The sequence below is a fragment of the Kistimonas asteriae genome, from assembly GCF_018263925.1.
Taxonomy (GTDB): domain Bacteria; phylum Pseudomonadota; class Gammaproteobacteria; order Pseudomonadales; family Endozoicomonadaceae; genus Kistimonas; species Kistimonas asteriae.
In genome coordinates, this window is sequence record NZ_JAEVHF010000013.1 from 115344 (window position 1) to 165923 (window position 50580).

General features: G+C 53.3%; 45 protein-coding genes. 33 read left to right on the forward strand and 12 right to left on the reverse strand.

Annotated elements, in window-relative coordinates:
• Positions 1 to 27 precede the first annotated feature (27 nt).
• The 8 genes from KHS78_RS15255 to dtpA all read left to right on the forward strand — a co-directional run bounded on the left by KHS78_RS15255 (position 28) and on the right by dtpA (position 10245).
• Complete coding sequence (locus tag KHS78_RS15255) at positions 28 to 1953, forward strand: bifunctional metallophosphatase/5'-nucleotidase (RefSeq protein WP_211829331.1); 1926 nt, start codon at positions 28 to 30, stop codon at positions 1951 to 1953.
• A gap of 165 nt (positions 1954 to 2118) precedes the next feature.
• A complete protein-coding gene (locus KHS78_RS15260) occupies positions 2119 to 2757 on the forward strand; it encodes a carbonic anhydrase (protein WP_211829332.1) in 639 nt (212 codons plus the stop codon).
• A gap of 136 nt (positions 2758 to 2893) precedes the next feature.
• Complete coding sequence (locus KHS78_RS15265) at positions 2894 to 3649, forward strand: outer membrane protein (RefSeq protein WP_246506539.1); 756 nt, start codon at positions 2894 to 2896, stop codon at positions 3647 to 3649.
• Positions 3650 to 3839: 190 nt separating this feature from the next.
• Positions 3840 to 5336, forward strand: a complete 1497-nt coding sequence (locus KHS78_RS15270; protein ID WP_211829334.1) for a discoidin domain-containing protein — start codon at positions 3840 to 3842, stop codon at positions 5334 to 5336.
• A 69-nt stretch (positions 5337 to 5405) separates the two neighbouring features.
• Positions 5406 to 6440 carry an HlyD family secretion protein gene (locus KHS78_RS15275; RefSeq protein ID WP_211829335.1) on the forward strand — a complete coding sequence of 345 codons (1035 nt, stop codon included), beginning with the start codon at positions 5406 to 5408 and terminating at the stop codon, positions 6438 to 6440.
• Positions 6427 to 7935, forward strand: coding sequence for an MDR family MFS transporter (locus tag KHS78_RS15280; RefSeq protein WP_211829336.1), 1509 nt, complete (start codon positions 6427 to 6429; stop codon positions 7933 to 7935). Before KHS78_RS15275 ends, KHS78_RS15280 begins: the two co-directional genes overlap by 14 nt.
• 23 nt (positions 7936 to 7958) lie before the next feature.
• Positions 7959 to 8483 (forward strand): FUSC family protein, encoded by a 525-nt coding sequence (locus tag KHS78_RS15285; RefSeq protein ID WP_211829337.1) that lies wholly within the window; start codon positions 7959 to 7961, stop codon positions 8481 to 8483.
• Positions 8484 to 8754: 271 nt separating this feature from the next.
• The gene (gene dtpA, locus KHS78_RS15290) at positions 8755 to 10245 is read left to right on the forward strand and encodes a dipeptide/tripeptide permease DtpA (RefSeq protein WP_211829338.1); all 1491 of its coding nucleotides are present in this window, start codon (positions 8755 to 8757) and stop codon (positions 10243 to 10245) included.
• A 65-nt stretch (positions 10246 to 10310) separates the two neighbouring features.
• On the opposite strand, the gene KHS78_RS15295 is transcribed toward dtpA, so the two are convergent.
• Positions 10311 to 10811, reverse strand: coding sequence for a YbaK/EbsC family protein (locus tag KHS78_RS15295; RefSeq protein WP_211829339.1), 501 nt, complete (start codon positions 10809 to 10811; stop codon positions 10311 to 10313).
• Positions 10811 to 11431 (reverse strand): LysE/ArgO family amino acid transporter, encoded by a 621-nt coding sequence (locus KHS78_RS15300; RefSeq protein WP_211829340.1) that lies wholly within the window; start codon positions 11429 to 11431, stop codon positions 10811 to 10813. Before KHS78_RS15300 ends, KHS78_RS15295 begins: the two co-directional genes overlap by 1 nt.
• 150 nt (positions 11432 to 11581) lie before the next feature.
• Between KHS78_RS15300 and KHS78_RS15305 the strand changes: the two genes are divergently transcribed.
• Entirely contained in the window at positions 11582 to 12478 is an 897-nt protein-coding gene (locus KHS78_RS15305) for a LysR family transcriptional regulator ArgP (protein WP_211829341.1), read from the forward strand.
• Positions 12479 to 12481: 3 nt separating this feature from the next.
• Here the strand turns inward: KHS78_RS15305 and KHS78_RS15310 are convergent, their stop codons facing one another.
• Both KHS78_RS15310 and KHS78_RS15315 read right to left on the reverse strand, forming a co-directional pair.
• Positions 12482 to 12667, reverse strand: coding sequence for a hypothetical protein (locus tag KHS78_RS15310; protein ID WP_211829342.1), 186 nt, complete (start codon positions 12665 to 12667; stop codon positions 12482 to 12484).
• Positions 12668 to 12789: 122 nt separating this feature from the next.
• Positions 12790 to 13515, reverse strand: a complete 726-nt coding sequence (locus tag KHS78_RS15315) for a sulfite exporter TauE/SafE family protein (RefSeq protein ID WP_211829343.1) — start codon at positions 13513 to 13515, stop codon at positions 12790 to 12792.
• Positions 13516 to 13943: 428 nt separating this feature from the next.
• Here KHS78_RS15315 and KHS78_RS15320 point away from each other — a divergent pair, with 428 nt between their 5' ends.
• Positions 13944 to 14129 carry a hypothetical protein gene (locus KHS78_RS15320; RefSeq protein WP_211829344.1) on the forward strand — a complete coding sequence of 62 codons (186 nt, stop codon included), beginning with the start codon at positions 13944 to 13946 and terminating at the stop codon, positions 14127 to 14129.
• Between the two features lie 82 nt (positions 14130 to 14211).
• Here KHS78_RS15320 and KHS78_RS15325 read toward each other — a convergent pair whose 3' ends face one another.
• Positions 14212 to 15096: a hypothetical protein gene (locus KHS78_RS15325; protein WP_211829345.1), complete on the reverse strand. Its 885-nt coding sequence runs from the start codon at positions 15094 to 15096 to the stop codon at positions 14212 to 14214.
• Positions 15097 to 15423: 327 nt separating this feature from the next.
• Between KHS78_RS15325 and KHS78_RS15330 the strand changes: the two genes are divergently transcribed.
• The 3 genes from KHS78_RS15330 (at position 15424) to KHS78_RS15340 (ending at position 18279) form a co-directional block, all read left to right on the forward strand.
• Positions 15424 to 17004 (forward strand): peptide chain release factor 3, encoded by a 1581-nt coding sequence (locus KHS78_RS15330; RefSeq protein ID WP_211829346.1) that lies wholly within the window; start codon positions 15424 to 15426, stop codon positions 17002 to 17004.
• A gap of 70 nt (positions 17005 to 17074) precedes the next feature.
• Positions 17075 to 17746 carry a TorD/DmsD family molecular chaperone gene (locus KHS78_RS15335; protein ID WP_211829347.1) on the forward strand — a complete coding sequence of 224 codons (672 nt, stop codon included), beginning with the start codon at positions 17075 to 17077 and terminating at the stop codon, positions 17744 to 17746.
• Positions 17743 to 18279 carry a ferredoxin-type protein NapF gene (locus KHS78_RS15340; protein ID WP_211829348.1) on the forward strand — a complete coding sequence of 179 codons (537 nt, stop codon included), beginning with the start codon at positions 17743 to 17745 and terminating at the stop codon, positions 18277 to 18279. The genes KHS78_RS15335 and KHS78_RS15340 overlap by 4 nt, the downstream gene beginning before the upstream one ends.
• 47 nt (positions 18280 to 18326) lie before the next feature.
• Here the strand turns inward: KHS78_RS15340 and KHS78_RS15345 are convergent, their stop codons facing one another.
• Positions 18327 to 19232, reverse strand: a complete 906-nt coding sequence (locus KHS78_RS15345) for a hypothetical protein (protein WP_211829349.1) — start codon at positions 19230 to 19232, stop codon at positions 18327 to 18329.
• A gap of 518 nt (positions 19233 to 19750) precedes the next feature.
• Between KHS78_RS15345 and KHS78_RS15350 the strand changes: the two genes are divergently transcribed.
• The 3 genes from KHS78_RS15350 to KHS78_RS15360 are packed head-to-tail and all read left to right on the forward strand — an operon-like array spanning position 19751 to position 23684.
• Complete coding sequence (locus KHS78_RS15350; protein ID WP_211829350.1) at positions 19751 to 22195, forward strand: DMSO/selenate family reductase complex A subunit; 2445 nt, start codon at positions 19751 to 19753, stop codon at positions 22193 to 22195.
• A 14-nt stretch (positions 22196 to 22209) separates the two neighbouring features.
• Positions 22210 to 22830 carry a DMSO/selenate family reductase complex B subunit gene (locus KHS78_RS15355; protein WP_211829351.1) on the forward strand — a complete coding sequence of 207 codons (621 nt, stop codon included), beginning with the start codon at positions 22210 to 22212 and terminating at the stop codon, positions 22828 to 22830.
• Positions 22831 to 22832: 2 nt separating this feature from the next.
• Positions 22833 to 23684 (forward strand): dimethyl sulfoxide reductase anchor subunit family protein, encoded by an 852-nt coding sequence (locus tag KHS78_RS15360; protein ID WP_211829352.1) that lies wholly within the window; start codon positions 22833 to 22835, stop codon positions 23682 to 23684.
• 193 nt (positions 23685 to 23877) lie between these two features.
• On the opposite strand, the gene KHS78_RS15365 is transcribed toward KHS78_RS15360, so the two are convergent.
• Positions 23878 to 24771 carry a LysR family transcriptional regulator gene (locus KHS78_RS15365; protein WP_211829353.1) on the reverse strand — a complete coding sequence of 298 codons (894 nt, stop codon included), beginning with the start codon at positions 24769 to 24771 and terminating at the stop codon, positions 23878 to 23880.
• A 118-nt stretch (positions 24772 to 24889) separates the two neighbouring features.
• Between KHS78_RS15365 and KHS78_RS15370 the strand changes: the two genes are divergently transcribed.
• From KHS78_RS15370 to KHS78_RS15380, 3 genes are all read left to right on the forward strand, one after another.
• Positions 24890 to 25525 carry an NAD(P)-dependent oxidoreductase gene (locus tag KHS78_RS15370; protein WP_211829354.1) on the forward strand — a complete coding sequence of 212 codons (636 nt, stop codon included), beginning with the start codon at positions 24890 to 24892 and terminating at the stop codon, positions 25523 to 25525.
• A gap of 105 nt (positions 25526 to 25630) precedes the next feature.
• Positions 25631 to 26587: a nuclear transport factor 2 family protein gene (locus KHS78_RS15375; protein WP_246506526.1), complete on the forward strand. Its 957-nt coding sequence runs from the start codon at positions 25631 to 25633 to the stop codon at positions 26585 to 26587.
• Positions 26588 to 26740: 153 nt separating this feature from the next.
• A complete protein-coding gene (locus KHS78_RS15380; RefSeq protein WP_211829355.1) occupies positions 26741 to 27526 on the forward strand; it encodes a nuclear transport factor 2 family protein in 786 nt (261 codons plus the stop codon).
• Positions 27527 to 27786: 260 nt separating this feature from the next.
• On the opposite strand, the gene KHS78_RS15385 is transcribed toward KHS78_RS15380, so the two are convergent.
• Positions 27787 to 29151: a hypothetical protein gene (locus tag KHS78_RS15385; RefSeq protein ID WP_211829356.1), complete on the reverse strand. Its 1365-nt coding sequence runs from the start codon at positions 29149 to 29151 to the stop codon at positions 27787 to 27789.
• A gap of 448 nt (positions 29152 to 29599) precedes the next feature.
• Between KHS78_RS15385 and mobA the strand changes: the two genes are divergently transcribed.
• The 13 genes from mobA to KHS78_RS15450 all read left to right on the forward strand — a co-directional run bounded on the left by mobA (position 29600) and on the right by KHS78_RS15450 (position 41966).
• Positions 29600 to 30112 carry a molybdenum cofactor guanylyltransferase gene (gene mobA, locus KHS78_RS15390; protein ID WP_246506543.1) on the forward strand — a complete coding sequence of 171 codons (513 nt, stop codon included), beginning with the start codon at positions 29600 to 29602 and terminating at the stop codon, positions 30110 to 30112.
• 30 nt (positions 30113 to 30142) lie between these two features.
• The gene (moaB, locus tag KHS78_RS15395) at positions 30143 to 30697 is read left to right on the forward strand and encodes a molybdenum cofactor biosynthesis protein B (protein WP_211829358.1); all 555 of its coding nucleotides are present in this window, start codon (positions 30143 to 30145) and stop codon (positions 30695 to 30697) included.
• Positions 30694 to 31197 (forward strand): cyclic pyranopterin monophosphate synthase MoaC, encoded by a 504-nt coding sequence (moaC, locus tag KHS78_RS15400; RefSeq protein WP_211829359.1) that lies wholly within the window; start codon positions 30694 to 30696, stop codon positions 31195 to 31197. The genes moaB and moaC overlap by 4 nt, the downstream gene beginning before the upstream one ends.
• A complete protein-coding gene (gene moaD / locus KHS78_RS15405) occupies positions 31194 to 31442 on the forward strand; it encodes a molybdopterin converting factor subunit 1 (RefSeq protein ID WP_211829360.1) in 249 nt (82 codons plus the stop codon). The genes moaC and moaD overlap by 4 nt, the downstream gene beginning before the upstream one ends.
• A gap of 25 nt (positions 31443 to 31467) precedes the next feature.
• Entirely contained in the window at positions 31468 to 31929 is a 462-nt protein-coding gene (gene moaE / locus KHS78_RS15410) for a molybdopterin synthase catalytic subunit MoaE (protein WP_211829361.1), read from the forward strand.
• Positions 31926 to 32711 (forward strand): molybdate ABC transporter substrate-binding protein, encoded by a 786-nt coding sequence (gene modA / locus KHS78_RS15415; RefSeq protein WP_211829362.1) that lies wholly within the window; start codon positions 31926 to 31928, stop codon positions 32709 to 32711. Before moaE ends, modA begins: the two co-directional genes overlap by 4 nt.
• 8 nt (positions 32712 to 32719) lie before the next feature.
• The gene (gene modB, locus KHS78_RS15420; RefSeq protein WP_211829363.1) at positions 32720 to 33403 is read left to right on the forward strand and encodes a molybdate ABC transporter permease subunit; all 684 of its coding nucleotides are present in this window, start codon (positions 32720 to 32722) and stop codon (positions 33401 to 33403) included.
• Positions 33400 to 34476 carry a molybdenum ABC transporter ATP-binding protein gene (gene modC, locus KHS78_RS15425; RefSeq protein ID WP_211829364.1) on the forward strand — a complete coding sequence of 359 codons (1077 nt, stop codon included), beginning with the start codon at positions 33400 to 33402 and terminating at the stop codon, positions 34474 to 34476. Before modB ends, modC begins: the two co-directional genes overlap by 4 nt.
• 43 nt (positions 34477 to 34519) lie before the next feature.
• A complete protein-coding gene (moeA, locus tag KHS78_RS15430; protein ID WP_211829365.1) occupies positions 34520 to 35755 on the forward strand; it encodes a molybdopterin molybdotransferase MoeA in 1236 nt (411 codons plus the stop codon).
• A 623-nt stretch (positions 35756 to 36378) separates the two neighbouring features.
• A complete protein-coding gene (locus KHS78_RS15435) occupies positions 36379 to 38685 on the forward strand; it encodes an autotransporter domain-containing protein (protein WP_211829366.1) in 2307 nt (768 codons plus the stop codon).
• 398 nt (positions 38686 to 39083) lie between these two features.
• On the forward strand, positions 39084 to 40226 hold the full coding sequence (gene argE, locus KHS78_RS15440) for an acetylornithine deacetylase (RefSeq protein ID WP_211829367.1): 1143 nt from the start codon (positions 39084 to 39086) through the stop codon (positions 40224 to 40226).
• 45 nt (positions 40227 to 40271) lie between these two features.
• Complete coding sequence (argA, locus tag KHS78_RS15445; RefSeq protein WP_211829368.1) at positions 40272 to 41648, forward strand: amino-acid N-acetyltransferase; 1377 nt, start codon at positions 40272 to 40274, stop codon at positions 41646 to 41648.
• A 9-nt stretch (positions 41649 to 41657) separates the two neighbouring features.
• On the forward strand, positions 41658 to 41966 hold the full coding sequence (locus KHS78_RS15450) for a hypothetical protein (protein WP_211829369.1): 309 nt from the start codon (positions 41658 to 41660) through the stop codon (positions 41964 to 41966).
• A gap of 11 nt (positions 41967 to 41977) precedes the next feature.
• Here KHS78_RS15450 and KHS78_RS15455 read toward each other — a convergent pair whose 3' ends face one another.
• The 3 genes from KHS78_RS15455 to thiI form a co-directional block, all read right to left on the reverse strand.
• A complete protein-coding gene (locus tag KHS78_RS15455) occupies positions 41978 to 44407 on the reverse strand; it encodes a hypothetical protein (protein ID WP_211829370.1) in 2430 nt (809 codons plus the stop codon).
• Between the two features lie 194 nt (positions 44408 to 44601).
• The gene (locus KHS78_RS15460; RefSeq protein ID WP_211829371.1) at positions 44602 to 45108 is read right to left on the reverse strand and encodes a dihydrofolate reductase; all 507 of its coding nucleotides are present in this window, start codon (positions 45106 to 45108) and stop codon (positions 44602 to 44604) included.
• Positions 45109 to 45141: 33 nt separating this feature from the next.
• Positions 45142 to 46593, reverse strand: coding sequence for a tRNA uracil 4-sulfurtransferase ThiI (gene thiI, locus KHS78_RS15465; protein ID WP_211829372.1), 1452 nt, complete (start codon positions 46591 to 46593; stop codon positions 45142 to 45144).
• 518 nt (positions 46594 to 47111) lie between these two features.
• On the opposite strand from thiI, the gene glnA reads away from it, so the two are divergent.
• Complete coding sequence (glnA, locus tag KHS78_RS15470) at positions 47112 to 48518, forward strand: glutamate--ammonia ligase (protein ID WP_211829373.1); 1407 nt, start codon at positions 47112 to 47114, stop codon at positions 48516 to 48518.
• 358 nt (positions 48519 to 48876) lie between these two features.
• Here the strand turns inward: glnA and KHS78_RS15475 are convergent, their stop codons facing one another.
• Positions 48877 to 49836, reverse strand: coding sequence for an integron integrase (locus KHS78_RS15475; RefSeq protein ID WP_211829374.1), 960 nt, complete (start codon positions 49834 to 49836; stop codon positions 48877 to 48879).
• Between the last annotated feature and the right edge of the window lie 744 nt (positions 49837 to 50580).

The window sequence follows — 50580 nt, forward strand, 5'->3', positions numbered from 1 at the left end:
CAACAACAACGATGACAGGCTTTGCCCATGGCCACACTGCTCCGAGCATGCTTCACGCTATTGCTGTTCCTGCCGCCCCTGATCGCACAGGCGGATGAAAAGAACTTCACCCTGCTGCATACCAATGACTGGCAGTCCCGCCTGTTGGGTTTCGGCCCCAACCTTGAGTACACCCCCCACACGGTCAACGATGACAAAACCACCGGTGGCATCGCCCGTCTCGCTACCCAAATCAAGACGATCCGCGCACAACAAACCGCCGGTGAACCGTTGATACTGCTTGATGGCGGTGACTTCAGCATGGGCACCCTGTTTCACACGATTACCCGGGAAACCGGCGCCGAACTCCAGTTGATGCAGAAGCTGGGCTATGACGCCATCACCCTCGGTAACCATGAATTTGATTTCCGTCCAGATGGGCTTGCGCAGATGATCCGCTCTGCGCATCAGGCACAAGGCGCCATTCCGCCCATCGTGATCTCCAACCTGTTTTTCTCCGAATCAGGCAAAGGCGACGCATCGCTGAAAGCGGTCTACGACGACCAGTTGATCCGTCGCAAGCTGGTGCTGGAAAAAGATGGCATCCGGTTTGGTTTCTTTGGTTTGATCGGTGTCGATGCCCGTAATTCAGCCCCGAATGCACAACCTGTGCGGATTGACCGTCAGATCGAAGTGGCAAAATCCATGGTGGCTGAACTGAAACAACAGGATAAAGCGGATGTCGTTATCCTGCTCTCCCACAGCGGTGTGGTGCAAAACAGCGACGGCCTCTGGACGGGTGAGGAAGTCGAGTATGCCCGCCAGATACCGGGTATTGATATCATCATCGGCGGCCACAGCCATACCCCAATTTTTGAACCCATCATGATCAACGGTACGCCGATTGTGCAGGCGGGTTCCGATGGTCAGTATCTGGGCGAAATGGCGGTCAAGCTGACCGACAACGGTATTCGCATGACCGCCTATAAACTTCATCCGATCAATGACAAGATTCCCGGGGATCCGGAAATCAGCAAAATGATTGCCGATTTCAAGGTGCAGGTCAGTGAAAAGATGCTCACGCCCAGGGGTTATCACTTCGACCAGCCACTGGTCAAAACCCCCACCGACCTGGGCAGGGACTATGATGACCCGCGGCTCGGCAACCTGGTCACCGATGCCATCCGCAAAGCGACCGGCGCCGATATCGGCCTGACTGGCAACGGGACACTGCGTGACGATATCCTGCAGGGCGAAACCGGTGTGCAAGCTGTCTCTGACATCTTCCGCATCCAGCCCCTCGGTATCGGCGAACACGATGATGAACCCGGATACCCATTGATGAAAGCCTGGTTGACGGGTCCTGAGGTTAAGAGCCTGCTGGAAGTGCTGCTGCTCGGTTATCAGACCCGCAGCGACGCCTATTACCCACGCCTGTCCGGCATTCGCTTTACCTATAACAACTTCCGCCCTCCGTTTGACCGGGTGACAAAGGTGGAACTGGGCGATCCCGTCAATGGCTACACCATGATGGATCTCAGTGGTAAAAGCGATCGTCTCTACAGCATTGGCGGCACCAGCTATGTCGGCAGCTTTACCTGGATCATCCCGGATATCAGCCATGGCCTGCTGAGCGTCACCCCGAAATACGCCAACGGCCAACCCATTGCCAATATCCGTGACGCCATTCTGGATATCAGCCCGGAAACACCTGGCATTCAGGAAATGAAAATCTGGCAGGCCATGATGGATTATCTGGGTTCGTTACCGGATCTGGATAACGACGGCCTGTCCGACATCCCGCTGGACAGTACCACCACGGAACAGCGCATGATCGCAGATCATAGCCTCAATCCGGCCAAACTTTTCAGTAACAGCACCTGGATTCTATGGACGACGCTGGGTCTGCTGATTATCCTGATCGGCTTGCTGGGATGGTTACTGGTCGCTGTGGGACGGCGATTACGGCGTTAATACGCGTCATCAAGCGGTATGCCTTGCGGCTGCAGGCGTACCGCGCCTTTCTCGATCTCCAGCCCTGTAACAAACTACACTTACATACAACAGATTGCATGTTCCTGCTGGTAAGCAGCAGACACAATGCTTTATTAAACGATTACCTGACACCCTGAATATTCAATGGCTGCTTTAAAACCACTACTGATCAACAATCGTACCTGGGCACAGGAAAACAAGACAAAGGATCCTGACTTCTTCAGTCGCCTGAGCGCCGGGCAGTCGCCCCAGTATCTCTGGATCGGTTGCTGTGACAGCCGGGTACCTGCCGAAATGCTCACCGGCGCGCAGCCGGGTGACCTGCTGGTACACCGGAATGTCGCCAACATGGTCTTACATGATGACACCAACTGCCTCTCTGTTCTGCAGTTTGCTGTGGAAGCCCTGAAAATCAAGCATATCGTAGTGGCCGGTCATTACGACTGCGGCGGCGTGAAAGCCGCCCTCAACGGCGGTGTTTCCGGAAAGCTGGGTAACTGGCTTCACCACCTTGAAGACATTTATCAGCAACATAAAGCGCAGTTTGATTTACTGACCGATGAGGAAGAGCGTATCAATCTGCTCTGTGAACTCAATGTCGCTCACCAGGTCGTCAATGTCGCCAACACCACGACCGTTCGAAAAGCATGGCAAAATCACTTTCCCCTGACCATTCACGGCTGTATTTACGATATCGGCGATGGTTTGCTGAAAGAGATCGGCGTCTCGGTTAATGGCCCGGATACCATACCCTCGCAATATCAGAGTACTGACCAGGAATAAACGCCGTGAGCACTATTGCCCGTCAACTTCCCGACTGATTTTGACGGGACAAACTTTGTCTATCATTGCTTATTAACAAGCGTGCGGTTTCAGTTGTCGCTTTCCAGTCAAACCTCAAACCATGGAATGGTACGTGATGATTAAAGTCCGCAATGCATTGCTGACAGGCATGGTCTTTTGCCTGCCAGCAACCAGTCAAGCTGTCGATATGTATGCTTTTGCCCGCGGGGGAATGGCATCAACCCAGATCACCAATACCGAAGCAACCAATCCAATTTTAGTGTTAGGTGATCCTGGATACCCTTCCGTGACTCAAAACGGTAGCTTGGGTATCGTCAAAGAAAACAACAGCGATGACGCATCAACAGCAGCCTTAGGCATAGGGTTTATCCTGAACAAACATTTCAGGCTAGAGCTGGAAGGTTCTCTGCAACGTGAATCAGATTTTCAAATTGATCTGCAAATTGGTGGTGATCAATTTGGAACCGGAATCGTTCAGCCCCTTGGAACCGGCTTCAACAAAATTAGTGTGGAATCCGAAATTTACCTGCTCAAAGCCTATTTTGATATTCCCATCAATGAGACCGTGGCCCCCTACTTCATGGCCGGCATCGGCTATGCGCGAAATAAGGCATCTGGTGTGCAGACGTTCTCCGCCAATGCCAACTGGAATGAAAAATGGGATGACACCACCAGTAATGACACCGCCTGGACCATCGGCATCGGCCTGTCCTACCAGTTCGACCAGAACCTGACGTTTGACCTTGGCCTCGAACACCGGAACCTGGGCAACTGGGAGCTGGACAACCTGCCCGCCACCGGTGATGAATCCTTCAAGGGCGACCTGGAATCTACCACCCTGCTATTCGGCGTACGCTACCTCTTCCATTGATACATCTATAACACACTGCACTGGTGACACTACGTCCCAGTGCAGGATTTCAGCCATACCCTGCCAGCCGGGAAAATCTTGCGAACAGTCAGCCCTGTGCTAACTTCCATAGGCGGATCATTGTTATCCCATCCGCATAATCACTAATACACCTGCCCTGATTACATTCCCGGTCACTGAGTCTGCTCGCATGAAATCCTGCCGCGCCCTGCTGTTCCTAACCACTCTGTGGTGCTCGCTCTCTTTCGCCGCCTCGCTGCCAACCCCCAGGCTCAACAATAACCCTCAGTGGGACATAGTGCTCACCAACCCCCGACCAGTACTGACATTCTCCCTGGCCGGTGCAGATCCCTCCTGGATCTACGAACTGCAGATTGCCAAAGATGCCAAATTCCGACAGACCGTAGCCACCTATAGTGACATCAGGCCATTTAACCAGTACTACGCCCAGATGCGCATTCCAGCACGGGATGCCCTGTCGGACGGACGCTATTACTGGCGTGTACGCACCCTCACCCCAAAAGGACTGAGCAGTGACTGGGCCGTCAGCCGGTTCACGCTGGACGCCGCTGGCTCCCGTACTTTTAGCGGCTATGTACGAGCACCAGTCAAACAGGTGCTGGCCTCTTCCGGCGAGAATCCGAACAATATCATCGACTGGGATGACCAGGGGCAGCTGACCTACTGGAACAGTGCACCACTGGGTGTGGGAGACAAAGACAACTGGGTTATTCTGGACATGGGAGAACGCACCACCCTCAGCCGTTTCTGGATGCTGTCTACCCGCAGTATTACACCGGCTCCAGGTTGGCTGGTCGATTTTTACTGGCAGAGCAGCGATGACCTGAACCACTGGAAAACCATTGAAGAGACCCGCGTCACGGGTAACGATACCTACCGCAATATTATTGATTTCAAACCGATCTCGGCACGGTTCTTCCGTCTGATGATCAACAAGCAAAATGCCCTGCAGGCCCAGATCAACGCCATCATTCCCTATACCCGTGGACAACCCGCGATTCCCGATGTACCGGATGGCCGTTACGTCCTGTTGGTCGGCAACCAGATGGATGGTTACACCTATACCCACCTCAAACGTTTTGTGGAAAGCAAAGGCTACAAGACGGTACTGATCCCCCACTATGATTTCTCACTGGATGTCCTCCGTCGTCTGAAACACCGCCCCATGGCCATTATGTTCAGCGGCAATAATGCCGACTGGCAATACCTGCCCATGTTCGAGTATTACGGTGAATATGAGGTCATGCGCGATGTGGATAACATCCCCATGATGGGGATGTGCGCTGGCAACGAATTCTTTGCCATGGCCCACGGCATCAGCTTTGCCCACTGGATGGAATGGTTTGATGACTCCCTGTTCAGGCGGTATATGGGCATGCCGGTGGATAAGGTCGAGATCCTGCCACAGTTTTCCAGTGATCCACTCTTTGACAAGGTACCCAATCCCTTCCAGGCGGTTGAAATTCACAGCTGGGCCGTCAGCCAAGTGTTCATCAAGGAGCACCAGGATTTTGCCGTCATGGCCCGGTCATCCTATATCCAGGTCATGCGTAACATGAACCGCCCGGTCTATTCCACCCAATTCCACCCCGCCGCCGTGGTGCCTTACAACCAGTCTGGACCGATCATGGCCAATTTCCTTGAACTGTCATCACGCTGGCACTGATCCGCCCGGTCACAACAGGCTCACTCCATCCTTTTCAGGGAACAGTTTCACACTTTCCAGGTCAACGCTATGCAGGAAAACGGAACCCATGAACACATACGACGCAACTGGCTGATCACGCTGGCCATCGTCGTATTACTGGTGGCTGCCGGATACCTCTATCTGCAACACCAGAAAAAGTACCCGAATACCGATGATGCCTACATCCATGCCAGCATTATTTATATTGCCTCCCAGGTCGCGGGCAAGGTAAACCGTGTCAATATCGTGGATTATGAGGCCGTCGACAAAGGCGACCTGCTGGTTCAGATTGACCCGGCGCCTTATGAAGCGGCACTGGACAAAGCCCGGGCCGTTTATGAAAACGCTACCCAGCAGAATCGTGCTGCCGGGGAAGCCATCCTCGCAGCCAGTGCCGATGTCCGCAGCAGCAATGCCAAACTGACCGACGTACAAACCCATTACTCCCGCACCCTGGCGCTGGTGGCGGAAGGCGTATTGCCCAAACAATCCGCCGATGACGCCAGAGCCGATCTCTCCGCGGCACAAAACACCCTGGATGCCGCCCGGGCCACTCTCTCCCAACTGGTGGCAGAACAAGGCGCGGATGGCAGCAAAGCGCCTGCGGTGAAAGAAGCCGCCGCTGCACTGACCCAGGCCAGCCTAAACCTGTCGTATACCAACATTACGGCGCCAACCTCGGGCCTGCTGGGCAAAGTCAGCATCCATCCCGGAAGTATCGTTGCCGTGGGTCAGGCCATGACACCGCTGGTTGTCGACGGCAGTTTCTGGATGCAGGCCAACTTCAAGGAAGACGATCTGGGTCGTATCCGTCCCGGCATGCCGGTGGATATTGATCTGGACATGTATCCGGACACCACCTTCTCCGGCCGGGTAGAAGCCATTTCACCGGCCAGTGGTTCCGCCTTTTCCCTGCTGCCTCCGGAAAACGCAACGGGCAACTGGGTCAAAATCCCCCAGCGCTTTCCAGTCAAGATCAGCATTGTGCAACAGGCCGGACAGCCGCCCCTGCGGGTCGGCGCCAGTGGCACGGTGACCGTGGATACCGTTGCCCACAATGACACCACTGATGGCAGCTCATAACGTGAACCGGACGACGGTCACCCTGGCGATCATGCTCTCCGCCATCATGGTGTTGCTGGACATGACCATCGCCAATGTCTCCCTGCCCCATATGATGGGTTCACTGGGCGTCACCTCCGAGCAAATCACCTGGGTGCTGACCGCCTATACCATGGCGGAGGCGATCTTTATTCCGCTGGCCAGTTACCTGACCCTGCGCTTCGGGGAGCGCAACCTGTTGCTGATTTCCATTGCCGGCTTCGTCACCACCTCCGCCCTATGCGGCCAAGCCGACTCACTCGCCGAAATGATTACGTTTCGAATCCTTCAGGGCGCCTTTGGCGCCTCAGTCATCCCCCTGGCGCAATCCATCCTCGTTCAGATTTACCCGAAAGAGGAAAGAGGCAAGGCGATGGCGCTGTTCAGTGTGGGCATTCTGCTGGGGCCCATTCTTGGCCCAACGGTTGGCGGCATCATCACGGAACATCTGGACTGGCGCTGGATTTTCTATGTCAACCTGCCGGTTGGCATCCTCTGCCTGGGGCTGTTGTGGCGCTATGTACATATCAACAACCGGGGCGCCACACGTGTCGATTGGCTGTTAGTGGTCAATATGGCCATTGGCATCGGGTTACTACAAATGGTGTTGTCGCGGGGAAACGAGGAAAACTGGTTCAGCTCTAACCTGATCCTGTTTGCCAGCATCATCAGTGCCATCACCCTGCTTCTGTTTATCATTCGCTCCGTTATGACCCGGGGTGATATTGCTCCCATATGGCTGCTGAAAGACCGTAACCTGGCCGCGTCCTGCCTGATCATGAGCTGCTTCGCCCTGGGTATGTTTGGCATTACCCAGCTACAACCCATGATGCTGGAACAGTTACTGAATTACCCGGTCGAAACCACCGGTTTTGTCATGGCACCCCGGGGGCTGGCATCTGCCGTCGTATTACTCTCCATTGCCCGGATCATGGATCAGCTGGATGGCCGTATGCTGGTCGTTATCGGTTTGCTGCTCAATGCACTGGGCACCTGGCTGATGACCCATTACTCCCTGAATATTGATCTTTTCTGGATTATTTTCCCCAGCCTGATCCAGGGCGCCGGCATGGGGTTGGTCTTTGCCCCCTTATCACAAATGGCCTTCATGACACTCAACCCGCAACAGGCGACCGGCGGCGCCGTCGTCTATAACCTCTGCCGCACCATCGGCAGTTCATTCGGCATTGCCATTGTGAATACCTATTTTTCCCGGGTACAGCAGTCAGAATGGCATAGCCTGGGAGGTGCGCTGTCACCGGATAACATCACCCTGCAACAGTATGCGGCCGAGCAAAATACCTCTCTGGTCAACCCGGACTTCATGGCCAGTATCGCCCACATGCTGCAGCAACAGTCATCACTACTGGCCTTTGTCTACACCTTTGTCTTCATCATGGTGACCTACCTGGTCCTGATACCGCTGGTCCTGATGTTCAGGAAAACACCGGTATCACCTGTTCCCCAAAACACCTGACCTTGTGGAGGCCGTTCATCAACATGGACAGAATGGCTATTCGCTCAACCATTCGATTCACCTGCATTGCGTTTATCGCCTACATTGCCGGCTACAGTTTCACCCGGCTGTGGCATGAACCCACTGCCATGGTCGGCGGACTTTGGGCTGTTATTTCCGGGCTGATCGTGTCGGAACCCGCCACCGTCAAGGAGAGCATCGACACCGCCCGAACACGGGTGACCGGCTCAGCCATCGGCTGTCTGTTTGGCGCCGTCTACCTGCTGCTGTTTTCCTTCAACCCTTTCAGCTACGCCCTGTTTATCGGAATTGCCTCACTGCTCTGCTATCTGCTGAACTACGGCCAGCACGTGAAACTGGCAGCGATCACCATGTCAGTGGTCATTGTGGTGTCATCCGTCTCCGAGATTAACCCGGTCAAGAACGCCATACTGCGACTGATAGAATCCTGCATTGGCGTGGGTGTTGGCGTACTGGTTTCCTGGCTGCTGGATAAAACGATCCGGTACGTCGAACAGCAAAAGCGGGACAAATACACAAAGAAATAGGAGGACTAACGCACCAAAATCATTAAATAATTCGACAAAAAATCACGAACAACATTTTTTACAATCAATTCAAACAGAAATAACACTTTTTTTCTGGCTTAAAACCCTTTACCAGAGGTTTTTCCCGCCTACCCCGTCAAAAAATGACGAAGATCAAAACTACAGGCAACCATCGCATTGTAGGGTGTCCGATAGCTGACTGCCCTGTGTCCCTACCTAGAAACACTCGCGCCTGTTATTGCTCCCTTATCGTCACATGTCTGGAGTCTTGATGTCTCAGTCGACCAATGTCTTACGACAGCCTAAACCGTTTTACATGATTTTCTTCCTGGAACTCTGGGAACGATTTGGTTACTACGGACTTCAGGCGCTGCTTGCCGTCTATTTCGTCAAACAGCTTGGTATGGATGACACCACCTCATTCACCACGTTCGGTGCTTTCAGTGCACTGGTGTTTGGCTTGGTGGCGATCGGTGGTTTTATCGGTGACCGGGTGATCGGCACCAAACGCACCATGGTGCTCGGCGCACTGGTACTGGCCAGCGGCTACCTGCTGATGGGGCTTGCCGACCATGACCATCACCTGGTGTATCTGGCACTAGGCTGTATTGCTGTCGGTAACGGCCTGTTCAAGGCTAACCCTTCCAGCCTGCTGTCCAAGTGTTACGAAGAAGGCGACAAACGTCTTGATGGCGCTTTTACCATGTATTACATGGCCATCAACATCGGTTCCTTTATCTCCATGATTCTTGTTCCTATATTGACGGATCGCTTTGGCTGGAGTGTCGGTTTCTTCACCTGCACGCTGGGTATGATCCTGTCTGTCGCCAGCTACTGGTTCCTGCGCAGCTGGGTAGACGGAATTGGTTCTGCACCAGACCTTGCCCCCCTCGATATGAAAAAGATGGTTCTGGTGCTGGCGGGTACTGTCGCAGCCATCTTCCTCAGCGCCTGGATGCTCCAGAACCTGACCGTCGCCCACGTTCTGCTGGCGGCTGTCAGTAGCCTTGTTGTCGTGATATTCCTCAAAGAGATCATTGCAAGCAAAGGCACTGAACAGAAAAAGATGATCGCCGCATTGATCATGATGCTTCAGGCAGTGGTCTTCTTCGTGCTCTACATGCAGATGCCGACGTCCCTGAACTTCTTCGCCATCAACAACGTCGAGCACAGCATCCTGGGCATGGCCATTAACCCGGTCACGTTCCAGTCCCTGAACCCGTTCTGGATCATGCTGGCCAGCCCGATACTGGCTTACCTCTACAACCGGATGGGCAACACTGGCCGTGACCTCTCCATGCCCATGAAGTTTGCGATTGGCATGACCCTGTGCGCCACCAGCTTCCTGATCCTGCCGCTAGGCGCCCAGTTTGCCAACCACATGGGCATTGTCTCTTCCGGCTGGATTATCGCCAGCTATTTCTTCCAGGCGATCGGTGAGCTGCTGATCAGCGGACTGGGACTGGCCATGGTGGCACAGCTGGTCCCCCAGCGCCTGACCGGCTTCATCATGGGCGCCTGGTTCCTGACCTCTGCGGCAGCCTCTGTCATCGGTGGCTTCATCGCCTCAATGACCACAGTGCCGAGCAGTAATGGCGCGGTTGATGCCCTGCAAACACTGCCTGTTTACTCCAAAGTTTTCCTGGAGATTGGCCTGGCCGCTGCTGTGATGGCAGGCCTCATGCTGCTGACAGCGCCCCTGCTGGCCCGCATGATCAACGGTGATGAAAACATGACTGAACACGCGGCTACCGCCCACTAAAACGCCTCCAGGCGGACGAAAAAAGCCCCGACATAGCGGGGCTTTTTTACAAACTCAAAACCGCATCAGGCCGCCGCTTCCTCCAGCCAAAACACAGGGTTAGGCAACACGGACAACACCGTATCCAGGTCTTTGACCGCAATCGCCACCGTCATTTCCGGCAGCCCAGGCGTGAACATGATCTCCTTTAGACCCTTCAGGCGGGGATCCACCACCATGACAATGTCAGCATCCTGCCCAAAAGGACACACGGCGCCCGGCAAACAACCAATCACATCCTGCATGGTTTCCGGACTGCAGACCGATGGACGACTCCCCAGCAGCTGTCTCACCGCCTTGCTATCCAGCCGTGCATCCCGATGGGTCAGATAGATGCAGTAGCGCCCATCTTTCAGACGGAGAAACAGGCTTTTGCTCGGTTCAGCCGTCCAACCCAACTCTGCAGCAAGCTTGGCATCCGTTTCGAAATCCAGGATGGGTTCATGCTCCCAGCGCTGCCATTTGACACCCGCTTCATTCAACTGGGCGACCGTTCTCTGGTAAATCTGTTCCAAGCGTTCACGCATTACATCATTACCCGTTTCAACAATGAAAAAGCAATCACCCACATCATCAGCCAGATGACGCCGTCAATCCAGCGCCTGACCGCTGGCCGACCGAGAATCGGTGACAATCTAGCCGCCCCGATGGAAAGGGCAAAAAACCAGGCAAACGACGCTATCATGGTGCCTGCCGCAAAGGTGATACGATCGCTACCCTCAAACTGCCCACCGATACCGCCCAATATCATCACGGTATCCAGATAGACATGGGGATTCAGCAAGGTGACCGCCAAAGTGCCAGCAATCACCGCACGACGACTCGTACCGGTCACCTGTGTTTCTGCCACCTCATCCGCCGCACGGAGCGCACTCTTCATGGACAGAAAACCATACCAAAACAGGAAAGCGGCGCCACCGCAGGACACAGCCAACAATAGCGTTGGCTGACTGGCAAACAACGCCCCACCGCCAAACACCCCCAAGGCAATAAGGAGAATATCGCAAATGGCACAGACGGCTGCCGTCAACAGGTGGTGCTGACGCCGGATGCCCTGATTCAGCACATAAGCATTCTGCGCCCCAATGGGAATAATCATGGTGGCTCCCAGGCCAAAGCCCTGGAGTAATGGCCAGACAGATAACATGATCGGTGTTCTTTCCCCCAAACAGTATTCAAAGAAATGTGCTACTCATCATGACAGCGAACCGGAAAAGTCCACATGACATAAAGTGATAGTAAACCTAACCAAAACATTAGAAAATTTAATCATTTTTATGATTGATTAGTTTTTCTAATGAAGCATCTGGACTACAAGCTGGTGTCTGCGCTGGATGCCGTGATCAGCACCGGCAGCTTTGAAACGGCAGCACAGACGTTACACATCACCCAGTCAGCGGTATCCCAGCGCATTCGGGAACTGGAAAAACGGCTGGCCCAGCCCCTGCTGATCCGCAGTCAACCACCGATGCCGACTGAGACCGGCCGCAAACTGCTGGGTCTCTATCGACGGGTGCAGCTGCTGGAACAGGACGTCCTGCCAGAGCTATGTTACAACGCAGACGCCCTGCCTTACCCAACGCTCAGCCTTGCCGCCAACGCCGACAGCGTGGCCAGCTGGCTGATTCCCGCATTGGCTGACACCCTCCGAACCCACTCGGTCAGCCTTGACCTCGTGATCGCAGATGAATCCCGCACGCTGGACCTGCTACGCAAGGGCGAAGTCATTGGCGCCATCAGCCTCGACAGCCACACCCTGCCCGGCTGCCGCTGCGACCGGCTGGGCAGAATGGATTATCGCTGTGTTGCCACACCGGCCTTCATTGCCCGGTATTTTCCCGAAGGCATTACCCACGAGGCACTGAGGCAAGCGCCCGCTGCCGTCTATGATTACCACGACACCCTGCACCAGACCTTTTTCCAGCAACACTTTGCGTTTGATGACAATGCCATGCCAAGCCATACCGCACGTTCATCGGAGGCGTTTATCAAGCTGGCCTGTGAAGGCCTGGCCTACTGCCTGATACCTGATCTCATGATCCGGCAGGCACTTGAAACAGGGATTCTCAAGGATGTGACACCGGGATTAACGGTCAACCGCCACCTCTACTGGCATCGCTGGGCATTGGAAACTGACTTGCTGAAGAGGGTCAGCCGCGACCTCGTCCGGCATGCCTGCGAGGTGCTGGCCTGACCTTTATTTTTTCGGGGGCGCCGGGCTGAACACCGGGTCATTAAACGCTTCAAAGAGAGGATCCGACCAGATGTCCTCTTCATGCACCGCATCGATGATCTCGCCGGGCTGGCCAACAGATGGATCCTGATTCATCAGCTCCGCAGCCGATTTCGGTTCGGGTTTATCTGTGTGGTTGTCGTCATCCATGACTGATCGTCCTCCCTCGCATTCACGCCGTTCCGGACAAACGATCCGGCATCTCTAAGAAGAACTATCGGAATCAATGCGCCCAGCTTAACCCCCTGCCGTCAGGCAACATCGCCGATGGCTCAACCCATAATGACCGACAGAATGGCCACCAGGCCACAGACCGTACAAAGGCCGAGCACACCGTGTCGTAGAAGTCTTTGGCTGAAGCGGTGAGACACGTAGCCGGCAGTAACAGCCCCAAGGATAGCGGCGGGCACCATCATCAGGGATAACTCCAGCTGCTCCCGGTTGAAATACCCGTTTGCAAAGAGAATCACCAGCGACACAATGCTGCTGATCACAAAATAACCGGACAGGTTGGCCCGCATGTTTTCGGCACTTTCATGCTGCATAACCAGTGCCATAGGCGGTCCGCCAATAGCTGTTGCTGTCCCCATGACACCAGAGAGAAAACCTGCTGTGCAGAGGGTGGCAGGTGTAGCAGAAATACGGATGCGACTCAGGCTGACCAGAACAGCCAGCAATACCATACTGCCTAAAAACAGAGTCAATGCATCTCCGGATACCACGGTCAGCAGATAACCGCCCAGCAGGGAACCTGGGATACGTCCGGCAATCGCACTGCCCAGGCCTTTGAGGGAAATCGTGCGACGGTAACGAAACAGATTAATGGCAGCGACCGAAAGCGCCATCATGATAACAGGCCCTGGCACCAGCACAGGATTCAACCAATAGAGCACCGGAGCTGACACAATCGCCAGCCCGAATCCGAGAGAGCCCTGAATGAAAGCACCACAAAAAATCACCATGGCATACAGCACCATGGACAGCGAGAGCACGTCCACTGCGAGACTCCAAACCGATACGTGAATCCTCGCAGTTGACACTTATAACTAAAAAGAATCAATAAATAATATTACGAAATATGCAATAAGTCGTAGCCCGGTTGCTGCACATCAACAATTCATGGCTGCTCCCCAATTCAAGGGCATGCCACAACAGAAATTTACCCTGCTTAGCGCCATTTCAACCAACACACTGGCCATTAAAATCTCACCTGTTCGTCAGCTTTTATGAAGCACAGACGAACATCATCGACCTGACACAATGTGAATCAGGACACAACTCAATCCACCAGTTATCCAGCCAAAGAGGTGCGCGCGTGCTTTTTGCTGAAGACGGGAATGTTACCAAGGCGTTTGAGGAGAGCATTCTCCGCTCCATCGCCGAACGGGAAGCCAAGATCTGCGAAACCTGAGACTATGACCATGTCATGTCGCTCCCGTGGGGAGTCAAGGAAACCGTAGACTCTGATCACGCTGATGATGTCAGCGCCTTTATTGCCACTGCTGAAGAGTCCGACATCACCGTCGGCGAGCGCAAGGCGAAACTGCTGAAGTTTGGCTTGAAGCAGGTCAAGGACAAGCACCTGCTGATTTATCGTTATAAACTTAGTTAACTACGTTTTTTAAACATCCAGTGGGGTTGAGCTTTTCCAGGCATTTAGAAAACCTCAACCTCACTGGATGTCATTCAGCACTTCAATCATCCTTGACTATATTTTTAATTTTTCTCATTTTTACTTTATATTCATCAACCGTTTGACTTAACCGATCCCTTTCCGCTTTAAGAAAGCAATAATTGATCTTTAGAGAATCATGCTTGTTTTTCCAGTACGAAGCCGACTTCTTTTTTTTCTTTTTCATGGCCACATCCCTATCAGATAAATCACTTTCTTCACCTGATGGCAAAACACTTCCAAAAAGCCGCTCCTTACCTAAAGCTACATCTTCATCGGCGACTATATTTTCACCAAGTCTTTTCCAGTCAAATACACAATCAGCTGACTTTGGTTTTTCTTCAGCTTTTTCTGCCTCACTTTTTGCCTCATGATAAGCATCATAAAACACAGAATGAACACGAACCTCCAAAAACAAATCATTTAAATCAGGATTATTTTTATCTTGCTTAGCTGCTTTTTCCTTTACAAACAACAACCACTCATACACATCCTTCTTTTCAAAAATCTTATCACTAACCTCATTATGCTCTTTACTAAACAGATAAAAATCAGACTGACACAATGCTCCCATCATTTCTTTAAACTTCTTATACTTATTCCATTCATCTGGATTTCTAACCAAAAAAGAGACTTGTGAATAATTTTCATAATCCACATATTTAGCCAAGTAGCTATGTTTAGCCCAATCGAAATTGTCAGGGTATCGACTCTGCATGTGACTTGGAATACCACCGGCAACACTTCTCCCCGTCGTGACTTGAACACCTCTAGTATCCAGTGATTGCTCAGATGAACCAAATGTCGACCTTGTAAAATGCTGCTTCTTCGATTCATCCTCATCACGCTTTCTTTTTTTACTCCCTGTAGCAACAGGCAAACTTCCAACTTGTTGAACACCTTCCATAGCTTTCTCCAAAACAACAAATATTGAACAGTTAAAGACAGCAGAAATCAAAGTAAAAAACACTAACAAAACAGTTAAATTTTCCAACATCCATTAATAAACAGCATATTGCTCATCTCTTTAAGCACACCAACCCAACAAAGAGCAATCACTCAGAATCCAGTTACTTAGAGGAAGTAAATATTATTGATATGCACAAATAAAGAAGCTAAAAGCCATTTACTATAAAGAAAACCACCAAATAATAGTGTTAGCAACAGTTCACCTCAGCCCCTGAGCGAGTATAATCCCGCCCCACACTGTTCATACCACCGGTCGCGAGGATCCATGTCAGATTTTATCCGGGAAGTCGGCAAACGCCGTACCTTCGCCATCATCTCCCACCCTGATGCGGGTAAGACCACCATCACCGAAAAGCTGCTGCTGTTCGGGAACGCCATTCAGATGGCGGGTACGGTCAAGGGTCGCAAGAGTGGCCGGATGGCAACCTCTGACTGGATGAAAATGGAGCAGGAACGGGGTATCTCCATCACCACGTCCGTGATGCAGTTCCCCTACCGCGAACAGATGGTCAACCTGCTGGACACCCCCGGACACGAAGACTTCTCCGAAGATACCTACCGGACACTGACCGCCGTGGACTCCGTATTGATGGTGATCGACGGCGCCAAGGGTGTCGAGGACCGGACTATCAAGCTGATGGATGTCTGCCGCCTGCGCGACACGCCCATCTTCAGCTTCATCAACAAGATGGACCGGGAAGTGCGTGACCAGATTGAGGTCATGGATGAAATCGAATCCATCCTGAAAATACAGTGTGCGCCGATCACCTGGCCCATCGGTATGGGCAAGCGTTTCAAAGGTGTCTACAACCTGTATACCGATACCATCCATGTTTTCACACCGGGTCAGGGTCACCGGATCCCCGATGACATCCGTATTCAGGGACTGGAATCTGACCAAGCGCGCGAACTTCTGGGTGATTTGCACGAAGAGCTCATGGATGAAATCGAACTGGTTCGCGGCGCCAGCCACGAATTTGATCTTGAAGAGTACCGGGCTGGCCGAATGACACCGGTCTTCTTCGGCACCGCACTGGCCAACTTCGGCGTCCGTGAAATGCTGGACGATTTCGTTCAATGGGCACCGGCGCCGATTGCCCGCCAAACCGACAGCCGGACCGTCGAACCGACCGAAGACACCTTCAGCGGCTTCGTATTCAAGATTCAGGCGAACATGGATCCGCGCCACCGTGACCGAATCGCCTTCCTGCGCATCTGTTCCGGCAAGTACACCCGCAACATGAAGATGCGTCATACCCGGATTGGCAAGGACGTGAAAATTGCCGACGCCGTGACCTTCCTGGCCGGTGACCGTTCCCACGTGGAAGAAGCGTTGTCCGGCGATATCATCGGCCTGCATAACCACGGCACGATCCAGATAGGTGATACATTTACCGAAGGCGATATGATGCGTTTCACCGGCATCCCCCACTTCGCCCCGGAACTGTTCAAGCGAGTGCGCCTGAAGGATCCGCTGAAACTGAAGCAGCTGCAGAAAGGGCTGCAACAACTGTCAGAGGAAGGTGCGACCCAGCTGTTCATGCCGCTGAACAACAACGACCTGATTCTGGGTGCTGTCGGTGTCCTGCAGTTTGATGTGGTACGCCAGCGCCTGAAGGACGAGTACAAAGTGGACTGCATCTACGAGCCGGTCAACGTCTTCACCGCCCGCTGGGTCCACTGCGATGACGCCCGCAAACTCGAGGAATTCCGCCGCAAGTGCAGCGACAACCTGTCGGAAGACGGCGGCGGCTACCTGACTTACCTGGCCACCACCCGCGTCAACCTCAGCCTGACCGAGGAGCGCTGGCCGGAGATCACATTCCGCGCCACCCGCGAGCACTGATCTCATACCCTGTCCGCAGGAATAACCAACCACCGTTATTCCTGCGCACCCCAAGAGCCATAACATACCTATGATCCCGCAGCAGACTGAAACCCTGGCCGGCCTTGAGATTGCCTGCCGTTTTCTCTATACCGCTTTCCATCGTGCACCGGAACCGGGTTTTCTCCACCCATTGGTTTCCGACCGGCTGCTGGACCACTGGCCCGTGGAAGAAGAAAATCTGCGCACCCAGGCCGGCCTGGAAACCATGCAACAGTTTCTGGATGAGCATACTGTCAATCCGCTGTCATTACTGAAGCAAGATTACAATGCGCTGTTCATCGGCCCGAATACCTTGCTCGCCGCCCCTTGGTCATCGGTGTACCTGACCGAAGAACAACTCACCCTCACAGAACCTGCCATGGCGGTACGGGAATTCTACCGTCAATACGGTGTGACAATTGATACCGGTGAAAACGAGCCCGACGATCATATCGGCCTTCAGTTTGCCTTTATCGCCCACCTACTTGGTGAAGCGCTGCGGGCTATTGATAACGAACAGTCGGAACAACCCTGGCTTTGCGCCACGGCAGAATTCCTGACCAATCATGTGTTGATCTGGTCCAGCCGCCTGTTTGAACTGATCCGCACCCATGCAACCACCGACTTTTATCGCGGACTGGCCGATCTCGCAGAAGGTTCCCTGCAACAGCTGGCGAACCTGACCGGTGCGGAATACCTGATCGTCAGGCTCTACCGATGAGCCAGGAAGAACTGGCATCACCGGCGCGGCGGGCCTTTTTCCGCCGCTTCGCGCTGAAAGAAGAAACCATAGAGATACCGGAAAGCGACTCCCCGCGCCCACCCTGGGCACGGAATAACCGTGAGTTCCTCGCACTCTGTGATAGTTGCCATATGTGTATTGATGCCTGCCCGGAACGCATTCTACGAGCATCGGACGAATCCCATGCGGCATTGCAAGGAAAGCCTGTACTGAATATCGATTATGGTTATTGCACCTTCTGTGCAGAATGCGTTAGCGTCTGCCCTACTGGTGCCCTGGACAGCCAAAAGGGCTATGCGTCATTGCCCTTACGTCCAACTCTTACAACCCGCTGCCAGGCCGAAATGGGAATGGCCTGCAACCTCTGTGCAGAAGCCTGCTCAAAAGACGCAATAACAGCCGATGGACTATCTGCACCCGTTATTCAAACTGACAGCTGCAATGGCTGTGGTGCCTGCGCATTCAGCTGTTTATCAAGCACTATTAAGATGACAAGAATAAGCAACACATAAAAATATGGCCAAAAAGATGAAAAATAGAACAATCTGAATAAAAAAATTTACTCTGCTAAATTTTTCAGCACAGCAGTTAAACCTTTAATTGCAGTATTTTCTGCACGTTTATCCCCTCTACGCAACTCTTGTGCAAGTCCAAACTTTTTACCGGCCTCGCTAAAGTGATCCAAGTCTGAACAGAAGACTCTACAGATTTTAAAAAGATAACCGATAGTTTTATGCACGTGCGCTATAGCTGAATAAAGACCACCGACAGTCTTCCTTGTATCCTCATCAAGATCGAGAGCAGGAACTCCATTGCTTACTCGTTCACACAAATCTTCCAAATCAATTATTATATTCTGACATGGGGCCAAGTAATCCTTAAGCGAGACCGCATACTCGGTGCAACCACCAATGCCATTCAAAGCCTTTTCATCTATAGCAATTTGACAATGTATTTTTTTATGCAAAAGGAAGAGACGTAGTTTAGTTAACAAAAAATTATTTTTATAAGCACATAGACCTTTATCGGCAATCTCTATCGCACTAGAAGCCATTGCTACAACCTCATACAAAAAATCTCTACCAATATTAGATGGATCAGAATAAACATGATTAAAATATTCCTCATAACTCACTAACTTTGTAATATATACTCTTACGCCGATCTTACTTTCGCCAGGCAAATTAAGTTCAACTGCTTCTTCATAGCAACAAAACTTTCGAAGAGTCATACTACAAAGAATAAATGATTCATCTGTCGGATCTCTATCATAAACCTTTTTTATAAAACTTCTTGTTAATTCATAAAAAACATCTAAAGAATCAGACTTTGATGAACACTCAAACTCCGACCTTAAATGATCCAATTGCTCCAATGCCTCAACATATTTAGCCTGCCCAATCAATGTGTTTATTCGAGTATTAATAGCACTACTTATAGAAGCTCTTCCATAATCTGAACTCAATTGAATACAATTACGATCTAAATTTTTTTTTGGGAACAGTACGGGTGATGTACGTGACGAGACAAACCCTGTCTCATTGGCATTTTACCAGCACGCTCACGTCTTTCTATATCAAACACCTTGCCCATTCCAGAACCATGACATTTAACATAAATACCGCTATTCATCACAGCTTTCCTCCATGAATTATTTTTATCCAATTAGCGTTATCTTCATCACTGAATCATTAACAATTACAGCGAACTCCTAAAATCAACACGCTAATAAAAAAGACAAGAATAAAAAGGATTTAGTTCCCCCCTCTCTAAAATATTTGGCTCAACACCAACAAGGAAAAAGAGAAAAAACCGCGATCATTCTTGCTGCAGGTCAAAATTCCATGAATTTCTTACGGGTATCATGCGCAGTGGAATGAACTGATATCCGCCCCTTTGCCACAACAAATCACTGCGGACATTCCTGATTGACACAAAACTTTCTAAACGCCCGTTCTTTCCTGAGAGCAATCCATAGACTGCATGAAGAATTTACTGGACAAGGTGCTTCTGTCTCCTTTGAAGCGCCGTAATTTTATGAAATGGGGCGCCGCTGCCGGTAGCGCTGCCATTGTCGCGGGTAACAGCCTGCCGCTGCGCGCGCTGGCCAACACGCCGGACACCACCCCTGCGGAAAAGCGCGAAGCCGTGCGTTCCGTCTGGTCTGCCTGCACCGTGAACTGCGGTTCCCGTTGCGCCCTGCGCCACCAGGTCAAGGATGGTGTTATTGTCGCGACCCATACCGATAACACCGGTGACGACGAATACGGCAACCACCAGGTTCGCGCCTGCCTGCGCGGCCGCTCTTTCCGCCGCCGTGTCTACAACCCGGATCGCCTGAAATACCCCATGAAGCGGGTTGGCAAACGTGGCGAAGGCCGGTTTGAGCGCATCAGCTGGGATGAAGCGTTTGACACCATTGCGGACAACCTCAAGCGCATCAAGCAACAGCATGGCAACGAAGCCATCTACCTGAATTACTGCACCGGCACACTGGGCGGCACCGTTTCCAAATCCTGGCCACCGGCGGCGACCCCCATCGCGCGCCTTATGAACTGCTGGGGCGGCTACCTGAACCATTTTGGCGATTACAGTACCGCACAGATCACCGTTGGCCTGCCCTACCTGTTCGGTGGCAGCTGGGTCGGCAGCAACTGCTCGTCCGATATCGTCAACACCAAGCTGATCGTCAACTTCGGTAACAACCCGGCGGAAACCCGCATGAGCGGTGGCGGTGTCGTTTACCAGATGACCGAAGCCCGCGCCCGCAGCAACGCCCGGATGATCACCTTCGATCCGCGCATGACCGACTCCGTACTGAGCGGTAATGACGAATGGGTACCCCTGCGCCCCGGTACTGACGCGGCCCTGGTGGCCGGTATGGCCTGGGTCATGATCACCGAGAACCTGGTGGACAAGGCGTTCATCGACCGTTACACCGTCGGTTACGACGAAGACAGTCTGCCAGCCTCTGCATCGAAAGGTTCTTCCTGGGTATCCTACATTCTTGGTAATGGTTCAGACGGTACCGCCAAAACCCCGGCATGGGCTGCGCGTATCACTGCGGTTCCTGAGAAAACCATCATTCGCCTGGCCCGAGAAATCGCCAGCACCAAACCCTGTAACGTCATGCAGGGCTGGGGCGTTCAGCGCACCGCCAATGGTGAACAGGCGAGCCGTGCCATCTGCATGCTGGCCATTATGACCGGCAACGTCGGCATCCCCGGCGGCGGCACCGGTGCCCGTGAAGGCAGCTGGGGCATTCCTTTCGCCAGCTTCCCGACCCTGAGCAACCCGATCACCACGTCCATCCCCATGTTCATGTGGACTGACGCTATCCATCGCCATGAAGAGATGACCGCTCTGACCGACGGCATCCGTGGCGCAGACCGCCTGAAGGCACCGATCAAGTTCATCTGGAACTACGCCGGCAACTGCATCATCAACCAGCACGCCGACACCAACCGCACCCATGAAATCCTTCAGGATGACACGCAGTGCGAAATGGTCGTGGTCATCGAAAACCACATGACCGCCAGCGCCCGTTATGCGGATATCCTACTGCCCGACCTGACGGCGGCAGAACAGCCGGACTTCTCCACCAACGGCAGCTGCGGCAACATGGGTTACGCCATTTTCTGTGATACGGCTGTTGAGCCGCTGCACGAGTGCCGTTCGGTCTACGACATGTGTACCGGGATCGCCAAGCGCCTGGGCGTGGAAGCACAGTACACCGAAGGCCGTGACCAGGAAGCCTGGCTGCGCTTTATCTATGCCGAATCTCAGAAGATCAATCCGGAACTGCCGGATTTCGACACCTTCCGCAAAATGGGTATCGTCAAGCAGACCAATCCGGGTGAACCGCACGTCGAATACCGTGCATTCCGCGAGAATCCGGAAGCCAATCCGCTGGCAACCCCATCCGGCAAGATCGAGATCTACTCCGAACAACTGGCCCAGATTGCTGCAACCTGGAAGCTGAAAGAAGGCGACATCATTCGTCCTTTGCCGGAATACGCCTCTTCCTGGGAAGGCCACGAAGCGCCTCACAGCAAGCAGTACCCATTACAGATGTTCGGATACCACTACAAGGCACGCACCCATTCCACCTACGGCAACGTAGACGTGCTGCGTGACGCCAACCGTCAGGAAGTCTGGATCAACCCCATCGACGCCCAGGCGCGTGGCATTAACGACGGTGACATGCTGAAAGTCTGGAACGACCGCGGCGAAATCCGCGTAGCCGCCAAAGTGACCGAACGGATCATGCCCGGCGTGGTCGCCATGGGCCAGGGCAGCTGGTACGCCCCGGACCGCAATGGCATCGACCGCGGCGCCTGCATGAACACCCTGACCACCCAACGCCCCTCACCGCTGGCCAAGGGCAACCCCCAGCATTCCAATCTGGTGGACATTGCCAAGGCTTGACGGAGAACTGAACCATGACCCAATACGGATTCTATATCGATACCACCCGGTGTACCGGGTGCAAAACCTGTGAACTGTCGTGCAAGGACGACAACGACCTGGATATCGGGGTGAACTGGCGCCGTATTTATGAATACGGCGGCGGCAGCTGGGTACAGAACGAAGACGGCACCTGGAACCAGGACGTGTTCGCCTACCACGTATCCATCAGCTGCAACCATTGCGATCAGCCTGCCTGTGCCAAGGCTTGCCCCACCGGCGCCATGCACAAGCGGGAACAGGATGGCCTGGTAGCCGTGAATGCCGAAGTCTGCGTCGGCTGTCGTTACTGTGAAATGGCCTGCCCGTACGGTGCGCCCCAGTTCGACCCCGAGAAGAAGCTGATGACCAAGTGTGACGGCTGCTTCGACCGGGTGGAACAGGGTCTGCAACCGATCTGCGTCAGCTCCTGCCCATTGCGTGCGCTGGAGTTTGGCCCGATTGACGAGCTGCGCGCCAAATACGGTGACCGTGCGGATATCGCGCCGCTGCCGGATTCCGGCATGACCAAGCCGAACCTGGTCATCAAGGCCAACCGCCACGCACGCCCGACCGGTGATACCACCGGCCGCATCCTGAACGTCCGGGAGGTGTAACCATGCACGAATTATCCCTGGTTTTCTTCACCGTCCTGGCGCAGTGCGCTGTGGGTATTTTCCTGGTGCTGGGCTGCCTGCAGTTCGCCAGCTTTGGTCAGCGTAACCGCCTGCAGTTGCTGAGCCGGCTGCAGATCGCTTCACTGGTAATCCTCGGTGTGGCCGGCCTGGCCGCAGGCACCCACCTGGGTCAGCCACTGCGGGCGTTCAACGTGATCTTTGGCCTGGAGCACCTCTCACCGCTGAGCGTTGAGATCCTGACCACCAGCCTGTTTGGCGGTGCGGCGTTTACCTTTATCGCCGCCACCCTGCTGAACATCCTGCCAGCCCTGCACCGCCTGGTGTTGCTGGGCGCCATGGCGCTGGGTGTTGCCCTGCTGCTGGCCATCGCCAACGTTTACACCCTGGCGACCGTACCCACCTGGAATACAAACTGGACCGTTTTCCAGTTTGTGATGCCAGCGGTGGTACTGGGCGTCATGGGGGCGGCGGTACTGGTACGGAGCCAGTCTGACCGGATGGGCCTGTTTGCACGTCATACGGACAAGGCACTGTCCACCATCGGCCTGATTGCGCTGGCGGTGATTGCCACTGGCTTTGTACTTTACCTGTTCTGGCTGGGTCAGCTGTCCACAGCGATCGATCCGTTCATGGTGAAGGATTACCATCACAGCTTGCTGGCTGCCCGCTTTGCCCTGCTGTTCCTGGGCGTCAGCCTCTGGGTCGTGCCGGCCATGCGCGGCTCCAACACCGGTGTTCGTCTGCCAGCGTTTGGTTTCGGGCTGGTACTGGCCAGTGAACTGATGGGTCGCATCTTCTTCTACGACCTTCATATGTTCAGCACGGGTCTGTAACAGGCTACGGCCTTCTGTAGCAGAATGCTTCTATGAGGCATTCTGCTACCTCCCTTTACTCAATACGCCTCATGCCAATACTGCAAAGACAGACGTTTTTACGCATTTGCATCAACAAATTGTTTCACATTCAACGCCCTCGTGATCCAACCAAAGGCAAACAGTACCCGTTGCTACCGTATCGGCGATCCCATTACCCGGCAGCACGAATATCATCGTTCAAACAGTCAGCCAGAAAATCGATAAATGCCCGTATCGCCGGACGCTGATAACTCCGCGACAAATATAGCGCCCAAAGCGACATGACAGGCAACCGAACCTCCTTAAGTACCTGAACAAGCCGACCATCTTCAAGATACCTGTTCGCCATATCACAGGGTAAATAGGCAACCCCTAAATGATTAATGGCTGCACGCACAATAATGCCCAGCTCATTGGAACGGATTGAACCATTCACGGGCACAAGCAACGGCTGTTTATCCTGGATAAAGCACCATTGATCCTGATCGATATGAATCAGGCAATTACGATCCTGCAAATCATCAGGCTGTGAAATGGTCCCATGCTGTTTTAAATAGTCTGCGGAACAACAAATTGCACTTTCAATATGCATCAGATGCCGCCCAATGAGATTTTCATCCGGCTTATCCGTATACCGTAAAGCGATATCAACCCGCTCATCGACCAGCTGCGCATTTTTATCCGACAGCAACAGTTGAAACACGATATTCGGGTGCTTTTTGGAGAAAGTATCGAGCACGTCGTAGAGCAGCCCCTGCGCCAGCCCTACAGGAGAAGCAATGCGAATCTCTCCCACCAGCTCCTCATGATGGTATTGCGCCAGATTTTCCAATCCGGCCACATCATTCAGAATACGCTTGCAGGACAACAGCACATCATGACCGGGCGGCGTCAGGCTGACACTGCGCGTGGTACGGTTGAGCAATCTCAGGTTAAACCAGTCCTCCAGCTCCTGAACATGACGAGTGACCTTCGCGCGGTTCAGACTTAATTGTTCTGCAGCCTGAGTAAAACTACCTGACTGGGCAACTTCTACAAAACTACGTATCGCTTCAAGCTTATCCACACAATTCCTCAGCGACTGTTTCATTGGATGAAACAACTATGTTCACTTTTCGTCATTTATTACAGCGCGAAAAATGAAAATACTTGCATCACCATAAAACACCGTCATGGAGAGAAACATGAAAATTGCCGTTCTGGGTGCCACCGGCTGGATTGGATCCACCATTAAGCAAGAGGCGCTGGGTCGTGGACACCAGGTGATCGCAATCAGCCGTACCAACAATGTGGGTGACGATAACAACGTTGAAGCACGCACACTGGATCTGATCTCGCAGGAAGGCGTGGCGAATGCTGTTCAAGGTGCTGACGTTGTCATCGTAGCTATTGGCGGCCGTGCCAAAGGCAACCACGATATTGTCCCCAATACAGCAAGCCGGCTGCTTGAAGAGCTGCCTGCCACTGGCGTGAAACGACTGCTGTGGGTCGGCGGGGCAGGCAGTCTGGAAGCTGCGCCAGGTCTTGCGTTGATTGATACGCCTAACTTTCCGGCAGAGTTTCACGATGAAGCTAGAGCGCAAGGTGAAGCACTGACCATCTTCAAAGCCAGTGACAGCGATCTGAACTGGGTTTTCGTCAGCCCGGCAGCGGAGATATTCCCGGGGGAACGTACGGGTGAGTATCGTACCGGGGGCGATCAGTTGCTGACCGACAGTGAGGGCAACTGCCGAATCTCTGTAGAGGATTTTGCCGTTGCGCTAATCGATGAAGCAGAGAAAGGTGTTCATCAAAAAAAGCGTATCAGTATCGCCTATTAACACTATCGCCTTAGCTGTAGATAAAAACATTCTGAATAGTTACACACCATGAAACCATGCGTTTAATGCATTCAAAGACAGTAATGGGAAAGGTGGCTGGTATTTATGCACGTATTTTTATGGCAATCAAATACCGGAAAAAAGAATACCTTTTATTTTCTTTCATGCATTAGCGCCCTACCAAGCGTACACGGAAGCACCATAAAAACAGCTTTACCTGTTCATATAACGGCATTACCAATTCCATTATTGGCATATGCAAACATGCCAAAAGCGCAGGAGATAGCTATGAGTGTTTCAAACAAAGACAAAGTGATTGCTTTGCTACGTGCCCTGGAGACGCGTGACCAAACAGCTATCCAGTATGTGAAAACTGACCAATATATCCAGCACAACCTGACGATTGCTAATGGATTAGAGGGATTTCGTGAATTATCCCAGGCACTTCCCAGTGACACCAAAGTGAATATTGTTCGTATCTTCAGTGATGGCGATTATGTATTTTGCCATGTGGATTATAATTTTTTTGGCCCCAAGGTCGCGTTTGACATATTCCGCATGGATGACGGTTTCATTGTTGAGCATTGGGATAACCTGCAGGAGAAGCCAACCACGCCCAATCCAAGTGGACATACCCTACTGGATGGGCCAACAACGGCCATAGACCATGACAAAACAGCGCTGAATAAAGCGACTATTTCGAGGTTTATTGACCAGGTCATGATTCATCGTCACTCCGAGGCACACGATGCCTTTTTTGCAGGTGACAATTACATACAGCACAATCCAAACATAGGGGATGGTCTGTCAGGACTGCTCAAAGCCTTCGAAGAATTCGGCAAGCAGGGGATAAGAATAAACTACCAAAAGAACCACGCTGTACTCGGTGAAGGCAACTTCGTATTAGCGGTCAGCGAAGGCATCCGGGCAGAGAAGCCCACAGCTCTGTATGACCTGTTTCGACTTGAAAACGGCAAAATTGCAGAGCACTGGGATGTGGTTGAAACAATTCCCCCGGAACATCAGTGGAAAAATAAGAATGGGAAATTCGGAACATTCTAACAGGCATCGAATACCCTTGATGATTGAAAAGGGCATGTCATCCCACTGAATGGACTACTTGCCATTCTTTCCTATTAGCGTGCAACTCATACGCATCCTATAGCCCGGCAAGATCCTAACGAGCATGACCATCACACAACGCAGGAGAAGCCCATGAGTGTTTCGAATATCAATAAAGTCATTGCATTATTGAACAGCATTGAAACCGGAGATCCTGAGCCTGCTACCCATTATGCCAATAAAAATCAGTACACCCAGCACAATCTGGCGGTTGCCGATGGGCTGCAAGGGTTTGCCGAATTACTACAGGCACTGCCTGAAAACACAGCCCGTGTTAACGTGGTACGCGCTTTCAGCGATGGCGACTATGTCTTCACCCACACCGATTACAACTTCTTTGGCCCGAAAGTCGGGTTCGATATTTTTCGGTTTGAAAATGGTTTGATCGTCGAACACTGGGATAACCTGACAGAAAAAGCCTCTGCCAAAAATCCCAGTGGTCACACGCAGACTGATGGCTCGACAGAAACTACTGATAGAGATAAAACGGCTGAAAACAAACAACGGGCAGCCAGCTTTATTGAAACCATTTTGATTGGCGGCCATTTCGATAAGATTTCTGAATTTATAGACCCCGGCGAGTCAAATTATATCCAGCACAACCCTGTAATCGCGGATGGCATTGACGGCTTGCTTGCGGCTATTAAGCATATGGCTCAACAGGGCATCACAATGGCTTATAAAAAGAATCACAAAGTGTTGGGCGAGGGAAATTTCACACTCGGCATCAGTGAAGGCGAGTTTGCCGGCGACCATGTCGCCTATTACGACTTACTACGCTTTGATAACAATAAGATTGTTGAGCATTGGGGAGCTATAGAAACTATTCCACCAAAATCAGAGTGGAGGAATTCTAATGGCAAGTTTGAAAAACTTTGACATGTGCAACTGTGAGGTTCCCGACTTCGGCTGACTGCCATAACTAACGCATCATTTTGTCACGTAGAATCCCATAGGGCGTTTTTCCTTTCGATGTACCATGTGGTCTTTGAAAGTTATAAAACGCCTCCCATTCTGGAAGCTAATCTCGCAGTGCAGCCTCTTAAAAATCATCTCCTCCAATAGCACAATTAAAAATCCAAACTGCCCAAACCAATCATTCCAACTAACAAATAACCTCAAACTTAGACACAGAAAACTTACAAAAATAGCGGTTCACACTCATTCTTGGGCGCTCTAAAAATCAAACCCGCCTCTTCTAATACTTTGAAAAACTTTATCCCCGCCTCAACATGAAAGCAAAAATACCAGTCCAAACTCTCATGACCATCATCGTAATCAGCATCATCAATCTCTATCATTCGACATTTATACTCCTCTACATCGAACTCAAAAGCCTTACGCACAATCTTCTCGAAAGGCTTATATATAATTCTTTTCTTAGCCTCTACTACAAACTCAAACGCCTTAATACTCTTATTAAGCCTACGAACGACTGACAGAAAGAATTCTTTCTCCGCCTCATCGTCAAAATGGATAGCAGCCCGATCATTTATAACAAAGTCATTTCCAGCATCACAAGAAAGTTTCACATCCACCAACAACCCCTTGATACATTCAAAATCAGCACTTTGAATATCAAAACCTCTTTGCCGAATATAATCAACATAATCAGCCACTTCTCTCTTGTAATAGTCCAAGCCTTGCGCTTTGGCCAGACCAAAATAATTAAGCTCACTTTCTCTAACTAACGCTTGATTATGGATTTTAGCAACATCAATAATTTCATTGGCAAGCCATGGATAGATCTCAACAATCTTCTCCAGATTCTTTCTCATCCGAACTCTATAGCACTCTGGGTCTTCAGTGATTTTACGAGATAGATCTTCAAAACCTTCTAAATCAACTAATGCCATTTGATAGGCCATCTCACCAGCAGAAGATTCTCGGATGATAGGCAAAAAATTATACTTAAATCCCTTTCTGTCAGGCAAAACGACATAACAGCACAACTTGGCTAAATCCTTAACTGCTGGTAGAAGACGCTTGCCCCCCTCCGCACAATCTTTATATATGGCAATATCCAAGTCCCAGAACTTATGGGCTATTGGAAACCAGGTTTCTAGCTGTAAAGTCATATCATCCAAATGAACTTCACCCACCTTTGGAACCACCAACCACCTTAATCCATACTGCTGAATATACGCTTCCATCAATGCGTTTTCCCGGCAACTTCTACCAGGTGCCACCAGCTCTCTTTTTTTGAATATAACTTGGGGAAAAGCCTTAATCATATAAATTTTCGCACGCCCAAATTCACCAGAAATTACTTCCAGCCTATAATTGGGATTCCCAGCATTATCTCTAAAAGAAGACTCAATCAACCTCGGATTATTCGTAAGTTCTTCATCTGTATATCCATCTGACGCTTTTAATATTTCTCCCTTTGAATCATAAACAACCTTACGAGCACTACCCTGTGGCACAGACATATCCACTCGATAACGTACAATATTTTCTGGCAACTCCTCTTGAACCCGCCACCTAAGAAACGTTCGCTCCATACAATCTCTGATCCCACCACAGGGATAGCATATGCATTCAAATATCGAAGATAAGCAATTCATAAAACACTCCTACAGCTAAAATAATATTCACCATAAAGGAAAACCATCTTCGTTCTGCCACTCCAGACAAAAAAAACCATTAACCCATCGACACTAAACCCCAAAAAACGTTCACAACCCATTAATAATCTTGACCATTTTTGTCATGATCATTATTCCAACATACAAACGGCAAACGAATTCAAAGAAAGCCCAAAATAACAAAGTCATCTGCTATTTCCTAAACACCATTAGAGAGATGTGACTTTGCAATCCAGCCCTCTCAGACATACTATCCTGCCCATCGCTCATCATCCGGTATAAAATATTGTCATTTGTACTGCCTGTCAGATCGCCATTATCACAACAAACAGCCATCCTGCTTGCCGGTGGACAGTCCTCTCGAATGGGCTCCGATAAAACACGTCTTGATTACCACGGACAGCCACTCTGGCGACATATGAAAACCCTCCTGCGTCAAACCGGCTTTGAAGAAATCATAATCAGCGGCCATCAGGGAGTTTCCGATATAATCCCAGGAAAAGGTCCCATGAGCGGCTTACATGCCTGCCTGCATAAAATCCCCTGTAATTCAAATAAGCAGGGCGTGTTGATACTCCCTGTAGATATGCCACTGTTGACACCCGAACTCCTTATCCTATTGGCCAGTGAAGGCTATACCGGAAAAATCCCCTTACATTACGACAATTATCAGCTTCCGTTATACCTGCCAGTCAACGACGCACTACGGAATTATACCGAAGCAGTTGTCCATGAGGCCGACAAACGGCATTATTCACTCCGACGACTCATCGCCCATCTGCACGGTTCCACCCTTCCTGTTCCTGACGGTCAGGAGTGGCGCTTCCGTAACGCCAACACCCCCGAAGACTGGCGGCAATGCCTGGCAGATGCCTGACCCTCACCCAATAACAGAATTGACCCGACCATGGCACACAAACAGACCAAAGCATTCGTTCCGCTGAATATCGCTGTTCTGACCGTTTCCGATACCCGTACCGAAGCCGACGACACCTCCGGCCAACTACTGGTCGACAAATTGACCGGCGCCGGCCACCTGCTGGCCGATAAAGTCATCGTTAAAGATGATCGCTACCAGATCCGTGAAGTGGTATCCCGCTGGATTGCGTCCAACAACATTCAGGTGGCACTGATCACCGGTGGTACCGGTTTTGCCGGCCGTGACGGCACGCCGGAAGCCGTACTGCCCCTGTTTGACAAGGTTGTCGATGGCTATGGCGAACTGTTCCGCCAGATTTCCTATGAACAGATCAAAACGTCAACCATCCAGTCCCGCGCGGTAGCCGGGCTGTCCAATGGCACAGTGATCTTCACCATGCCCGGCTCACCCAATGGCTGCAAAACCGCCTGGGAAGGTGTGATCGAAGATCAGCTGGACAGCCGGCACCGCCCCTGCAACTTTGTTGAACAGCTCAAAGTTGTACAGCGTGAAGCCGTGATTCGCGAAGAGGTTGAGGCATGAGTGTGCTGACGCACCTTAACGCCCAGGGTGAAGCCCATATGGTGGATGTCGGCGAAAAAGCCGACACCCGCCGTGAAGCCCGGGCTGAAGGCTACATTTACCTGCAGCCGGAAACCCTGCGTCTGGTGAATGAACAGGGGTTGAAGAAAGGCGATGTCCTCTCTGTTGCCCGTATTGCCGGCATCCAGGGCGCCAAGCAGTGTGGTAACCTCATCCCCCTTTGTCACCCGTTGATGCTGACCCATATTTCAGTTGATTTTGAATTGCAGCCGGAAGCTGGCCGTATCCGGGTAGAATCATGCTGTCGTCTGTCAGGCAAGACGGGCGTGGAGATGGAAGCACTGACCGCCGTTTCGGTAGCAACCCTCACCCTGTTCGATATGTGCAAGGCCGTCGACAAGACCATGCGGATTGACGGTATCCGGGTACTGGAAAAATCCGGCGGGCGCAGCGGGCACTTTGTAGCAGACGACAGAGACAACGAAACAGGCCAACCATGATCAAAGTCCTTTTCTTTGCCGGTTACCGTGAACGGCTCGGGTGTGACGCCCTGGAGCTGGAGACCAGCGCCACCACCATCGACGCTCTCAAGGCGCAGCTGGCGGAACGTGGTGATCTCTGGCGCCAGCTGCTGCAGGACCGTAAGACCCATACCGCCATCAACCAGGCTATCGTGACCGACCCGGCTGCCGAGATTCACTCCGGCGACGAAGTGGCCTTCTTCCCGCCGGTGACCGGTGGCTGAACCGCAGAGACAACGGAATCACACCATGCTCGACTACCAGCGCCATATCGCCGTACAGACAGACGACTTCCAACTGGATCACGAATACCAGTGCCTGCGCTCGCACAGCGCGACCGGCGCCATCGTCACCTTCTGCGGACTGGTTCGGGACATGAATGACGGGAAGGATGTCACCGGGCTGTTCCTGGAACACTATCCCGGCATGACCGAGAAAACCCTTGAGGCCATTGCCGATGAAGCGGCAGAACGCTGGCCACTGCAGGCGGTACGGGTGATCCACCGGGTCGGACAGATGGCGCTGTGTGACCAGATAGTCTTTGTTGGTGTCGCCAGTGCCCACCGGGGAGCGGCCTTTGATGCCTGCGAGTTCATCATGGACTTCCTGAAATCCCGCGCCCCGTTCTGGAAACGGGAACAAACGACCCAGGGTGAACACTGGGTGGAAGCCCGCACCTCTGACCAGGACGCCCTGGAGCGCTGGAAATGAAGTTAAGGCGAATCGGTCTTGCTCTGTGCTTCCTGCTACTGACGCCGCTCACCGGCCTGGCGGGGGAACTCAATGTGGCGGTTGCCGCCAATTTCCGGCCGGTGCTGGAGACTCTCGCGGGCCGGTTCCAGGCTCAGACGGGAAATACAATAAAGCTGTCGTCTGCATCCACCGGCGTCCTGTATAACCAGATTACCTATGGCGCTCCCTTTGACCTGTTTCTGTCTGCCGATGCCCGCCGCCCGCAAATGCTCGAAGAACAGGGGCTGACAGAACCCGGTACACGCCTGCCTTACGCCTATGGCCGACTGGTGCTGTGGCACCGCAACCATGAGGCTGTCAACCTGCCGGCACTACGCACGTGGCAGGATCACATCGCCGTGGCCAACCCCGTGACCGCCCCCTATGGAAAAGCTGCCGATGATGTCCTGAACAATCTGCAGTTACTGGATCAAAAACGACCACTGCTGATTACCGGCGCCAATATCCTGCAAACCTACCAGTATGTTTCCAGTGGCAACGTGGCATTGGGCTTTGTCGCCTATGCCCAACTGGTGACAGACGGAATCGATAAAGGCCTGTATTTTGTACCGGAAGAATTGTATGAACCACTGCGGCAGGAAGCAGTCATCCTGAAAGCCAGCCGTAAGAAAACACTGGCCAGTGATTTCCTGACCTGGTTGCAATCACCGGAGGTCCAGCGTTTCATACAGGCACAGGGTTACTACCCCGCCCGTTCGGTAGAAACACGACAACAAGACAATAGCGTGAAACAGGGATAACCCGTTCAATGGATCCACTGGTTACAGCTGTACTGCTGACCCTGAAGCTGGCATTGGTGACAACCCTTCTGCTGTTGCTGGTTGGTATCCCGCTGGCCTGGTGGCTGTCGCGCCTGACCAGTGGCTGGAAGCCCCTGATCGAGGCAGTGGTTGCCCTTCCCCTGGTTCTCCCGCCCACGGTATTGGGCTTTTACCTACTGCTGGCATTTGCGCCACACAGCGGACTGGGGCAGCTCTGGCAGCAACTGACCGGCAACCGGCTGGCCTTCAGTTTTGCCGCACTCGTCATCGGCTCTGTCATTTATTCCCTGCCCTTTGTCGTGCAACCCCTGCAGCGGGCCTTTGAACGTATCCCCGTCAACCTGCTGGAAGCGGCCACCATCATGGGCGCAAGCCCGGCAGACCGTTTCATGTCTGTCGTACTGCCCCTGAGCCGAAGCAGCATTGTGACCGCTGCCTGCATGGGGTTTGCCCATACCATCGGTGAGTTCGGCGTAGTGCTTATGATCGGAGGCAACATTCCCGGCGAAACCAGGGTCATTTCCATTGCTCTGTATGACCTGGTTGAAAGCCAGCAATATGTCCAGGCGCACTGGCTGGCCGGCGGGCTGCTGGTCATGTCGCTACTGCTGCTGACTCTGGTACAACTCTCCCACCGGGTTTCCTCTCGACGGGAGGTCGCCAGGGCATGACGCTAACCCTCGACATTCGGCTTGACCGCCCCGGGTTTCAACTGCACATTGCGCACACTTTCCCACTCAATGGCATTACCGCCATCATGGGACCCTCCGGCTGTGGCAAGACCACCTTGCTGCGCACCATAGCCGGCCTGGAAATGCCAGACAGTGGTTCCATACGGATGGGCGACACCGCTTGGCTTGAAGACTCAAAACTCCGTACCGCACCACAGAACCGCCGGCTGGGCTATGTCTTTCAGGAAACCAGTCTGTTTCCCCACCTGAGCGTGACCGCCAACCTCGACTATGCCCGCAGGCGTGCGCACCGTAAAAACGACACCATAAATCTGGACCATGTAATTGACTGGTGCGGCATTGCCTCCCTGCTAACCCAGAAACCGGACCAGTTGTCCGGCGGTCAACGACAACGAGTCGCTATTGCCCGGGCCATCCTGTCAGCACCGGAAGTGCTGCTGATGGATGAACCCCTGGCCTCACTGGACCGGTCAGCCAAACGGGAACTGCTGCCGTACATCCGCACGATTCACCGACACTTTTCGATCCCTATCATCGTAGTCAGTCACTCGCAGGATGAAGTCGCCCGGCTGGCAGACGACACGGTGCTGATGGATAACGGCCGGATCATTGCCAGTGGACAAACAACAGAGCTATTCAGCCGCCTGGATAATGCGCTCGCCGACGAAGACGCCCTGGCAGTTCTGGAAACAACGGTCTCAGGGCAGGAGACGGATTATCCGGCAACACACCTGCAGGCAGATGGCCAACAGATCACCGTTTCGCACCTGTCAGCCATACAGGGCGCCACCACCCGTCTACTGGTACCGGCATCGGAAGTGAGTATCATGCGGGAATCCGTGGCGGACTGTAGCATCCAGAACCGGCTGCTGACCCGCATTGACGGCATCAAGCTTGCGGGCGACAGCCATGTGCTGCTACGCCTGCCCCTTGAGCATCAGGCACTGCTGGCATTGATTACCCGGCAATCCTTTGACCGGATGGCCCTGAAGCAGGGAGAAGCAGTGTATGCCTGTTTCAAGGCCGCCGGCCTGCAGGTATTAAACCCGTAAACGTTTATTGCATGACCGCTTTTTACCGGTAAGGAGTCCATTGATGTCTGACTGTTGCAGTGCACCCGGCCTGATGGCTGTGGAGGAAGGACTGGCCCGCATGCGCCAGGTCATTCGCCCTGTGGAAGCCCAGGAAACGTTGACACTGGCAGAAGCGCTGGACAGGGTTCTGGCGGTTAATATCGTTTCGCCACTCAACGTCCCCCCCTGCGACAATTCAGCCATGGACGGTTATGCCCTGCGGTCAACCGACCTTGCCGCCGACAAGCCATTGCCGGTTGCCGGCAAATCCTTCGCGGGCCACCCCTTTGCCGGTGAATGCCCGGTCGGCCACTGTATCCGGATCATGACCGGGGCGAGTATTCCTGCCGGTACCGATACGGTGATCATGCAGGAAAAAACGGAGCAGACTGACACAGGCATCCGTTTCCTGACCGATAGCCAGCCCGGTAACAATATCCGGAAAGCCGGTGAAGATATCCGTGAAGGACATACCGTATTATCTGCCGGTCGTCGCCTGCGTCCCCAGGATATCGGCTTGCTGGCGTCCCTTGGCATTGATCAGATAAAGGTCCTCAAGCGATTAAAAGTCGCCATCTTCTCCACCGGGGATGAGTTGCGCCAGCCGGGTGAAACCCTGAACCCCGGCGACATATACGACAGTAATCGTCATACCGTCCACGCCATGCTGCAACGTCTGGGCATTGACGTGCTGGACCTGGGCTGTATCCCGGATGACTGTGATCAGCTGCGCGAAGCATTTTTAACCGCAGACCGGGAGGCCGATGCGGTGATCACCTCCGGCGGCGTTTCTGTCGGGGAAGCGGATTACACCAAAACCATTCTGGATGAACTGGGCAAGACCGAATTCTGGAAACTGGCCATCAAACCGGGCAAACCCTTCGCCTTCGGCACCTTGCCCAACAGCCTGTTCTTTGGCCTGCCGGGGAATCCCGTCTCCGCCACCGTGACCTTTGACCTCCTGGTGACCCCTATGCTTCAGAGCATGATGGGCGCAGGTGCATCTGCACCAAGGCAACTACAGGTCCGCAGCCAGGAAACTCTAAAAAAGCGTGAGGGCCGTCGAGAATACCTGCGGGGCACTCTGCATACGGGCAGTGATGGTGTCATGGAAGTCTCAACCACGGGACGCCAGGGGTCCGGTATACTCACCTCCATGAGCCGGGCGGACTGTTATATCGTCTTTCCGGAAGATCAGACACTGATCAAACAGGGCGACAATGTCACTGTGCAGCTCTTTGATTCCACACTTGCCTAGCACCCCGTGACCACCAGCCAGGCTGAACCATAGATGATGCCCCAGGTTCAGCCTGCCCTTCGCTAAGCTGCCTGCCCCTGGCCAATCCAACACAGTCCACCAGCACACGCTGCAAAAGAGCAGGCATCTCACTGAAGCATCAGGGTAACCATCACAAGGGTTAACACCGTATTGCAGGATTCAATCACAGGGAAAAGGGAGACAGACGGGATGCTGCAAAGGCGACTCTTACCAAAGACAGGCATTCACAAAACCCGTAAGAATATCATCCCATCTCCGCTTTCTTCGCTGCTCATCGCGTAAAGGTTTTTTCAGCACATTAAGGATCTGCTTTTTTTCTGCACAGGATTGTTGCCCGTCTGTGTCTTTCATGATGACTCGTGTTTTTCTGACACCTTCGTTCAGGTTTCGTTCATGATTCGTTCATATTTCACCACCTATGATCCCGCTGCTTCTGCAGATCCCGCGGCAATTCCCCTGTATGCCTGATAAGGGCCACGCCATCGCTGCGTGCCGCTTTCAGGGCATACGGAATACACAACCAAAATAGCCTGACCTGATCTGCAGCGCCTTTCATACCTGATCACCAAACACCTGATAGACGTTGTACAGGGACTACGATTATGGATTTTCGGCATCACATCCTGCCGCTGGGTCTTGCTTCTCTCACCGTATCAACGGGATTAATCGCGGGAGGCCCGCCTGCCGAGCCGCCACATGATTTTCCGGAACATTACGAGAAACCTTACACAGACTCATCAACCCGCCCGCTCGACACCATTAATCACGCCAGTAATTCGCTCCATACCACCCACTTTAATGACCTCTATGTTTTCGGCGACAGCCTCTCGGATAACGGCAACTTCGCCAATGAGGAAAAGCCGGATACCCAGGCCCGGTTTACCGATGGCTATACGGCCGTCGAACTGTTCGGGCAGCAGATGGGGCTTGAACTGACAGCCTCCGGAAATGGCGGCAACAATTATGCCGTAGGCGGGAATACCACCACCGAAATGCTGGCCTCGATTACCGGTGACAGCACACTCACCGAAGCCAACAGCAAAGGTAGCGACTGTGAATCAGGGCAATACCTTGACCAATATGGCACCTGCCATGACTCCCTGAGTAAACGACTCAGTGACAATGGTGAAAGCCTGAACGGTGATGCCCTCTATTTTGTCTTTGCCGGTGGCAATGATTATCTGCAGAACATTGCCAGCGGCGGTGCAGAAACCGCCGAAGTGGGCGCAAACGTCGTCGCGTCGGCTGAGGCGCTGACCGAGATGGGCGCCAAATACATCGTGGCGATCAATGTGCCGGATATCTCCTCCGTCCCCGGTGTTCACATTCCAACGCAGGCGCTGATCAACCTGGTTGCCGAGGAGAACCAACAGGTCGGCGCCCTGGTGAAGTTCATCGGCCAGGAAAACGGCCGGCTCGTCACCAGCCAGATTGAAAAAGTCGTCAACGACCGGGTCGGCGACCAGTTCCCGGATGCCGGCAAAAAAATAGCGGCCATCGCATCAGAAGAGCAGGAAAAACTGATCCAGCTCGGCGAGGTGATCAGTCAGGAAAACCAGGCACTGGGTAAAGTGCTCACCGGTATCACCGCAAAGGAATGGCCGGTGATCGCCGAACTGCTCGCCCAGCATAATCCGGAACTGGTGGAAACGCTGCAGAAACGCCCCTTGAAGTGGGTCAATGATGTGAACGCCGAACTGAACCAGCAGGTTGCCGCCAGCAACGCCAATATCATCCTGCTGGATATGAACACCCTGTTTCACGAGGTGATGACGGATCCGCGCAGTTTTGGTTTTGACCTAGACCCCGATGATGTATCCAGTACGACGGAAAAACAAAAGAAACGACTGGCGTCAGAAGGCAACCCAACGCTATATGCCAATTACGATCAGCTGTTCTGGGATCTGATCCACCCTGCCAGCGGCATGCAGGCGATTTCTGCTGACTATATGCTATCCGTGTTTAACTCAGCACCGGAAATCAGCCAACTGCCGGAAATGGGACTGCGACAGTCTCAGTCCCTGGTCAGCAACATACGACACCAGCTGGACTGGTTCAGCCGTCACTCCGTCGCTGGTGAAAACCAGCTCTACATCAGTGGCACCCCTCAGAAAGGAAGGATTAAAACCGGGCTGGATAGCACCGTGGATACCCGGGACAACACGTTCAGCATCGGCATCAACCATCGGTTTACTGACCACTGGCTCCTAGGCGGCATGCTCTCCCGTGGTGACAGCACCCTGGAGGTGGGCAAGTCGAAGTACCAGATGACAAGTACCCACCTTAACGGCCTGTTGCACTATGAGCAGAACAACGCCTATGCCACCTTGAGCGCGGGTTACAGCTGGCTGGACTATGACAGCCTGAAGCGTCGTTTTAACCTTGGCAGCACCATGCAGCGTATGGAAAAAGGGGATTCCTCAGGCACCGCCTGGACCCTGGGCACCGAGCTGGGCTATCGCCTGACAGTAAACGACAACCTGAGCATAACGCCGAAAGCCAGCCTGGATTATTACCGGGTCGATGTGGAGGGTTACTCGGAAAGAAGCGGCGGCACGGTGACATCCAGCAGCCTGATTTTAAGTGATATGCAGCGCACATCCTTGCTGGCCAGCCTGGGGACTGCCGCAGACTATGTCACAGGGAACCACCGTTTCACGGCAGAACTGAGCTACCTGAAAGACCTGAAGAAAAGCGACGACAATCTTGAAATGGCGCTCGGCACCATCGCAGACAACACCTTCTATTTACCGGTACCCGAGCATCAGCAGGAAGCCTTGAAAATACAGGCCAGCTATCACCATTACTTTGAGAATGATGTTCAGCTCAGTGTTAATTATCAGATCTACCGGGATTTCGACTACGGCACATCCCGGGCGATTGAGTTTACGGCGGGGTACGCCTTCTAACCTTCCTGCTCAATAAAAACGGATTGCCTGACGGCAGTCCGTTTTTATTGATGAAAGAATGCACACGACGCCTCACCAGAATGTTGTCGTCACAGAGAAACACCTACCCCATGCGGCCGGAGAAAACTGCCGTTGACGACCAACCGGTTTGACGAAAACCAAACGCGAATACGCAACCATCCAATCCAGCGCGTCACCTCCTACCAGCAAGCCAGTCTGCAACGCAGTTAAAATCAAACGTCGCAGTGCACGTCAACACCATTACCCCAAACGTAGCGGCAACGTTACTGTTGCTTTTACGTCAGTCGAGGCACAGCATAGGATCACAATCATAAGGCCCGCTGCTGACTTTCCACTGCATCAGGCAACGTGTTAAGACGAGGTCATCCGATACTGTTATGACGCCAGGACTTATTGAGTGCTTCCGCCAGCTGATCGCCCTTCCCTCCATCAGCTCAACCCGCCCGGATCTGGACCAGGGCAACCGCGCCGTCATTGATACCCTGGCGGAATGGTTCAGTGCACTGGGCTTTGCCTGTGATATCCAGCCACTTCCCGGCCAGCCGGGCAAAGCAAACCTGATCGCCACACTCGGCAGCGGCCCCGGCGGTTTAGTATTGGCCGGACATACCGACACCGTCCCCTGTGATGAGTCATTGTGGCGCAGCAACCCCTTTACGCTGACCGAGGCGGATAACCGCCTTTATGGCCTTGGCGTCTGTGATATGAAAGGCTTTTTCCCGCTAATCCTTGAAGCGATTCAAGATCTGAAAGCCAGTCAACTCCAGCAACCGCTGATTATTTTGGCCACCGCCGATGAAGAGTCATCCATGAACGGTGCCCGGGCGCTGGCGGCCGAAGGGAAACCCAAGGCCCGTTATGCGGTGATCGGCGAGCCTACGGGCCTGCAGCCACTGCACATGCACAAGGGCATCATGATGGAACGCCTGACCATCATCGGGCAATCCGGCCACTCCAGCGACCCTTCCCTGGGCCGGAATGCCATGGAAGCCATGAACGACGTCATCAACCGAATTCTGGTGCTTCGGTCAGAACTGGAACAACGTTACAACAACCCGGCCTTTACGATTCCACGCCCAACGATGAACCTGGGCTGCATCCACGGCGGCGACAATCCCAACCGGATCTGCGGCCACTGCGAACTGGAGTTTGATGTCCGCATGCTGCCGGGCATGAACCCGGAGGATGTCCGCCGGGAAATCCTCACCTATGCGTCACCTGTCGCTAAAGAGCGAGGCGTCACCGTGACACTGGAACCTATTGCGGACAGCATTGATGCATTCATGACGCCGGTGACCTCCGACCTGGTGAAAACCTGCGAACAGCTCACCGGTTACAGCGCGACCACCGCCGCCTTCGCCACCGAAGCGCCGTTCCTCTCCGGCCTCGGGATGGAAACCGTCGTCCTCGGCCCCGGTGATATCGCCCAGGCGCACCAGCCGGATGAGTACCTGGCACTTGACAGAATCACACCAACGATTGATCTTCTCAAACAGTTGATTGCACGTTACTGCCTGTAACCCGCACAGCAGACTATTCCGGCGAACGGAACCCGGGCAAAAACAATGGATAGAAAACAAGGCGCACCCGTGGACACCTCTACCAGCGACTACGTGAAGATTTTCCGGCAATCGTCACCGTACATCCACGCCCACCGTGGCAAGACGTTCGTGATCATGCTCAGTGGCGAGACCCTGGCGGACACGCACTTTGCCAACATTGTCAATGACATCGCCCTGCTCAGCAGCCTCGGTGTGCGACTTGTTCTGGTCCACGGCGCCCGCCCGCAGATCAACCAGCGGGTGATGGAACGCGGTCTCAACTGTCGCTTCCAGGGCCACCAGCGCATCACCAGCAAGCAGGTGCTAGAGTGCGTCAAGGAGGCCGTGGGCAGCCTGCGGGTAAAGGTTGAGTCCCAGTTCTCCATGGGACTGATCAACTCGCCCATGCATGGCTCACGCATCCGTGTCGTCAGCGGCAACTTTGTCACCGCCCGCCCCCTGGGGGTCGTCGATGGCATTGATTTCCAGCATACCGGCGAAGTCCGCCGCATCGACCAGAAAGCCATTGTTCAGCAACTGGACCAGGGTAACGTCGTGCTCCTTTCCTGTCTCGGTTACTCGGCGACCGGTGAGGCGTTCAACCTGCCCGTGGAGAATGTGGCCACCAGCACCGCCGCGCGACTGAATGCGGAAAAACTGATCATGTTCAGCAACCAGCCCGGCATCCTGGACCATGACGGTCGGGTACTCCGGACCATGCGCCCCTCCATCGCCCGTGAATGGCTGGAGGGCATGACTGACCAGGAAGGCGTCCGGCTGCTGTCCGCCGCCGTAGAGGCCTGTAACGCCGGTGTTAACCGCAGCCATATTGTCAGCCATGCCGTCGACGGTTCACTGCTGCAGGAGCTGTTTACCCGTGAGGGTGACGGAACCCTGATCACACGAGATATGGATGCCTACGAACACCTGCGCCCGGCCACCATCAATGACATCGGCGGCATCATCGAACTGATCCGGCCACTGGAGGAAAAAGGTGTGCTGGTACGCCGCTCCCGCAAGGCGCTGGAACGCGAGATCAGCTGCTTCACCGTCGCCGTGCGTGACGGCATGATCATTGGCTGCGCCTCCCTGCTGCCCTTTGCGGATGCTACGTCGGCCGAGCTGGCCTGTGTCGTGGTTCATCCGGACTATCGCAATGGCAACCGTGGCGATATCCTGCTGGAACAAATTGAACAGCTGGCTGTCCAACAGGGTATTACGCATCTCTATGTGTTAACCACACGGACGGCTCACTGGTTTATCGAACGCGGCTTCACCCCGGCGCCCCTCAGCGCCCTGCCCGAAGAAAAACGCGCCCTGTATAATAAGGACCGAAAATCCAAGGTCTTTGTCAAACCCGTCGCCATGACCAGTGAGGTTGCCATCGCCCAAGCGGAGTAATAGGTTGTTATGGTTGTGATTCGGCGTTACGCCATCCGTTTTTTGATTCCCCTGCTGCTCGCAGCGGCAGGGCAGAGCTATGCCGCTGAACAAACCGACAGCGCCCTGCCGCTTTTCCGCTTCAACGAGAACCAGTGGTTTGAGCTTTCCATTACCCAGCAATCGCGCCCCGAAACGGCCTTTGACATCGAGGATGAGCAAAACCGCGAGCGAATGAAGGATCGTCAGGAAAACGAGAAAGGCCGCGACAATGTCTTTCCGGATGAGCTGGACTTCATGAACGAGTTACGCCTGCGCTACCAGTTCCGGTTCAAGTGACAGGCGGTTGATTATTCTGCAATCTCTATGCAACGTAGCCGCCGGTCAAACCGCGACTTATGCGTTACCCCCACATGGTGCATAAGCCCCACCGAACTGTACAGCTGCGCCTCCATGTCGTGCATTAGCTTTTTGTAGCGCAGCATGCAGGTGGCGGTTTTCACCAGGTAAGCATGGTATTCCGGCGATTCGCGATCTGTCGGAGGCTTAACCTTGGTATGCTCTGACAATGTGCCAAGCACCTTGATCAATCGCTTCACAGTTTTTATATACCCAACGCCCAGGTGTTTTGCCTGCCGCCGCATGGCCTGCCAGTCTTCAACGGACAGCTGTATGTTCTTAGGCTCTATCATGTGTTGCTTCGCGTCATCATCCGGTGCATTCACCCGGCTCTGAATATCATGGCTGCGCCGACGGTTCCATTTGTTATTGATGTAGTGGGTGATCCTCTCAGCCACATAGATCAACACGAAAACTCCAGCCCATAAGGGGGTAATGATGGGTTTGATCAGATCAATGCCAGGCCGGGTTCCCATAGCCAGATGGTTACCCAAAACCTCCAGAATCTGGTTAATCATCCGATAAGGCTTAATCCGCCCCCAGGCATAACTGAAGACAAGATCCCTGCCAAACAGGGCCACCTTGACAACCTTGCGGCGGGCTTTATTGGACGACATATTAACTCTATTTCGCACAGCATCACGCCCAACAATCGCCTGACCTATCCGCTCCCGGATCAAACGGGAACTGAGGTTGCCCGGCTCCTCCGGCACAATGGTCTGGATCCAGTGGAGGCTATCTTCCCTGGACAGATACCAGCGCCCCTTGACCGAGGAATGGTTGGCCGCCTCATTGAAAATGGCGTCAACCCGGTTATCCGACAATTCACGGAAGGGTTCCCACAAAGGCTTGAACAGACGCTCAAACTCGCTGTTCAATTCAGAGACTTTCTGCACACCCGCCACAACCATTTTATCGTAATCCTGTGCGGCTTCATCAAACCGCGCGCTGTGCTGCAACGCAATCTCATACAGTTTCTGCAACCGGATGCTGTCTGCCACACTGTCACCGGCGCGCGGCTCCAGGCGGTCCAGGTCATCTGACAGGGCTTTCATATCCAGCAAAAGATTGGTCATATTGGTCAGGCTGTTCTCACGGGACAGGTACTCCGTGCCATCCAGCAGCTGTTTAATATTACGATGGGGATCCTCCTCGCCCGGGGTCTCCAGTGAGGCAATATCCTTAACTTCTCTGCTGTCGAAGGGCTGCGATTCATCCCCCGACAATCGCCGGCCAAGCTCAGCTTCGACGGTATCCACCTTGCGTCGGCTAAACGCGCTCCTGACCGCGGCAATAGCAGCCTGAATGCCGACCTGAATCATTTTGAATATCACCCGGCTTCCCAGGTAAACGGCGGCACCGATGCCTCCCGTGGTAATGCCGGTAATAATGGCGACTGTCACAATCTCACCGACCTCCAAACCAATGATCCGCTTGTTACGCTGGGCCCACTGGCGGATACGGTGCACAAAGTCGCTGGCAAATTTCAGAAAACGGTGGTGCTCAACCTGGTATCGGATTAACCAGAGATCCTCACTGTCACACTGGTAACGGGTCTGGGGTGCCGGCAGCCGTGGCCGCGCGACCGACTCTCCGGATCCGGTACCGGTCTCCGCAGCCCCTGGTGCCTCACGCTGCCATACCCCCATCTGCAGCAGCCGGTTCTTCAGCTCCATGACATGTTCCAGCGTGATATCCGCCTCACGGGTGATATTCACCACCGGACTGGCCAGGATGTCATCCAGCACACTGCGCGCTTCGGCTTCCGGCATACCGGTCTGATTGACCATGCCGACCAGGAAATGGGGAATGAAAACGTGTTCCAGAAACCCTTTTGGCAGGGTTTTATTCTGGGCAATAAACTCATAAGCCATACGAGTACAGGAACCATTCACCAGTGCATCAATGCGATCCACCATGGTTTTGTCGATCACCTGTTCGGTGGACTCCAGCTCACCGGCCCCACCCCAGCGACAGGCGCCGGCAGCCACGAAGGCACAGGCAAGCCTGAAATGCTCTGGCTGGTTCAGGTCTATCTCACCCGGGGATAGAACACCCTCCACACCATCAACGGCCGGTTCCTCATGCGTCAGGAAGGTCGCATAGGCATTGAAGAGTTTGCGCCCGACATTGGAACGCCGCCGTTGGAAAAACCGTGAAAACCAGGTGAACGGTCGCCCAAGGCTTACCGCCCGATCCTGCAACCGGTTTTGCTGCCGGGCTTTTTTTCGAATGGCACGTTCAGAAAGGGCAATATCCACCTGGCGGGAAGGAAAGTCGATATGCTTCAGGGTGGCATTTTTCTGGCACAGCTGATCCCACGTTTTCTGACTGAAAACCTGCGAAAACCTGACTGGGCGGATACCATTGTTGGGCCGCATAACCGCTGGCTGTCCCTGATCGCGTGGATCCCGTCATCATGCTGCCCATTCAGGGTCTGCATAGCGGGTTCCTGAAAACATCCTGTTACTCAGAAAGTATAAGCGTTGGCGCCGCCGACTCTGCCGGAACAGGACGTTCCGACAGTACCCGGCGGGAAAGGAAGTATAATGATGGACGGTTATCGCGAAACCGATTAAGCGGAGCGATCCAGCACCAGGTAGCTGTAACCCATGGCATCCTCGTCATCGACCACGAGGTCTTCCCGCAGGGTTTCCTGCCATTCGGCCGGGTCCAGTTCCGGGAAGAAGGCATCGCCGTCAAAGCTGCGGTGTACGCGGGTCAGGTAAAGGCGTTCGGCTTTCGGCAGGGCTTCACGGTAGATCTGCTCACCGCCGATGATCATGAGCTCTTCGCAACCGTTGATCAACGCCACATCTTCCGCCAGCGAGATTGCTTCATCCAGGCTGTAGACCACGGAAATCCCTTCCCGCTGATAATCACGGTCACGGGTGATCACGATGTTGGCGCGCCCCGGCAACGGCTTGCGCAGGGAATCAAAGGTCTTGCGCCCCATGATGATAGGCTTGCCCATGGTGACCGCCTTGAAATAACGGAGGTCACCCGGCAGGTACCAGGGCAGTTTGTTGTTTATGCCGATAGCGTTGTTTTCCGCCACCGCAGCAATCATGGCCAGTTTCATTGGTCTGTTGTCCCCCAGGAAATCACTGCCACATCAGGGCTGGTAAACGCCTACATTATCATGACCGGCGTCGCGCAGGTGCATGGCATGCAACTGGCTCATGACACCTTTCTCGCAGTAGAGCAGGTAATGGTTGTTGCGATCCAGTTCCGGGAAGCGGGTCGCCAGCTGGTAGAAAGGCATGGTCAGCACGTCGTGGCCGGGCAGCGTGAAGGGTTTGATCTCTTCTTCGGTCGGGTGACGAATATCAATGATGACTTCGTTCGTGCCGACTTCGCGAACCACCTCAACCTCTTCACGGGTCAGGTCATCCGACACAATATCATGCACGGACACATTGCGACGGTTCTGTACGGCCGCATCAATCACGGAGAAATCAAAATTGTTTTCTTCGAAAACAATGCGCTCCGGCTTGGCGCAGGTGGTTGGGTTCTTGGAGATCACCGCGCAGTATTCCGGAATATTCTTGGCGAACTCCTCGGTGCCGATACGCGCCGCCGTATTAATAATGTCCTGCTTGTCCATGGCGATCAGCGGGCGCAGCACCAGCATGTCCGTCACGGAATCAATCACCGCCAGGTTATGCAGCGTCTGGCTGGAGACCTGGGCAATGGCTTCACCGGTCACCAGTGCCTGAATTTTCATTTCTTTTGCGACGGCTGTCGCGGCGCGCAGCATCATCCGCTTGAGCACCACGCCCATCTGGGAATTATCAACCTTGGTCAGAATCTCTTCCACCACGCCTTCAAAGGGAATGGTGACAAAGCGTACCCGATGCGAAGCGCTGTACTTGCTCCAGAGGTAGTAAGCGACTTCCTTCACCGCCAGCTCATGGGCATGGCCGCCGAGATTAAAAAAGCAGAAATGGGTGTTCATGCCCCGACGCGCGGTCAGGAAGCTGGACACCGTGGAATCGAATCCGCCGGAGATCAGCGACAACACCGGCTCCTGGGTTCCCATCGGGTAACCGCCCAGACCATCCAGACGACGCTGCACCATAAAGTAGCGGTTATGTTTGATTTCCAGCTCAACGCGGACATCCGGATTTTTCAGCTTAACGCCCGCCGACTCCACACGCTCCAGCAACCCGGCGCCGAGGAACCGTTCCACATCAATCGAGGTGAACGTATGGCTGCCGGAACGGTGCACCCGCACGGCGAAGGTTTTCCCCGCCAGCGCGCCGGACCAGGCCGCCACGGTTTTCTCCAGGATGTCGTCAAAATCCGTCAGCGGGAATTCCGCCACTTCCAGCACCTGGTGAATGCCGGAAATGCAGCAGAGGCGTTCCGCCAGCTGCTCAATATCCTGCCGGTCAGTCAGCTGGGTTTCCACGTGAATGACATCCCAGGTGCCCGTCGCCGTCACCTGTTCATCCAGCGGTTTACAGACCGTGCGGATATTGCGGCGCAACTGTTTCACAAACCGTTTGCGGACCGGTGAACTTTTAATGGTGATTTCGGGGAACAGTTTGACAATAAACTTCATCAGGGAGTCTTCAGTAGTGGGTGCGCGTTTTCAGTGCCTGTGAAAACAGCATCGGCAGGCGATCAGGGAATGGAGAAAGGCGATGCATGGTTAATACCCCCGCATAGTAAATACCCCCGCTGAAATTTTCCAGCTTTCAGACATTTCGGGGTTCGATTAAAGGGTGTAGACTGACTTCCGCTTGCCTGCGCAACGGTTTTCCCTTATGCCCCCACGCCCTGCTTCGGGTCACACGGGGGGACGGAAAAACCGACCGCGCACCAGTTCAGGTCAACAGAATAAAAAGATGCACCGTTTTGGTTCACGCAGCAATAACAAAACGCCCGGGAACCGCCGATGCACCCTTTAAAGACACGGACTGCGCGGCAAACACCAAACTGGCACACGCCTTGCTAAAGCCAGTGCGAGCCTGGTTCGGACTGATTTAGCACGCTGTGTTGCCAACGGAACGAACAGACGCATACCGCTCGAGACCCGATCCGGACACTAGCGGTCGAGATAACCCCGGAGGAATAATAATGTCTGCCAAGACCACTGCCCTGATCAAGGAACACGACGTTAAGTGGGTTGACCTGCGCTTCACCGACAGCCGAGGTAAAGAACAGCACGTCTCCATGCCCATCAGCGAGATTGATAGCGAGTTTTTCGAAGTCGGCAAAATGTTTGATGGTTCATCCATCGCCGGCTGGAAAGGCATCAACGAATCCGACATGATCCTGATGCCCGATGACGACAGCGCCGTGGTTGACCCTTTCACCGAAGAGCCGACCCTGAACCTGCGCTGCGACATCGTTGAGCCCGCCACCATGCAGGGTTATGAGCGTGACCCACGTTCTGTTGCCCGTCGTGCGGAAGAGTACCTGAAGTCCACCGGCGTGGCCGACACCGCGTTCTTCGGCCCTGAGCCCGAGTTCTTTGTCTTTGACGACGTGAAGTGGAACATCGACATTTCCGGCGCATCCTACGAAGTGAACTCTGAAGAAGCGGCCTGGTCCTCCAACAAGCAGTTCGAAAGCGGCAACACCGGCCACCGTCCGAAGATCAAAGGCGGTTACTTCCCGGTTCCTCCGGTCGACTCCCTGCACGACCTCCGTGCCGCCATGTGCCAGGCCATGGAAGCCATGGGCGTAGGCGTTGAAGTGCACCACCACGAAGTCGGCACCGCTGGCCAGTGTGAGATCGGCACCCGCTTCAACACCCTGGTGCGCAAGGCGGACGAAGTGCAGATCCTCAAGTACTGTGTTCACAACGTGGCCCACGCCTACGGCAAGACCGCAACCTTCATGCCCAAGCCCCTGGTTGGCGACAACGGCAGCGGCATGCACGTACACATGTCCCTGAGCAAGGACGGCAACAACCTGTTCGCCGGTGACGACTATGCCGGCCTGAGCGAAACCGCCCTGTATTACATCGGTGGTGTCATCAAGCATGCCAAGGCCCTGAACGCGTTCACCAACGCTTCCACCAACGCCTACAAGCGTCTGGTACCCGGCTTCGAAGCCCCGGTTATGCTGGCCTACTCTGCCCGCAACCGTTCCGCCTCGATCCGGATTCCTTACGTGAACAGCCCGAAAGCCCGCCGTATCGAAGTGCGCTTCCCTGATCCGACTGCCAACCCTTACCTGGCCTTTGCCGCCCTGATGATGGCTGGTCTGGACGGTATCAAGAACAAGCTGCACCCCGGCGATGCCGCGGACAAGGATCTGTACGACCTGCCGCCGGAAGAAGCCGCCGAGATCCCGACCGTTGCCGCCAGCTTCGAAGAAGCCCTGAACGCACTGGATGCAGATCGCGCCTTCCTGACCGAAGGTGGCGTCTTCACTGACGACATGATCGACGGTTACCTCGAGCTGAAGCGTGATGAGTGCATCACTGTGGCTCAGACTACGCATCCGGTTGAGTTTGATCTGTACTACAGCGTGTAAGCGCTTTGTAGACAGCGAAAGCTAACAAAGGAAAGGGCCCTGATTGGGGCCCTTTTTTTATGCTTCATTGAAAACAGAGTCGATACGGGTTCGACGACATATGACTTTCAGTTAATATTGCGGCTCCGGTTCTGATAGCAAGCGTGGCTTGATAGAAAACGTTGACAACATTCCCACCTGTGCCCTTCCGACAATGGCTGTATGTGTTGGTGGGCGGTAGCGTGGTGCAACAAAAGACATCTGCCGGACATGCTATGGAGTAAACCTGGGTGATAGGACGGATCCTCAGTCTTCGAACAGCCACTTTCAACTGGCAGCAGTGGAGCGAATGGTTAAGTGATGCCGTGAGCATTGACGTTCATATACGATCCAAAGGGCTTTTGACTGCGAATCCTCCCCGGTTAAGTACATGGGTGTAGATCTGAGTCGTTTTCAGGTCTTTATGACCGAGTAACTCCTGCACAGTGCGGATATCATAACCATCATCCAGTAAATGCGTGGCAAAGGAATGGCGTAATGTATGACAGCTCGCTTTTTTAGCGATGCCGGCCTGTTTTATCGCCCTCTTCACTGCCCGTTGAAGGGTGCTGTCATCCAGATGATGGCGGTGCTCCCGGCCACTGCGAGGGTCAACTGAGCGTTTACAGGAACAAAAGAAATACTGCCAGTGGAAGCTGGCCGCTTCCTCCGGATACTTACGAGCCAGGGCATCTGGCATCCAAACTGTGCCAAAACCCGCTTCCTGATCAGCACAGTGATAATGCCTGACCTCCCTGATGCGTAATTCGATGGCGGGTATCAGAGGCTCAGGGAGAACCGTCACACGATCTTTAGCGCCCTTGCCATTTCGAACGATGATCGCCTTACGGTAAAAATCAATATCCTTGATACGTAAACGTAAGCACTCCATCAAGCGCAGGCCGGCTCCGTACATCAGTTGAACAGGCAGCCTGTAAGCGGGTGTGATGACCTCCAGCAACTTTCTGATTTCATCACGCTCAAAAACAACCGGTATTTTCTGTGACGGTTTGGCCCGGGCAAAACGACTGACATCCCCCAGTTTCTTACCCAGCACATGGACATAGAGAAAATTGAGCGCATTTAGCGCCTGGTTCTGAGTTGCAGAAGCGACCTGCCGTTTTACGGCGAGATAAGTCAGAAACTGCACCACATGATCCGCCTCCAGTTCACGAGGGTGCTTCAGGTTGTGAAACCGAATGTAGTATTTAATCCAGTAGCAATAGGCTTGCTCAGTACAATAGCTATAGCGCTTTACTCTGAGCGAATTTCGAACAACTTCCATAAATCGAATAGACATGCACACAACCAAACACTGTTTGTTTGCCCAGTAGTATTAGCAAGATTCTGGAAAAAACAAAATAATTTTCAAGAAATATTGGAGCCATAGTTAAATGTCACTTTTTTCACATTTATATTCAACAAGTTACAACTTTACACTGGCAAACTAATATGACTCAGATGAGTTCATAAGAAAGGTTTTTTAGTAATATTTCTCAGGTGAGTTCAATATCTAATATTACTCGCTTGAGGTGTAATAGCTGTTATGAATCTTCAGAGAAATGAGTAGAGATCCGAAAATCATCAGTCAGATACCAGAAAGGTTTCTAGGAGTATTCATCGCGATTTTTTGTGTCGCATCGTTATACTTCGAAGATCTACTAATTTGTACTCCGAGGTTGGGTATATCTTGCGAAATCTCTAAAGCTGATCAGCCCGTAATATACTGGCTTGTCTTATCTGTATTGATACTGATTAGTGTTGCTGTCATCAAAAGATCGTTTCATGATCCGGCAAAGAAATACCATAGAGATTGAAATAGTGGTTAAAATTCATAACAAGCGGCTGTTATCGCCCCTTCGGGGCTGGGACTGCCTTTCCGCTGCTTCGCAGCTCCAAGTCAGCCCCAAAGCCGGGCGTTGAGTCTGTAGAAAAACGTCTGGAAGCACTGGCAGTCCCCGGCATAGCAGATATCCTTTAGAAATCTGCCCCAGAGTTCTATTTCGAGCCTCGCCATGCCTCGCTTCAAGCCGTACGACACTCG

Coding starts and splice junctions, on each gene's coding strand:
- KHS78_RS15255 (WP_211829331.1), top strand. CDS start 28: ATGGCCACACTGCTCCGAGCATGCTTCACGCTATTGCTGTTCCTGCCG.
- KHS78_RS15260 (WP_211829332.1), top strand. CDS start 2,119: ATGGCTGCTTTAAAACCACTACTGATCAACAATCGTACCTGGGCACAG.
- KHS78_RS15265 (WP_246506539.1), top strand. CDS start 2,894: ATGATTAAAGTCCGCAATGCATTGCTGACAGGCATGGTCTTTTGCCTG.
- KHS78_RS15270 (WP_211829334.1), top strand. CDS start 3,840: ATGAAATCCTGCCGCGCCCTGCTGTTCCTAACCACTCTGTGGTGCTCG.
- KHS78_RS15275 (WP_211829335.1), top strand. CDS start 5,406: ATGCAGGAAAACGGAACCCATGAACACATACGACGCAACTGGCTGATC.
- KHS78_RS15280 (WP_211829336.1), top strand. CDS start 6,427: ATGGCAGCTCATAACGTGAACCGGACGACGGTCACCCTGGCGATCATG.
- KHS78_RS15285 (WP_211829337.1), top strand. CDS start 7,959: ATGGACAGAATGGCTATTCGCTCAACCATTCGATTCACCTGCATTGCG.
- dtpA (WP_211829338.1), top strand. CDS start 8,755: ATGTCTCAGTCGACCAATGTCTTACGACAGCCTAAACCGTTTTACATG.
- KHS78_RS15295 (WP_211829339.1), bottom strand. CDS start 10,811: ATGCGTGAACGCTTGGAACAGATTTACCAGAGAACGGTCGCCCAGTTG.
- KHS78_RS15300 (WP_211829340.1), bottom strand. CDS start 11,431: ATGTTATCTGTCTGGCCATTACTCCAGGGCTTTGGCCTGGGAGCCACC.
- KHS78_RS15305 (WP_211829341.1), top strand. CDS start 11,582: ATGAAGCATCTGGACTACAAGCTGGTGTCTGCGCTGGATGCCGTGATC.
- KHS78_RS15310 (WP_211829342.1), bottom strand. CDS start 12,667: ATGGATGACGACAACCACACAGATAAACCCGAACCGAAATCGGCTGCG.
- KHS78_RS15320 (WP_211829344.1), top strand. CDS start 13,944: ATGTCGCTCCCGTGGGGAGTCAAGGAAACCGTAGACTCTGATCACGCT.
- KHS78_RS15325 (WP_211829345.1), bottom strand. CDS start 15,096: ATGGAAGGTGTTCAACAAGTTGGAAGTTTGCCTGTTGCTACAGGGAGT.
- KHS78_RS15330 (WP_211829346.1), top strand. CDS start 15,424: ATGTCAGATTTTATCCGGGAAGTCGGCAAACGCCGTACCTTCGCCATC.
- KHS78_RS15335 (WP_211829347.1), top strand. CDS start 17,075: ATGATCCCGCAGCAGACTGAAACCCTGGCCGGCCTTGAGATTGCCTGC.
- KHS78_RS15340 (WP_211829348.1), top strand. CDS start 17,743: ATGAGCCAGGAAGAACTGGCATCACCGGCGCGGCGGGCCTTTTTCCGC.
- KHS78_RS15350 (WP_211829350.1), top strand. CDS start 19,751: ATGAAGAATTTACTGGACAAGGTGCTTCTGTCTCCTTTGAAGCGCCGT.
- KHS78_RS15355 (WP_211829351.1), top strand. CDS start 22,210: ATGACCCAATACGGATTCTATATCGATACCACCCGGTGTACCGGGTGC.
- KHS78_RS15360 (WP_211829352.1), top strand. CDS start 22,833: ATGCACGAATTATCCCTGGTTTTCTTCACCGTCCTGGCGCAGTGCGCT.
- KHS78_RS15370 (WP_211829354.1), top strand. CDS start 24,890: ATGAAAATTGCCGTTCTGGGTGCCACCGGCTGGATTGGATCCACCATT.
- KHS78_RS15375 (WP_246506526.1), top strand. CDS start 25,631: ATGCACGTATTTTTATGGCAATCAAATACCGGAAAAAAGAATACCTTT.
- KHS78_RS15380 (WP_211829355.1), top strand. CDS start 26,741: ATGAGTGTTTCGAATATCAATAAAGTCATTGCATTATTGAACAGCATT.
- KHS78_RS15385 (WP_211829356.1), bottom strand. CDS start 29,151: ATGGAGCGAACGTTTCTTAGGTGGCGGGTTCAAGAGGAGTTGCCAGAA.
- mobA (WP_246506543.1), top strand. CDS start 29,600: ATGGGCTCCGATAAAACACGTCTTGATTACCACGGACAGCCACTCTGG.
- moaB (WP_211829358.1), top strand. CDS start 30,143: ATGGCACACAAACAGACCAAAGCATTCGTTCCGCTGAATATCGCTGTT.
- moaC (WP_211829359.1), top strand. CDS start 30,694: ATGAGTGTGCTGACGCACCTTAACGCCCAGGGTGAAGCCCATATGGTG.
- moaD (WP_211829360.1), top strand. CDS start 31,194: ATGATCAAAGTCCTTTTCTTTGCCGGTTACCGTGAACGGCTCGGGTGT.
- moaE (WP_211829361.1), top strand. CDS start 31,468: ATGCTCGACTACCAGCGCCATATCGCCGTACAGACAGACGACTTCCAA.
- modA (WP_211829362.1), top strand. CDS start 31,926: ATGAAGTTAAGGCGAATCGGTCTTGCTCTGTGCTTCCTGCTACTGACG.
- modB (WP_211829363.1), top strand. CDS start 32,720: ATGGATCCACTGGTTACAGCTGTACTGCTGACCCTGAAGCTGGCATTG.
- modC (WP_211829364.1), top strand. CDS start 33,400: ATGACGCTAACCCTCGACATTCGGCTTGACCGCCCCGGGTTTCAACTG.
- moeA (WP_211829365.1), top strand. CDS start 34,520: ATGTCTGACTGTTGCAGTGCACCCGGCCTGATGGCTGTGGAGGAAGGA.
- KHS78_RS15435 (WP_211829366.1), top strand. CDS start 36,379: ATGGATTTTCGGCATCACATCCTGCCGCTGGGTCTTGCTTCTCTCACC.
- argE (WP_211829367.1), top strand. CDS start 39,084: ATGACGCCAGGACTTATTGAGTGCTTCCGCCAGCTGATCGCCCTTCCC.
- argA (WP_211829368.1), top strand. CDS start 40,272: ATGGATAGAAAACAAGGCGCACCCGTGGACACCTCTACCAGCGACTAC.
- KHS78_RS15450 (WP_211829369.1), top strand. CDS start 41,658: ATGGTTGTGATTCGGCGTTACGCCATCCGTTTTTTGATTCCCCTGCTG.
- KHS78_RS15455 (WP_211829370.1), bottom strand. CDS start 44,407: ATGCGGCCCAACAATGGTATCCGCCCAGTCAGGTTTTCGCAGGTTTTC.
- KHS78_RS15460 (WP_211829371.1), bottom strand. CDS start 45,108: ATGAAACTGGCCATGATTGCTGCGGTGGCGGAAAACAACGCTATCGGC.
- thiI (WP_211829372.1), bottom strand. CDS start 46,593: ATGAAGTTTATTGTCAAACTGTTCCCCGAAATCACCATTAAAAGTTCA.
- glnA (WP_211829373.1), top strand. CDS start 47,112: ATGTCTGCCAAGACCACTGCCCTGATCAAGGAACACGACGTTAAGTGG.
- KHS78_RS15475 (WP_211829374.1), bottom strand. CDS start 49,836: ATGTCTATTCGATTTATGGAAGTTGTTCGAAATTCGCTCAGAGTAAAG.